Raw genomic sequence first — 57,671 nt, forward strand, 5'->3', positions numbered from 1 at the left:
TGGAGCGTTATCGATTTGATCAAACGCTGATGCAGCACCACCATAGGTCTTTGCTAGAACTGTAGTGATTGCCGCTGTTAGCGTCGTTTTACCATGGTCAACGTGGCCAATTGTACCGACGTTTACATGGGGTTTCGTACGTTCAAACTTTTCTTTAGCCATTTTTCTCGTTTCCTAATTTAAAAGTCCGACCCTGTAACAGACCGGACCGAACCTTCATTTAGATTAATTTCTTGCTTCAACTATCGCTTTAGTCACATTATTTGGTGCTTCAGCATAATTAAAGAATTCCATAGAGTATGAAGCACGCCCCTGCGTTGCGCTTCGCAATGCAGTAGCATAGCCAAACATTTCAGAAAGAGGAACCTTAGCACGTACAATTTTTATACCTGCCACACCTTCATCCATGCCATCAATAACACCGCGGCGACGATTTAAGTCACCAACGACATCACCCATCCAATCTTCTGGAGTGGTGACTTCAACTTTCATAGTCGGCTCAAGCAATACAGGATTCGCGATTTCTACGCCTTCCCTAAAGCCCATTGAGCCGGCTATCTTAAACGCCATTTCAGAAGAGTCAACATCATGGAAAGAACCATCGAACAAAGTGACCTTGACATCTAATACCGGATACCCAGCTAAGACACCATTTTGCATCTGCTCTTGGATACCTTTGTCTACTGAAGGAATATACTCTTTAGGAACGATTCCGCCCACAATTTCATTCACGAACTCGTAGCCCGCACCTTCTTCATTTGGCTCGATTTTCAGCCAAACATGTCCATATTGACCACGTCCACCTGACTGACGAATAAATTTGCCTTCCACTTCCACACTTTTACGAATTGTCTCTCGATATGCAACCTGAGGTTTACCCACATTACATTCAACATTAAATTCACGCTTCATGCGGTCAACAATGATATCCAGATGCAATTCTCCCATTCCTGAGATAATTGTTTGTCCAGACTCTTCGTCAGTTTTTACGCGGAAAGAAGGGTCTTCTGCAGCAAGTTTACCCAAGGCAACACTCATTTTATCTTGGTCAGCTTGAGAACGAGGCTCAACCGCAATGGAAATTACCGGTTCGGGGAACTCCATACGTTCGAGGGTGATGATGTGGTTAGGATCACACAAGGTATCACCAGTCGTCACATCTTTCATTCCAATTGCTGCTGCGATATCACCAGCGCGCACTTCTTTTAATTCTTCACGGTCTTTAGCATGCATTTGCACAATTCGACCGAAGCGTTCACGTTTACCTTTAACAGCGTTGTAAACAGCATCACCTGTATTTACCACACCGGAATAACAACGGAAGAACGTTAATGTACCCACGAAAGGGTCGGTGGCAATTTTAAACGCTAAGGCCGAAAAAGGTTCGCTATCGTCTGCATGACGTTCAGCTTCTGTTTCATTCTTATCACTTAATACACCGGTGATTGCGGGAACATCAACGGGTGCTGGCAAAAACTCGATTACAGAATCAAGAACAGCCTGAACACCTTTATTTTTAAATGCTGAACCACAAGTCGCCACCACAATTTCATTATTGAGTGTACGAATACGTAATCCAGTTTTAATTTCTTCCTCGGAAAGCTCTTCACCTTCCAAATATTTATTCATCAATTCATCAGAGGCTTCTGCAGCAGCTTCGACCATTTCAGTACGAAGTTCATTCGCACGATCTAGTAAGTCAGCAGGAACGTCTTCATATAAGAACGTCATACCTTGATCAGCTTCATTCCAATTAATGGCTTTCATCTTGATCAAATCGATAACGCCTTTGAAGTTCTCTTCAGCACCAATGTTCAATTGAATAGGCACACATGTGGCACCTAAGCGATTGTTAATCTGTTCAACTACACGGTCAAAGTCAGCACCTGTACGGTCCATTTTATTAACAAATACCATGCGCGGAACACGGTATTTGTCAGCTTGGCGCCATACAGTCTCAGATTGGGGTTCAACACCCGATGAGCCACAAAAAACAACCACAGCACCATCGAGCACTCGTAAGGAACGTTCAACTTCAATCGTAAAGTCTACGTGCCCTGGAGTATCGATGATGTTGATTCTGTGCTGGTCATACTGTTGTTGCATACCAGACCAGAAACAGGTTGTTGCAGCGGAAGTAATGGTAATCCCCCGCTCCTGCTCTTGCTCCATCCAATCCATGGTAGCAGCGCCATCATGGACTTCACCAATCTTGTGAGACAAGCCGGTATAAAATAAAACGCGTTCAGTCGTAGTCGTTTTACCCGCGTCAACGTGAGCAACGATTCCGATATTTCGATAGCGTTCAATTGGATGTTTACGAGCCATTTAATCCTCTCTAAGAAGCTTTGACTACCAGCGGTAGTGTGCGAACGCTTTGTTCGCTTCAGCCATACGGTGAACGTCTTCACGTTTCTTAACCGCAGAACCTCTGTTCTCAGACGCATCTAGCATTTCAGCTGCTAGGCGTTGAGCCATTGATTTTTCACCACGTTTACGTGCAGCATCAACCATCCAACGCATGCCTAATGCATTACGACGAACAGGACGAACTTCTACTGGTACTTGGTACGTAGAACCACCAACACGACGAGATTTAACCTCGACTGTAGGGCGGATGTTGTCCAATGCTTCTTCGAATACATCTAGGTGAGCTTTACTGGTTTTTTCAGCAACGATGTCTAACGCACCGTAAACAATTTTTTCAGCAGTAGATTTTTTACCATCCAACATGACAACGTTCATGAATTTGGCAAGTAATTGTGATCCGAACTTAGGATCAGGTAGGATTTTTCGTTGACCTACAACTCGTCTTCTTGGCATCTTAATATTCTCCGTGGGGATTCAGGTATAACCCAAAACTCAAAATTTAATAGTTTGGCCTTACTAACGGAGAACCGTTAAGACTTAGGCCTTTTTGCGCCGTATTTAGAACGGGCTTGTCTACGGTCGTTTACGCCTGCGCAGTCTAAAGTACCGCGAACAGTGTGGTAACGAACACCTGGTAAATCTTTAACACGACCACCACGAATAAGAACAACACTGTGCTCTTGTAGGTTGTGACCTTCACCACCGATGTATGAAGAAACTTCAAAACCGTTGGTTAAACGAACACGGCATACTTTACGTAAAGCTGAGTTCGGCTTCTTAGGCGTGGTTGTATATACACGAGTACATACGCCACGTTTCTGTGGGCAAGCCTGTAAGGCAGCGACGTTGCTTTTTTCAACGGGCTTCTTACGAGGAGAGCGCACTAACTGGTTAACTGTTGCCATTAACTAGGGCTCCTGGTTAATAAAAAACTACTATTTGCCCGTTTTACCGGGCGCTGAAAGCGAAAAATCCGCGTCCAAAATATTGCGTTAGCAAATTTCGGGTCGCGGAATTCTATAGATCATAAAACAAACTGTCAAGAAAAGTCTTTGACTAACTGCGGTTAGCCAAAGAATTTCTTAAATATTGTTACTCTTCGCTTGAACTGTTACCAGCTTCAGCGTTTAACGCTTCAGTTAGTGCAAGTTCTGCTTCAGAGGCTGATACTGAGGTTTCTTCAACCATCATAGCAGCTTGTTTCATTTTCGCTCGGTTTTGGTGATAAGAGAAACCGGTTCCTGCTGGAATCAAACGACCAACAATTACGTTTTCTTTCAAACCACGCAACTCATCTTCTTTACCTTGCACTGCTGCTTCAGTAAGAACACGGGTTGTTTCTTGGAACGAGGCTGCAGAAATGAATGATTCAGTAGAAAGAGAAGCTTTGGTAATACCAAGCAACTGAGTTTCGTACTGAGCAGGGATTTTACCCTGTTTTTCAATTTCACGGTTAGCAACTCTAACGTTCGCAACTTCAACTTGCTCGCCTTCAAGGAACTGAGTATCACCTGGGTGAGTAATCAAACACTTACGCAACATCTGACGTATAACAACTTCGATGTGCTTATCGTTAATTTTAACCCCTTGTAGACGGTAAACTTCTTGAACTTCGTTCACAATGTAGTTTGCAACTGCACTGATTCCACGAAGACGCAAGATGTCATGTGGCGATTCTGGACCATCGGCAATAACTTCGCCTTTTTCCACAGATTCACCTTCAAACACGTTAAGTTGACGCCATTTAGGGATCATCTCTTCGTAATGATCACCTTCTTTAGGCGTAATAACTAAGCGCTTCTTACCTTTAGTTTCTTTACCGAAACCGATAGTACCGGATACTTCAGCAAGAATCGCAGGCTCTTTAGGCTTACGTGCTTCGAACAAGTCAGCAACACGCGGCAGACCACCGGTGATGTCACGAGTTTTCGAACTTTCCTGAGGTATACGTGCTAACACGTCACCTTCGCGAGCCGCCATACCATCAGATGCTTCGATTGTAGTAAAGCTAGGCAGGCGAATTTCCTGTAATCCAACTTCATCACTTTCTAGGATAAGTTTAGGTTCTTTCGCATTCGCTTTGGTTAAATCTTTAACCACGATACGCGTTAAGCCAGTTAACTCATCTTGTTGCATTTCGGTATTCGAATCATCAACGTCAGCAAAGCTAATTTTCGCTTTACGTTCGGTAATAATTGGATGCGAATGCGGATCCCAGTTCGCGATGATATCGCCAGCGTTTATCGCCGCGTTGTCATCAACAGAAAGAATCGCACCGTAAGGTACTTTATAACGTTCTTTCTCACGACCTTGGTCGTCAATTACAGTTAATTCAGTAGAACGTGAAACGATAACCACTTTGTCATCAGCGTTACGCACATACTTAGCGTTGTGTAACTTCAATGTACCAGTAGTTTTCACTTGTACACTATTCTCAGCAGATGCTCTTGATGCAGCACCACCGATGTGGAACGTACGCATGGTTAACTGTGTACCAGGTTCACCGATAGACTGTGCGGCAATAACACCAACAGATTCACCGAAGCCAACCATATGTCCACGAGCCAAATCACGACCGTAACATCTAGCACAAACACCGAAGTCGTTGTCACAAGTGATAACTGATCGAACCAATATTTGGTCTACAGAGTTATCTTCTAACATGTCAACTAAACCTTCATCTAGCAGCGTATTACGCTCAACTAAGACGTCGTTAGTACCTGGTTTAATTACATCTTCTGCAACAACTCGACCCAATACACGTTCGCGCAATGGTTCTACAACGTCACCACCTTCGATAAGAGGAGTCATTTTCACCCCTTCGAAAGTGCCACAATCTTCGTTATTAATAACCAAATCTTGTGCAACATCAACCAAACGACGAGTTAAGTAACCCGAGTTTGCTGTTTTCAATGCCGTATCAGCCAAACCTTTACGAGCACCGTGAGTAGAAATAAAGTACTGAAGTACGTTTAGACCTTCACGGAAGTTTGCCGTAATAGGCGTTTCGATGATTGAACCGTCTGGTTTTGCCATCAAACCACGCATACCCGCCAACTGACGAATCTGAGCGGCACTACCACGAGCACCAGAGTCAGCCATCATAAACACTGAGTTGAAAGAGTCTTGCTCTTCCATTTCGCCGTCACGATTTTTAACTGATTCTTTTGATAAGTTTGACATCATTGCTTTTGCAACGTCTTCGTTTGCACGAGACCAGATATCGATTACTTTGTTGTAACGCTCACCCGCGGTAACAAGACCTGATTGGAACTGCTCTTGAATTTCAAACACTTCTTCTTCAGCTGCTTCGATGATGTCTTTCTTCGCATCAGGAATAACCATGTCATCGATACCAACAGATGCACCCGCGATCATCGCGTAGTGGAAACCGGTATACATAATTTGGTCAGCAGCAATTACCGTATCTTTCAATCCAAGTACACGGTAACAAGCATTCAACAAACGTGAAATCTGCTTTTTACCCATTGCTTGGTTGATAATTTCGAACGGCAAACCTTTTGGCAAAATTAAAGAGAAAATAGCACGTCCAACTGTAGTATCAGTTAGGGTTACTTTTTCAGTTTTAGAACCATCAGCATCAACATCATATTCGGTGATACGTACTTTCACGCGAGCGTGAAGTTCTGCATTACCTGTACGATAAGCTTTTTCGGCTTCGTGAGGGCTGGTGAATACCATACCTTCACCCAGACCATTTACACGGTCACGAGTAAGATAGTACAACCCTAATACAACGTCTTGTGAAGGAACGATGATTGGCTCACCGTTAGCTGGTGACAAGATGTTGTTGGTCGACATCATCAAGGCACGCGCTTCAAGCTGTGCTTCGATTGTTAACGGTACGTGTACCGCCATTTGGTCACCATCGAAGTCGGCGTTATAGGCCGCACACACTAATGGGTGCAACTGAATCGCTTTACCTTCGATCAAAATAGGTTCAAACGCCTGTATACCCAAACGGTGAAGTGTAGGTGCACGGTTAAGAAGAACTGGATGTTCGCGGATAACGTCATCTAAAACGTCCCAAACTTCCGGAGCTTCGCGCTCTACTAATTTCTTAGCGGCTTTAATGGTTGTTGCAAGACCACGACCTTCTAATTTTCCATAGATGAACGGCTTGAACAATTCCAATGCCATTTTCTTTGGAAGTCCACATTGATGTAGACGAAGAGTAGGACCAACAGTAATTACAGAACGACCAGAATAATCTACGCGTTTACCTAGTAAGTTCTGACGGAAACGACCTTGTTTACCTTTGATCATATCGGCCAAAGATTTAAGAGGACGTTTGTTAGAACCGGTAATTGCTCGACCACGACGACCGTTATCTAAAAGTGCATCAACCGCTTCTTGTAACATACGTTTTTCATTGCGCACAATGATATCAGGCGCAGCAAGATCTAGTAGACGCTTCAAACGGTTATTACGGTTAATGACACGACGATATAAATCGTTCAAATCTGAAGTCGCGAAACGGCCACCATCTAGTGGTACCAACGGACGCAAATCTGGTGGTAAAACTGGCAACACTGTCATGATCATCCACTCAGGCTTGTTGCCTGATTGTTGGAATGACTCTAACAACTTCAAACGTTTAGTAATTTTCTTACGCTTGGTTTCAGAATTGATAGTTGGCAATTCTTCACGCATCGCGGCAACGTCAGCATCAACATCAAGCACTTTTAGCAATTCAAAAACTGCTTCTGCACCCATCTTGGCTTCAAATTCATCGCCGTGCTCTTCTAACGAATCTAGGTACTCTTCTTCAGTAAGAAGTTGAGAACGCTCAAGAGTCGTCATACCAGGTTCGGTAACAACATAAGATTCAAAATAAAGTACACGCTCGATATCACGCAATGTCATATCTAACATCAAACCAATGCGAGACGGCAATGATTTTAGGAACCAAATGTGGGCAACTGGGCTAGCCAGTTCAATGTGACCCATACGCTCACGACGTACTTTAGTCAATGTCACTTCTACGCCACATTTTTCACAAATTACACCACGGTGTTTAAGGCGTTTGTATTTACCACACAAACACTCATAGTCTTTAACCGGACCAAAGATGCGGGCACAGAAAAGGCCATCGCGCTCTGGTTTAAACGTACGATAGTTGATGGTTTCAGGCTTCTTAACCTCACCAAAAGACCACGAACGGACCATGTCCGGAGAAGCAAGACCGATTCGAATATTATCGAACTCTTCGGTTTTGTTCTGTTGCTTAAGAAACTTTAATAAGTCTTTCACTTTTTTCTCCCAGCGGAGTGGTGTTACAAAACCTGACTAACTACTTCAGCTAGTCAGGCTCTCTTTTCTTTCGATCAATCAGAGTAAACTAATCGTTTTGCTCTTCTAATTCGATGTTGATACCTAGAGAACGGATTTCTTTCAACAATACGTTGAAGGATTCCGGCATACCAGGTTCCATACGATGATCGCCATCCACAATGTTTTTATACATTTTAGTACGACCATTTACGTCATCGGATTTCACAGTTAGCATTTCTTGCAAGGTATAAGCAGCACCGTATGCTTCTAGTGCCCACACTTCCATCTCACCGAAACGCTGTCCACCGAATTGAGCTTTACCGCCCAATGGTTGCTGTGTAACCAAGCTGTAAGAACCCGTTGAACGTGCATGCATTTTGTCATCAACCAAGTGGTTAAGTTTCAGCATATACATGTAACCTACGGTTACAGGACGCTCGAACGAACGGCCAGTACGACCATCAAACAACGTGATTTGTCCGCTTTCTGGAATATCAGCCAACAACAACAAGTCTTTAATTTCTCGCTCTGTTGCACCATCAAATACAGGTGTCGCAATTGGCACACCTTTACGCAAGTTTTCAGCAAGACGTTTAACTTCTTCATCGGTGAAGTTGTCAATATCGACGACCTGATGTGACTTGCCTGAGCTATACACTTCTTTCAAGAAACTTCTTAGCTTAGCTAATTCTTCTTGCTCTTTGATCATGCGATCAATCTTCACACCCAAACCGTGAGCAGCCATGCCCAAGTGAGTTTCAAGGATCTGACCGATGTTCATCCGCGAAGGTACACCAAGTGGGTTAAGTACGATGTCTACGGGAGTACCGTTAGCATCATAAGGCATATCTTCCACTGGTTGGATAGTCGAGATAACACCTTTGTTACCATGACGACCAGCCATTTTGTCACCAGGTTGAATATGACGCTTAACAGCCAAGTATACTTTAACAATCTTCAACACGCCCGGCGCTAAATCATCACCTTGAGTGATTTTGCGACGTTTAATCTCAAACTTGTTATCAAAATCAAGTTTAATTTCACTGTGTTGTTCAGCAATTTGATCAAGCTCTAATTGTGCATCTTCATCTTGTAGCGTGAGATCAAACCATTTTTCACGAGGCATACTGTCAAGCTTAGCTTGTTCAATGCCATTGCGAAGCAATAGGTTAGTCGCACGTGCAAATATACCGTCGGCTAAAATACCGAACTCATCACCCAAGTCTTTCTTAACTTGACGTAATTGCATATCTTCAATTTCAAGGGCACGTTTGTCTTTTTCAACACCATCACGGGTGAAAACTTGAACGTCAATAACAGTACCATGAACAGAGTTAGGTACACGCAAAGAGGTATCTTTAACGTCTGACGCTTTTTCACCAAAAATGGCTCTTAAAAGTTTTTCTTCTGGCGTTAGCTGAGTTTCACCTTTAGGTGTCACTTTACCAACTAAGATGTCGCCACCTTTCACTTCAGCACCAATATAAACCACACCAGATTCATCCAGTTTACCAAGTGCAGATTCACCAACATTAGGTATATCAGCACTAATTTCTTCTGGACCAAGCTTAGTATCACGAGCAATACAGCTAAGCTCTTGAATGTGAATTGTTGTGAAGCGATCTTCTTGGGCAACACGCTCAGAAATAAGGATAGAATCCTCAAAGTTATAACCATTCCAAGGCATAAATGCGATACGCATATTTTGACCTAACGCCAACTCACCTAAATCAGTGGAAGGACCATCGGCCAATACGTCACCAGTAACAATAGGGTCACCTACATTACAAGTTGGTTTCTGGTTAATACATGTATTCTGGTTAGAGCGGGTGTACTTAGTAAGGTTGTAGATATCAATACCTGCTTCACCAGCAGTCATTTCTTCTTCATTTACTTTGATAACGATGCGACTTGCGTCAACATAATCAACAGTACCACCGCGTTTCGCGATAATAGTTACACCTGAATCAACAGCAACCGTTTTTTCCATACCGGTTCCAACTAAAGGCTTATCAGCTTTTAGAGTTGGTACAGCTTGACGTTGCATGTTTGCACCCATCAATGCGCGGTTAGCATCATCGTGTTCTAGGAACGGGATGATTGATGCAGCAACAGATACGATTTGCTGTGGAGATACATCCATATACTTGATGTCTTCAATTTGCATCAAAGTAGTCTCACCACGGTAGCGGCAAGGGATAAGCTCTTCCGTTAGTTTACCATCATCGTCTAACACAACGTTTGCCTGTGCGATGGCGAATTGCCCTTCTTCAATAGCAGAAAGGTAATCGATATCGTCAGTCACAACACCGTCAACAATTTTACGATAAGGTGTTTCAAGGAAACCAAAGTCATTGGTACGAGCAAAACTCGAAAGTGAGTTGATCAAACCGATGTTTGGTCCTTCAGGCGTTTCGATTGGACAAACACGACCATAGTGAGTCGGATGTACGTCTCGAACTTCAAAACCTGCGCGTTCACGGGTCAAACCACCTGGGCCTAAAGCAGAAATACGACGTTTGTGCGTCACTTCTGAAAGCGGGTTGTTTTGATCCATAAACTGAGATAATTGGCTTGAGCCAAAGAACTCTTTAACAGCTGCCGAGATTGGCTTAGCGTTAATAAGGTCTTGTGGCATTATAGCATCAAGATCACCTAAACTTAGGCGCTCTTTAACTGCACGCTCTACACGTACTAAACCAACTCGGAATTGATTTTCGGCCATTTCACCAACAGAACGAATACGACGGTTACCTAAGTGATCGATATCATCAACTTCATCTTTACCATCACGGATGGTAATCAATTGCTTCATTACCGCAATGATATCTTCTTTATCTAGGGTACCTTCGCCAATTAATTCTTCGCGACCAAGACGTCGGTTAAACTTCATTCTACCTACAGCCGACAAATCATAACGATCGTCAGAGAAGAATAAGTTACCAAATAAGGTTTCCGCAGCATCTTTAGTGGGTGGCTCACCAGGACGCATCATACGATAAATTTCAACTAATGCTTCGAGGCGATTTGTTGAACTATCAATACGTAGGGTATCTGATATATAAGCACCGTGATCTAACTCATTGATATAAAGTGTATCGAATGAGGTAAGGTCAGAGGCTAACAACGCTTCCAGTGTTTCCACTGTCAGTTCGTCATTCGCAGAGACGATTACTTCACCGGTTTCTTCATTAATATAGTCTTTGGCGATTACCCGACCAACAAGAAACTCAGCTGGTACTTCTAATTCAGTGACTTTTGCTTTTTCAAGAGCACGAGTATGACGAGCAGAAATACGACGACCCGTTTCTACTAGAACATTTCCTTCTCCGTCCATGATGTCAAACTGTGCAGTTTCACCACGTAAACGTTCAGGCACGATGTCCATCATGAATTTATCGTCCACTATCTTGATGAGATCTTTATCAAAGAACACATCTAGAATTTCTTCAGTGGGCATTTCCAATGCACGTAACATGATAGTCGCTGGTAATTTACGGCGACGATCGATACGAACATATAAATTATCTTTCGGGTCAAATTCGAAGTCTAACCAAGAACCACGGTAAGGAATAACTCGTGCGTTATAAAGCACTTTACCTGATGAGTGTGTTTTTCCTTTATCATGATCGAAGAACACACCAGGTGAACGGTGAAGTTGAGACACGATAACGCGCTCAGTTCCATTGATCACAAAAGTACCGTTTTCAGTCATGAGTGGTATTTCACCCATGTAAACTTCTTGCTCTTTGATATCCTTAACCGTTCCAGGAGCGGCTTCTTTATCGAACAACACTAGACGAAGTTTTACCCTAAGTGGCGCAGAAAAAGTGACACCTCGAATTTGACATTCTTTAACGTCAAAAACAGGTTCACCTAATCGGTAGCTCACATATTGTAATTCAGAATTACCTGAATAACTTTTTATGGGGAAAACTGATCTAAAAGCAGCTTCTAGTCCATAATGACCGTCAACATCGATGTCGATAAACTTCTTAAAAGAATCGAGCTGGATTGAAAGAAGGTAAGGTATCTCTAATACCTGCGGGCGTTTGCCAAAATCCTTACGGATACGTTTCTTTTCGCTATTGGAGTAAACCATGGGTTCCTCAGCATTCTGATTTTTGACCCAACTTGCCTAGTAAAGCGCTTTTACTAAACAAACTTCAAGCACCCTTTGCGGCGTGATTTTCAAGCATACACCAATTTTTCTAAAGTTTTAACACTTAACTTATTGGTTTTATGTTACTTTTCAACCACGTTTGCGCATCAAATCGAAGGATAGTTCTAAAGGGTATAAATGCCCTATCCTACAGCGCAAAAAGGCTGGTGATTAAATAATCACCAGCCCGAGCCTTTTCAGGCAAGTAATCTGTCAACAGACAAATTACTTAAGTTCCACTTCTGCGCCAGCTGCTTCAAGTTCAGCTTTAAGTGCTTCAGCTTCTTCTTTAGCCAAACCTTCTTTGATAGCTTTAGGTGCTGATTCAACAACATCTTTAGCTTCTTTAAGGCCTAGGCCAGTTGCGCCACGTACTGCTTTGATAACAGCAACTTTATTGCCGCCAAAAGAAGTCATTACTACGTCAAATTCTGTTTGCTCTGCAGCAGCTTCAGCAGCTACAGCAGGACCAGCAACAGCAACAGCTGCTGCAGCAGAAACGTTGAATTTTTCTTCAGCTGCTTCGATTAACTCTACCAATTCCATAACTGGCATTTCAGCAATCGCGTTTAATATATCATCTTTAGTTAGAGCCATTTTCTCTAAACTCCTGGGGTTAAATGTTAAAAAATTTGTTAATGCCAAACACGAAAATTATTTTTCGTCTTTGATCGCCGCCAATACACGCACAAACTTGCCTGGAACTTCGTTGATTGTACGAACGAATTTCTCGGCAGGTGCTTTGAAGGTAGCAAGTAATTTTGCTAGTGCTTCGTCGCGAGTTGGAAGTGAAGCAACTGCGTCCAATTTCTCTGGACCCAATAAACCACTACCAATTGAAAGTGCTGTTACTTTAAGCTTGTCATTCTCTTTAGCGAAATCTTTAAATAGACGTGCTGCACCGCCAGGTGCGTCTAATGAAAATCCGTAAATCAAAGGACCAGTTAAAGCTTCATCAATATCAGAAAACTTACTGTCTGCTAAACCACGTTTTGCAAGTGTATTACGTACTACTTTAAGAAATACGCCTTGCTCACGAGCTTTAACACGCAGGTCAGTCAGTTCTGAAACTTCCATCCCACGGTATTCAGCGACGGCAACGGATAGAGCTTGAGATGCAACTTCACTTACTTCTGCTACGATCTCTTTTTTTGCTGCTAAACCTAGTGCCACTGAGTTCACCTCTTGTTAGCTGAATGCAATTTCTATCGATTTCGCATTCAGAGTTCCAGATTGATAAATCATTGAATACTGCCAAACAGTGCTCGCTGACTTACCGCTCTACGGTGTTCGTTTCCCCAGAGAGTCTGAGTCGAAATCACCGTCTGCGCAGGCATTTTACGTATTAAGCGAAATATTTAATGTAGGAGCTCTCTTACTTCACCTACTATTTCGCACCTGCGGTCTTGGACGGGAGCATGATTCTTAACTAAGTTAAAAACAGCTCCAACCCATAACCTTTAGAGAGATGAGCGTTAGCTCATAAGCCAAGTTAGATAACTGAGTTATCTAATTGGAAATTTATTTCAAGCCTAGGCTAACTGGATCAAGTGTTACACCAGCACCCATAGTGGTGCTAAGGCTAACTTTCTTGAAGAATGTACCTTTAGCAGAAGAAGGCTTAGCTTTCTTCAGGGCTTCTAACAAGGCATCAAGATTTTCTTGAATTTGGTTTGCTTCAAACGCAATTTTACCAATGCTTGCATGGATAATTCCATTTTTGTCATTTCTGTAACGAACCTGACCCGCTTTAGCATTCTTAACTGCTGTTGCAACGTCTGGCGTTACTGTGCCAGTTTTAGGGTTAGGCATAAGTCCACGAGGACCTAAGATTTGACCCAACTGACCAACAACACGCATTGCATCTGGAGAAGCAACCACTACGTCGAAGTTCATTTCGCCTTTTTTAACTAGATCAGCAAGATCTTCCATACCAACGATGTCAGCACCGGCTTCTTTAGCTGCTTCTGCATTAGCGCCTTGAGTAAATACGGCTACACGTACTTCTTTACCAGTACCATTTGGTAGCACAGTTGCGCCACGAACGTTTTGGTCAGATTTACGAGCATCGATACCAAGGTTAACTGAAACATCTACACTTTCAGCGAACTTTGCAGTAGCTAGTTCTTTCAATAAAGCAACTGCTTCATTAATTTCGTATTCTTTAGTTGCGTCAACTTTCTCACGAATAGTGCGCATACGTTTTGTTAATTTAGCCATGTCTTATCCCTCTACTACCAAGCCCATGCTGCGTGCAGAGCCAGCGATGGTACGAACAGCTGCATCAAGATCGGCTGCAGTCAGGTCAGGTTCTTTAGTTTTTGCAATTTCTTCTAATTGCGCGCGCGTCACTTTACCCACTTTTTCAGTGTTAGGACGGCCAGAACCACTCTTAATACCGGCTGCTTTCTTCAATAAGAAAGATGCAGGTGGAGTTTTGGTTTCAAAGGTAAATGAACGGTCTTCATAAACAGTAATAACTACAGGTACTGGTGCACCTTTTTCAAGGCTCTCTGTAGAGGCGTTAAACGCTTTACAGAATTCCATGATGTTAACACCTTTAGCACCTAATGCAGGGCCAACTGGTGGACTAGGATTAGCAGAACCAGCTGCAACCTGAAGCTTAATTAAGCCTGTGATTTTTTTAGCCATTATATCTCTCTCAAATTTGGGTCTATCGCCTCGCAAAACATAGAGATTGTTTGCTCAATCGGCTTCCCTTAAAAATTAACGGTCGCGAATTATAGATTACATATCTAAACTACGCAACCCTTATTTGAAGATTTAAAATTGTTTATGTAAAATTGTTGTTTGCGTTAGAGAATTTGGTTTGAATTTACTCACTGTCATGGCTGTTAGGCACTTTACATGAGCAAAGCAGTGGTCAAGGGTTTTATAAGACTTATGACTATTCCCCCTTTTCAATCTGCCGTTTAGAAAAGTATAGTTGTTTTGCCTCATACATCTCGAGTAATCGCTGTTTTAATGCGGGGTTACCCTCAATCAACTTTTCAGCATAAGCTAGCGAAGCTTTCTTTTCTTGTTGAACTTGCATCGCAACATCATCATCTGATGGCAACGCAACCCTAGCTCGCATTGCAATCTCAGTAAGCTTCGACTTTCTTGCTAGAAAATATTGTGGATAACAGGCTCTCTGGGTAATTCGCCCAGTCCCCTCTTTTCTCTGTTTTTTGCATTTAACTTTAAATTTCGGGTCTTCCACCAGATCATTAAACGCATCATAAAAATTAAGTTCGGTTTTCGCCATTTGCTGACGATAGAAATATAGAGGCTTAGTTCCAACAACATCAATTTGTTCGACGTTTTCCTTTTCAACATTCAATAGCTTCTCTGTATTGCTTGGTTGCGCGAGCAACGCTTTTGAATGAGCAAGCAGCAAGGCCAAAGCTATAGAAAAAAATCTCTTAGCGGTTTGTTTCTTTGAAAACATTCTTTAAGTCCTTTTAGAGAGTCTAAAATCCACTCACCTGAGAAAAAGTATCATTAAATTTATCAAGCAGTAACAGGTAGAAGATATTAAATTAAATGTTTTGAGTGGGTCAATAGCCTTATTCGCAGTTACTCACTAGTCATTTTTCGTCTAGTGAAATTTTTACAAAAACTGCTTTCCATTTTACTTAATATTGATCCTCCCTAAAATCTCGTTCAATCCTTAATAAGGCTAAGAAACAGAGATTTAGATTTTTTAAGAGTACTGTATTAGAACTTCAAGCCATAGTGAAAAGCTAACTGTTCCTGATTTGATACACCGCCTACACCTCGCAGTTTATCGACGTTTTAGTTAATTTCTTAGCCAGCCTTAATGACATGTCTGTTTTTACAGACATTAAACTAAGGTATCGAGCAATTAACTACACCAAATCTCCGTTAGAAAATATTTACGAGTTACCCACACCGTGGCAATTAAATATATTTACAAATAAAAACAATAGGATAGGAGAAAAACATCATCTTACTTTCATTAAATAGTGGTAAATGATTTTTCTGGTCTAGTTTCTGCATAGTCCCAACTAACACCCGTTATTTCCCATGACGTTTTCTAGTAAACGCAATTCAATTGGGCAGAAACCAATCATAGGTAGGATAGAAATGCGAAATTTGGTTACAAAAAAAGCCAACAGAAAAATGGAGAAAAAAACATCTTTAAAGGCAACCCTTTTGTTGGGCCTTGGGTTAACCCTGTCCGGTTCTTTACTACTTCCTTCCCAGCTCGCTACTGCACAGCAGCCAGAAAAAGAAGTTAAACCTGAAAATACAGTGTCTAAACCAAATGTTGATAAAATTACCTTTGAAATGGTGAAGGGACAAGCCCAGAAATTATCAACCGAAGAATATCAAAAGCCCGTCAGCACATTGCCTAAAGAATTGGCAGAAATGACCTATAGTGAATATAGAAACATACGCTTTAACCCGCAAAAAGCAATTTGGAAAGATAAATCAAACTTTGAACTGCAATTGTTTCACCCTGGTTTTCTTTACAAAAGTCCGGTAATGCTTCGTTTGGTAGATAGTAATGCTGGAAGTAACACAGTTACTTTTAAGGGTGATAAATTCATATATGAAAATGAAGCCTTACCATTGCAAGGTATCGCGCCTCCCGATGCTGGTTTTGCAGGGTTTAGGGTTCATTACCCGTTAAATACTCCGAATTATAAAGATGAATTGGCTGTCTTCCTTGGGGCTTCTTACTTCCGAATCGTTGGACCAGGGCAAGTTTACGGAATATCCGCTAGGGGGCTTGCTATCAATACCGCCCATGCATCTGGTGAGGAGTTTCCCGAGTTTACTCGCTTTTGGGTAATTGAACCCGAAGAAGAAGCTGACAACTTAGTTATCTACGCTTTGCTTGAAAGCGAATCTGTTACAGGCGCATACCGATTTGAGTTAACCGCAGGTCTTGTTACTGAGGTTAAGGTGAACAGCCAGGTTTATGCGCGAACAGACGTAGAAAAACTGGGGGTCGCACCACTGACTAGCATGTTGTTATCCAGTGAAACCACTACCAAATACTTTGACGATTTCAGACCTGAAGTACACGATTCCGACGGCTTGTTAATGATCAACTCTCAAGGCGAACAAATTTGGCGTCAACTCAACAATCCCAAGACACTGCAGGTCACCTCAATGCAAGACAATCAACCGCAAGGGTTCGGTTTGTTGCAAAGAGATATTGAATTTGAACACTACTCAGATATTGAAGCTAACTACCACAACCGCCCTGGTATTTGGGTAAGACCTGATAACAATTGGGGAGCAGGTCGCTTAGAACTTGTTGAAATCCCAACCAATTCAGAGACTAACGATAATATTGTAAGTTATTGGGTGCCTAATGCCCCGTTGAAGAAAGGACAGACAAGGGAGTTTAACTACACCTTAACCACTGTATCTGGCGATCTAAATCAAAATAACTTAGCGACTGTGATACGGGCAAAAAATAGCTGGGCAGCTTTACCTGGTGAAGATAATCCAGCAGCAAAAACAGTGCGTAAAATTATCGTAGATTTTTCTGCGAAGCAATTAACCAAGTTAACTCAAAACGTGCCTATCCAAGCTAATTTGCAAGTAAATGGTGGTGAATATGACGAGCTAGTTGTTCGTCAACTGCCCGATAAAAAGAGCTGGAGAGTGTCCTATACACTCAAAGCTGACCAAGATAGAGCTGTGGATATGAGACTTTCTCTGAGCCTTAGGGGCAAAACAATTAGTGAAGTCTGGAATTACGTTTGGAACAAGAATGAAATCGAATAATCAACTAAAAGGAGTTCAAATGTCTTCTGTAGCGAATGAACACTTTATAAAAGCATCAGCAAAAGGGGCTCGAAAGTACGCCTACGGTTTTTTTGTTTTGCTTACGGCAATTACCGGCAGTTGGGCAATGACGGATATATTTTCAGTGGATGGGTTTACGGCGATTGAAATCGTCCTTCTTTTCTTATTCACCCTGACCTTTGTTTGGATCTCAGCGGCATTTTGGAGCGCTATTATTGGTTTCACACTGCTGATGCTACGACGCGATCCTGTAACCTTACAAAAGTCCATAGATAAAGCAGAATCGGGCCAGTTAGATACTCGACATCGCCAAGCCATTATCATGCCGGTATACAACGAGGACACCAATCGCATCATGTCTGGTTTTGAAGCGTGTGTGAAGGAAATCGAAAAGTCAGGAAACTTAGCAAGTTTTGATTTTTACATGTTAAGTGACACTCAACAGAAACCATTGATAGAAGCTGAGCTAGTAGCTTGGAATAAATTAATTGCAAGAATGGGAACCGATACTGCTTCACATATGTTTTATCGACGCAGAGAAAAAAACACTGACCGCAAAGTGGGTAATGTAAAAGACTTTTGTGAGCGTTGGGGAGCTAACTATCAATCGATGATTGTGTTGGACGCAGACAGTTTGATGACAGCAGATAGCATGCTTACTTTAGTTAAAACTCTGCAGAGTAATCCGAAGGCTGGGCTTATTCAAACAGTCCCTATTCCAATTAGGCAAAACACCCTTTTTGGTCGTTTTTTACAATTTTCCTCTAGTTTGTACTGTCCAACGTTAGCTGCCGGTCAGGCATTTTGGCAGACTGATACAGCCAACTACTGGGGTCATAATGCGATTATTAGAATTGATGCATTTATGGCGTCCTGTGGTCTCCCCCACTTATCCGGTGATGTGCCCTTTGGTGGCGAGATTTTAAGTCATGATTTCGTAGAAGCCGCTCTATTAAGGCGAGCTGGCTGGCATGTATATTTACTGGCTGATCTTGAAGGCAGTTATGAAGAGGTACCGAGCAATATTATTGACTATGCAACAAGAGATAGACGCTGGGTACAGGGCAACCTTCAACATATTGGTTTACTTAAAACTTCAGGTTTGAAAAACATCAGTAAGCTACATTTTGTTTTGGGGGCATTCGCCTATGTATCATCGTTAGTATGGTTTGTCTTATTGCTGCTTAGTACGATTGACGCGACTGTTAGAGCGGCTTCTGATGAGGTGTTTTTTACCGCGACACATCAATTGTTTCCTGCTTGGCCGGTGGATAAATCCGATTCTATTTTTGCTTTGCTCTTCGCAACCGCTGTACTGCTTATCGGGCCAAAATTTTTAAGTTTAATTCATGCTTTGGTTTATCGTAGCTATGAGTTTGGTGGAGCATCCAAACTCGTTGCAAGTACATTGATCGAAATTGTCGTTGCCATCGTAATAGCTCCATTGATGATGGCTTACCATGCCTATTTTGTTTTAAATGCTTTAGCTGGAAAAAATGTAAGTTGGAACGCTCAAAGCCGAGAAGGCAGAACAGTTCCATGGTCCGAAGCTTTTAAACGGACATGGGCAGCGACCACAGTTGCAATTTTTTGGGGAGCATTAACTTGGTATCTAACTCCATTACTGTTTTGGTGGTTAGCTCCAGTGTTAATCGGACTCATTTTAGGTGCACCCATTATTCATTATTCGAGTAGCTTGAAATTGGGGATTTTATCGCGCAAGCACGGCATTTTCATCTGTCCATGCGAAGTGATTGAACAACCTGTAACTAAAAGCTTAAGGCTAAGCCTTAGCAATTTGGATAAGCAAAGCAGATATAACAAGACGGTTCCAGAATTGCCACCAGAAAATTGGGCAAACATGCCCATCCAAATTCTTTCTCCTTCGGAAAAAGCAACATTGGAACATGGGCAGTCTATTACCAACGAATAACCTCTTTGAAACTTGATTAGAGTTTCTCCCCACAAACTTAACTGTTGTGGGGATTTTTTTTGTGTTTTTCTCTGTAGGCGGGTGCTTTAGCCCCGCGAATAAATTGAAAATCCATGGCCTGTAGGCGGGTGCTTTAGCCCCGCAAATAAATTCAAAATCCATGGCCTGTAGGCGGGTGCTTTAGCCCCGCGAATAAATTCGAAAATCATGGCCTGTAGGCGGGTGCTTTAGCCCCGCGAATAAATTCGAAAATCATGGCCTGTAGGCGGGTGCTTTAGCCCCGCAAATAAATTCAAAACCCATGGCCTGTAGGCGGGTGCTTTAGCCCCGCGAATAAATTCAAAACCCATGGCCTGTAGGCGGGTGCTTTAGCCCCGCGAATAAATTCGAAACCCATGGCCTGTAGGCGGGTGCTTTAGCCCCGCGAATAAATTCAAAAATCATGGCCTGTAGGCGGGTGCTTTAGCCCCGCATATAAATTCAAAATCCATGGCCTGAAGACCATGCTACAAATACATTCCCTGTAGGCGGGTGCTTTAGCCCCGCAAATAAATTGGAAGTCCATGGCCTAAAGACCATGCTACAAAAAAAAAGACGACCCAACGTCGTCTCTTCGTACACATCCTGTGGCTTGGTTCCAGCTATTCACTTCAATGAAATTATTAGTAATATACAAAACCCATGCTGACCCGTCCTTGGTATGACGTCCAGCCCGCACGTCCTTGAGCGGTCGTGCAGCTGGACGGAGCTTCGCTCCTAATAAGACCAGCTTTACCCATGTCGGTCGTTCAGCAAGCTGCGAAACTTCGTTTCGGTCGTCCAATTCGCTAGTTATAGAAACAAAAAAGACGACCCAACGTCGTCTCTTCGTGCACATCCTGTGGCTGGATTCCAGCCTGACATCCATGCCAGTCGTTCAGTCGGCTAACGCTTCTACGAAGCTAAATTCAGCCTCCTTCACCCTTTTTCGACTTGGCCGAATTCTAGTTCTACTGGTGTAGAGCGACCAAAAATAAGTACTGACACCTTCAAGCGGCTTTTTTCGTAATCGACTTCTTCGACAACACCGTTGAAATCTGCAAAAGGACCATCGGTAACGCGAACCACTTCGCCTGGTTCGAACAAGGTTTTTGGTTTTGGCTTGTCGACTGACTCTTCCAAACGATTAAGTATTGCATCCGCTTCTTTCTTAGAAATAGGCATAGGACGGTCTGATGTCCCACCAATAAAGCCTAACACTCTAGGAACGCTTTTCACTAAATGCCAAGACTCTTCATTCATTTCCATTTCAACAAGCACATAGCCTGGGAAAAATTTGCGTTCGCTTTTACGCTTTTGACCTGCACGCATTTCAACGACTTCTTCGGTAGGAACAAGTATCTCACCAAAGTAATCTTCCATGCCGTTCATTTTAATATGTTCAATTAAGGTTTTTTGAACACGACCTTCATAACCAGAAAATGCTTGAACTACATACCATTTTTTATCAGACATGATTTACACTCCTAAACCGGTTATAAAAGATACGATTTCCACAATGGCCATATCTAGGAGATAAAGCACAATAGACATAAAAGCGGTAGCCGCTAAAACGATCAAAGTCGTCGTTGTTGCTTCTTGCCTTGTTGGCCAAACAACTTTACGAACTTCAACTCGAGATTCTTTTGCAAAAGTTAAGAATGCGCTACCTTTTACCGTACTGCTGGCAATAAAGCCGGCAATCACTACCAATGCTACAGCAGCAAGTGCACGATAAAGCACAGAAATTTCTTGATAATAGGTATTAGCAGCTATTACTCCGCCCAAGATCAAGACGATAATCAACCATTTGAGCATATCCAATGAATTGGATGGTGATTCTGCTTTTTCGCTCATATTCTTACTTCCGTAATAAATACTGGTCAATTGTGTTTCAAGAAAACCAGTATGTTTAAATTCAAATTTATGTGCTCTGACGAAAATTGGCAGGGGTGGAGGGATTCGAACCCCCAACCATCGGTTTTGGAGACCGCTGTTCTACCAATTGGAACTACACCCCTAACAAATTTCGGTTACACCAACCTTGTGATTTCAACCAATTTTTTATTGGAAAATTTGGAGTCACACAAGGAGGGACGCGTATTATACTCATTGAGCGCCGCTATTCAAGTAAAAATGAGTTTCCATGACGTAAAATGCCAGTACTAAAACAACTTTAAGGAGAAGGATGTTTTCGTGAGTTGCAATTGTTCAATACAGCTAGGGAACAAACAACTGCAAGCAAACACCTTTGCTTCACTTCTACGCGCTTAGAATGAACTTATAACTCAGATAATCTCACGCAACGGGTGAACTAAATAATTCAGCTGCCAATTCAATTATTCCGTTAGAACACCAGAAGAGTCATCAAAATATTGATATTGCTTGGTGGCTGTGAATATTAATCCACACCAATAAAACCGCCTGTTTGATGGGACCATAGCTTTGCATAGATACCATTTTGCGCCAAGAGTTCGCTATGACTACCCGATTCGACAATTCTTCCTTGCTCTAATACTAACAAGCGATCCATTTGCGCAATCGTAGATAGTCGATGGGCAATAGCGAGCACGGTTTTATCTACCATAACTTGGTTCAAGCATTGTTGGATAGCGGCTTCCACTTCAGAGTCTAATGCCGAAGTTGCCTCATCTAAGATTAAAATAGGTGCGTCTTTCAACATAACTCTGGCAATGGCGATCCGTTGTCGTTGACCTCCAGATAATTTTACTCCCCGCTCTCCCACTTGAGCGTCATAACCAACATTGCCGTTCAAGTCAGAAAGCTGCTGAATAAACTCATCAGCTTCCGCTTGTTTTGCGGCAATTTGCATTTGCTCTTCTGTTGCATCAGCGCGGCCATAAATAATATTTTCTCTTACGGAGCGATGTAAAAGGGAAGTATCTTGGGTCACCATGCTGATATTGGCTCGCAAGCTTTCTTGAGTGACCTGTTTAATTTCCTGCCCATCAATAAGTATATTGCCATTTTGCACATCAAAGAATCTTAGCAAAAGATTAACCAAGGTAGATTTACCCGCACCAGAACGGCCAACTAATCCGACTTTTTCACCCGGCTTTATGGACAAGTTTAACTGTTTAAATACTTCTATGGGCTTGCCTTCGGGTCCAGCATAGCCAAAATCGATATTTTTAAATTCAATGGCACCACCACTAACCTTTAAATTAGACGCATCAGGTGCGTCTTTCACCGCAACATCGTTGGCCAAGGTGTTAATACCATCTTGAACAGTACCAATATTTTCAAACAATGAAGAGACTTCCCACATTATCCATTGAGCCATACCATTGAGCCTTAGACACAAGCTAATGGCGACCGCCAAATCCCCTGGCGTTACCAATTGATTTATCCACAAATAAATAGCTAGCGCGCTAACACTAAAAACCAGTAAAGCGTTAGAGAACCAAACGAATCCATAAAGTGTTGTAACTAACCGCATTTGTGGATAAACAGTATGCAAAAAACCGCTCATTCCCTCTCGCGCATATTCAGATTCCCGCTGGCTGTGGGAAAAAAGTTTTACCGTCATAATATTGGTATAACTATCAACGATTCTGCCGGTCATGATCGAGCGGGCATCTGCTTGTTTTTGCGATACTTTTTTAAGGCGAGGAATAAAAGTTCGTAGAATGATAATGTAAGTAAGTAACCAAGCGAGCAAAGGCACAGTTAAGCGCCAATCAATGGAAAATACCAACACCAGAATACTGATAAAATAAACACTCACATAAACAAAAATATCCAGTGATTTCATTACCGCTTCGCGAACTGCCAAAGCGGTTTGCATCACTTTTGTTGCTACACGACCTGCAAATTCATTTTGGAAAAAGCCAATACTTTGCCCTAGTAAATAGCGATGTGCTTGCCAACGTATCTTCATTGGATAATTACCCAACAAAGTTTGGTGGGTCAGCAATGATTGCAATACCACTAAACAAGGTAATATCACCAAAATAACCAATCCCATCCAAATCAAGCTGGTGCTTTCTTGCTGAATAAAGGTCTTGGGGTCCCGGTTTGAAAGCCAGTCAACAAGCTGACCAACATAACCAAATAACGAAACTTCTAAGGCAGCGACCGACGCGGCTAAAAGCGATACCGTAAAAATAACCGGCCACATTCCTTTAGTGTAATGACGACAAAAAGCAATAAGGGTTTTAGGCGGAGTTGTGGGGTGTTCAACAGGGAACGGTTGAGTCAACCGTTCGAAAAATGAAAACATTCAGGTTCCAACTAGAGTCTATTTGAGTTTCGAAATAATATTATCAATATTACGCTTATGATTGTCCTGCCATTGTTGTAATGAAGTTTGTGCATCTTTGTCGGTGCGCGCTTTTGCAATTTCATAGGCTGACTCAGCTTGGTCTTTAGGCACAACAGCAATACCTTCTTCATCAGCAATCACAATATCACCGGGGTTGACAGTTACACCACCGCATTTAATAGTTTGATTCAACGGCGAATACGCTTTTTTCGACCCTGGATAAGGGATAACCCCACGGGCAAACACAGGAAATTGTATATCTCGGGTTTCGGCTAGGTCGCGAATGACACCATCAATAACAAAACCCGCAATACCTCTTTCTTTCGCAATTGCACAAACATTTCCGCCGGCGGCAGCATACTGAGGGTCAGACTTCACTACAATGATATCCCCCGGCGAAGCTTCATATATTGCCGCGTGCAGCATTAGGTGATCACCAGGTTCGCAATTTACCGTAAATGCCGGACCAGCAATACGCGGTGGCTGTGGCCAAAGACTTGATATTTTATAATCAATAAATTGCTCTCGAGGTAATGCGTCAGCATATTCACATGGGGAAATTTGTTTGAATAAATTCATATCGAGCATAAATAATCACCTTTTTATTTTTTAGAAATATTAATACGCAAAATTTGTCACAAGCTTGAACAGCCAATAAATACAAATTCCAATTTGAATGAGGAAAAATACAAATCGAATCTGAACAGCCATCACTGAGGTCGAGACAAGATGAACAACAGATTGTCCTAATCTTGCTGCCAGCAAGTAATACGCCAACGTATCTGTAATGGCAGAGGCGTTTGTCGCTAGCGCCGCCAGCATAGTTCCGCCAATCAATACAAAGCTTTCTGCACAATTAAGGTGAGCTCGAGTGAGTCGTTGCCCAAAATCAGGTGAATCAGAACCGTCCGCTTTAAACTGATTGGGTAATCGTTGTTTTTGGCTCACTAAAATGGTTCTATAGGCCGCTAATAGGATAAGTAAAAGTAACGTCCAGCTAATGTATCCAAGCAGAGCGATAATAGTAGCATTCATTAATATTCCTTTGTACGGAAATAGTCTGTAGTGGTAAGTTAACTCAAATATTGCATAATTAGAAATAAGTTCAGATGTAGCGTTGTTTTACGTCTGTTGATTATTGAGGCTTTGCAACTAAGTAAAAACAGTTTTAGAAAAACTTGAAGGTGTAAGACTTGGCTAACATGCTCTAAACCAATTAAGTCCAAACAGATTATACATCTTATATACTTAGTACTGGCATAATTCTAGGAAGTGCAAATGAAATTGCTGTTTTGCTCTTCAACTCAAAGAACATTCAATCGATTCATGCATAAATTGGATTGTAGAATCGATTCAAATATACATTTTATTGGTTTACAACCTAGCGTAAGAGAGTTTGATGAAATATTATTGTTTAATACTCACGGTGTTTGTTTTTCTCTGGGGTTGCTCTGATCCCGCTCCAGTCGAAGTTTCTGAACAACAAGAAACTCAGCCAGAAGAGCCTAAAAAGGCAAACTCTCAGACGGAATCACCGCAAGATGAAACTCCTGTAAAAGATCTGTCAGAGCCACCTGAAGTGGAAGAGTCACCCATAGTGATTGCGCCTAAAATTGAACAACCTCCTACTGAAATTCCGTCCCCAAAGGAAGCAGAAGTGTCCACTCAACTCCCTAGTTCAGGGATTATTTTGGATAATATAGATAAAGAAGTTAAACCAGGAGATGATTTTTATCGATTTGCTAATGGGAAATGGCTGGACAAGGTAGAAATTCCTGCCGATAAAACAGGCCTAAACTCCTTTCAATTACTCGCAGATGAAGCCCAGGAAAACGTATTGGCTATCATCCAAAATGCGTCACAGGGTAACTTTAAAGAAGGCAGTAGTGAGCAAAAAGTAGGTGACTTATACACCTCATATACAGACATGAATACACGAGACAAAATAGGACTTGCCCCCCTTACCCCCGAATTTAGCAAAATAGATGCAATAGAAAACCATCAACAGTTAGCGAGTTATTTTGCATATGCCAACATACATAGCTTTGGTACACCTTTCGTCATTGAACAATATATTGATATGAAAAACCCAAATTTCTATATGATTCATTCGTGGCAGGCTGGTTTAGGCCTACCCGACAGAGAATACTACACAAGCAGCAAAGGGTCGTATCAGGAAATAAAAGGTAAATACCAAAAACACATAGTCAAAATGTTGGAATTAGTGGGCCTGGAAGATCCCAAAAAAAGTGCAAAAATTATTGTAGATCTAGAAACAAAACTCGCCTCTAAACATCTGAAAAAAGAAAAAACGCGGGATATTGCGGCCCAGTATAACAAAGTACCAGTGAGTAAACTTTCAGAACTAATGCCTAATTTTGATTGGCCCATCATGCTAGCAGAACTAGGGCTTTCGGATTTAGATGCACTAGTCTTCCTGCAAACAGATTATATGGAAGCCTTGGACAATATTATTGCCAAAACCCCCTTATCAACTTGGAAAACCTATCTAAAATGGATGGTTATCAATCAAACCGCCTCCTATTTAACCACTGATTTAGATAAGGCACATTTCGCGTTTTTCAGCAAAGTACTCAACGGTGTTGAAGAACAGAAACCAAGATGGCGCAGAGGAGTTAGTTTTGTTAATGATCACCTAGGCGAGGTAGTGGGCGAAGTTTATGTGAAACAACATTTTTCCCCTGACGCCAAGGCACGAATGTTAGATATGGTTAATAACCTATTAGCAACATACGAAACCAGTATCAAAAATCTCGATTGGATGTCTGACGCCACCAAAACTGAAGCCTTGGATAAATTATCAAAGTTCACAGTTAAAATTGGTTATCCCGATGAATGGAAAGACTACTCACAGCTTCAGATTGCTAAATCAGACTTAATCGGAAATATTAAGCGCTCTGATGAACTTCAGTGGCAGCAGTTACTTGAAAAACAACCAGGCCCAGTGCAGAAAAATGAATGGTATATGACTCCGCAAACCGTGAATGCCTATTATAACCCACCAGCGAATGAAATTGTCTTTCCAGCTGGAATATTACAACCACCATTTTTTAACATAGACGCAGATGATGCTGTTAATTACGGTGCTATTGGAGCTGTAATTGGCCATGAAATAGGTCATGGCTTTGATGATGTGGGAAGTACCTTCGATGGTGATGGGGTATTGCGAAATTGGTGGGCTGACGCAGATCAACAAGAGTTTAAGAAGCGGACTAAACAATTGGTCAAACAATATAATAAGTTTAAACCCTTTAAAGATTTGCACGTTAACGGCGAATTTACCCTTGGCGAGAATATTGGTGACTTAGGAGGCTTGAGAATTGCCCTCAAAGCGTATGAATTAAGCTTGCATGACGAAGGGTCTCAAATACTCGATGGCTACACTGGTCAACAGCGGGTTTTCTTAGGCTATGCTCAAGTCTGGGCAGCCGTTATGCGAGATGAAACCTTACGTAACCTAATTAACAATGATCCCCATTCTCCACCCAAATATAGAGTGAACGGAGTAGTACCCAATATTTCGGAATTTTACTCTGCATTTGATGTAAAAAAAGGAGATACACTCTATCTGGAGCCAAAAGATCGGGTGCAGATTTGGTAGTGGTAATTGAAACGAATGAAATATAAGAGTGCATTTGCACTCTTGTATTAAAGAAATGGGTTGTCTACGGGGCGTTTTTTATTCGCGGATTTAGCCTAATGAAGCAAAAACTAACGTAACTTTCTGGCTTTAAATTTACGCCCTTTCATTTTACCTTCGTTAAACTGCTTCAAGCTGCGTTTAACACTCCTTACCTTCACTGCCACATAGCTATGGGTTGCCGTTACTTTTATTTTACCGATATCTTCCCCTGAGACATCCGCATCTTTGGTTAGGGCCCCTAAAATATCACCAGGACGCAATTTGGCTTTTTTCCCACCGTCGATACAGATTGTTTGATACTCAGGTTGAACAATGCGGTTAGCATGAAAACGAAGGGCTTGAATTCCTTTCCATTCAATCTTTCGTTGCTGATAATCTTCAATGGCATTTGCCCGCCCCATCTCTTTTGGCGTGCATAGAGTCAAAGCTAATCCTTCTGCATCAGCACGACCTGTGCGACCAATCCGGTGAATGTGTACTTCCGGATCTGGGGTAATTTGATAGTTAATGACTGCGCCTACGCCCTTCACATCGAGCCCTCTTGATGCAACATCTGTGGCAATCAATACCGATAAGCTTTTGTTGGCAAAGCGGACTAAAACTTGATTGCGATCTTTTTGTTCTAAGTCACCGTGCAATGCATCCACCGAAAATCCCATTTCAGCCAGTGCTTCTAAGAGTTCATGACAAGCTATTTTGGTATTGCAAAATATGATCGCGGACTCTGGTTGAAATTCTGTCAACAGTGCTGCAGTTGCTTTAATTTTATGGGGTTCTTCTACTTCAAAAAAGATTTGTTTAATTTTACTGGTGTCATGGGTTGATTCCACCGTAACTTCAATGGGATTGCGTTGTATCTTGAGGCTAATCTGTTTAATTTGATCCGGATAGGTCGCTGAAAATAAAAGAGTTTGTCGGTCAGTGGGTACAGCTCGAATTACGGTTTCCATTTCCTCTTCGAAGCCCATATCTAACATTCGGTCGGCTTCATCTAATACCAGCGTATTCACTTCAGCTAAATTAAGACGACGTTTAGAGAGGTGATCCATTATCCGCCCTGGAGTACCAACAATTATATGCGCGCCATGGGAAAGGGAACCAATTTGCGGCCCCATAGGACTTCCTCCACACAGGGTGAGGACCTTCATATTATCAATCATCCGCCCAACTCGACGAATTTCTTCTGCTACTTGCTCAGCCAATTCACGAGTAGGGCACATAACCAATGTTTGCACTCTAAAGCGCTCCACATTCAGTCGATTTAGCAACCCCAACGCAAAAGCAACAGTTTTGCCACTACCGGTTTTTGCTTTTGCAACGACATCCTTGCCTGCCAAAATTTTGGGAAGACTCTGTTGTTGAATTTCGGTCATCCCCTCAAATCCAAGGGTTTCCAAATTACTAACAAGTTCAGGTTTTAATGGCAAAGACGAAAATTGGGTCACTAAAGTGCTCTCTTTAAAATAAAGGTTAAAAGTAGTTAGAAGGAACTGGTGAGATCAATCTCAATGGCTTTTTCTAAAGCGGCCAAATGTTCAGCTCTTGCTTTCAATTTAGTTGCCCGGTGAGATTTCAAATCTAAAGAAGCCATTGCGGAGGCAACTTTGTTTACGGTTTTTTCAAACTTTTTGGGCTTCGCAACCAAGTCTAAAAATCCGGCCTCTAGTGCTTGTCCAGGACTAAAGATTTCAGCGTTAATAACCGAACGATTGAAAAAGCGAGGAGTTAAACGGTTGCGCGCCAACTCAATACCAACTTGGTGCATGGTCATACCGATGGCCACTTCATTCAAACCAATTTTAAAATCTCCGTCGGTACCAATACGATAATCTGTTGATAACAAAAGAAATGCTCCCTTGGCTACCGCATGTCCTGAGCAAGCAGCAATAACCGGGGTTGGAAAGGATAAAAGGCGCTTTGACAACATGGACCCCATTTTCACGAGCTCCCTTGCTGACTCAACACTCTGTTTCATCACGCCTAAATCAAAACCTGCACAGAACATACCTGCTTTGCCAGTTAACACCACTACTTTTTGATTTTTCTCAGCCTTGTCTAAACACAAATTTACTTGCTCAATAACGTCTGGTGAAAGAGCATTGGCCTTCCCATTATCGATAGTAATTAAGACATAAGTTTCTTGATTTTGATAACTAACAAGTTTAGTCATAGTCAGGTCCGATTATTTATTCCACAAATTAAGTACACCTTCTTCCATATGCATAGGAATAGGCAGGTTTTCGTATTGTTTAAGCCAATATTTAGAAATTCGTTTAAATGCATCTGATTGCTTGTATTGCTTTGCCGCATTTTTTAATCTGTTCACCAACTCTGGGCTTGACTCCAGTTTTGACAACGTAAGATAAGTGACCGTTTCTTCATACATAAATACGCGTTCTAGCTGACTGCAGCCTTTCCCTTGGACGCGACAAAAATATTGCATTCCTGCATCCGAAAAAAATATTGCACTGGAGTGTTCATTAACGACACTATCAATTGCCTCTGACCAACTTGTATAGGCGTGAATGTTCTTAGCATTTTGCGCCTGCAGTATTTTGTGACGAACATCATTCTCTAATACTGCAATGGAGTCAAATTCAGATAATTGCTCAAGATTATTTAACGGGCTAGCGAGTTTTTGAGAGCTATAAACTGAATACACATTTGCAGTTAAAGGCGTAATCCAGTGATAATTTTGCTCACTTTCTGCCGTGCGAGTCAAAGCAAAGGCCAACACATTCGCTTTAATTTTAGCTTCTTGTTCAAGGCGTTTCCAAGGGGCTAGTAGAATTTGCTGATGAATCCCAGCGGTTGTCAAAATCCCGTTCACTTCATCAACTAAAAATCCTGTTAACTTGCCCTTATCTGTCTGTTCAACAAAAGGCGGTTCAGGATATGCCAAAACCCAAAAATCTTCGGAAGATTGTGCGGACGCCCCACCATAATAAAAACCCAGTAATAATATGACTAAATTACCGGTTGATATGGAGGCTAATTTATATAAAGAAAACATTCGCCTTAATTGCATCATTAAAGGTTTTCTATTTTCCAATCAACTGTTTGTCCTGCGAAAAACGGTACAATGGGGTTTCCGTTTGGAAGGATGATTTGTTCAGGTATTTGCCACTTTTCTTTGACTAATGTTACGGTTTGGGTGTTGCGTGCTAAGCCATAGAAGTCTGCACCAAAGTGACTACTAAAGCCCTCAAGCTTATCGATTGCACCTAAATCGTCAAATATCTGCGCGTATAATTCTAACGCACTCCACGCACTATAACAGCCTGCACATCCGCATGCGGATTCTTTTCTATGCTTTTCATGGGGCGCAGAGTCCGTCCCTAAAAAGAACTTTTTAGAACCGCTAGCAACGACTTTTCTTAAGGCTTGCTGATGGGTGTTACGTTTAAGTACAGGTAAACAGAAATTGTGAGGACGGACCCCTCCCACTAGCAAATCATTACGGTTCAATAATAAATGTTGTGGGGTAATGGTGGCTGCTACCTTGTCAGAACTTTGCAAAACAAACTCCGCAGCGTCAGAGGTAGTGATATGTTCAAAGACTATTTTCAAGTGAGGAAAACGTTCTACAATTTGTGCAAGATGCTGATCGATAAACTCTTTTTCTCGGTCGAAAATATCAATATGGGCTTGCGTCACTTCTCCATGAATGAGTAGCAGCATTTGCTGTTCGGCCATTTCTTCAAAAACGGGATACAGAGCTTCTATTCCAGCTACTGCTGCATCTGAGTTGGTAGTCGCACCGGCAGGATACAATTTAGCTGCTACCACACCTGCGTTTTTAGCATCTATGATATCTTGCTTACTGGTCTCATTCGTGAGGAACAACACCATGAGTGGCTCAAAATGACTATTTTCAGGTCGGGCGGCCAAAATCCGTGATTTATATTCCATTGCCATTTTAGCAGTAGTGACGGGCGGTACTAAATTTGGCATTGCAATGGCACGTTGAAAACACCTGGCAGTTGCTGGAACCGTTTCCCCTAACATATCGTGATCACGGAAATGCAGGTGCCAATCGTCTGGGGCAGTAATCGTAATTTTATTCATCATTGGCCTATAGTAATAGTTTACGCTAAATCTTCCCCCTATTATGCCCGAAAAATTGCAAAAATAATCTTTTGCATTGCATAAATAGCTTCTGTTATAAGGTAAAGATTAATTGTCGTTGTTGAGAATAACTGAAAATATGCAGCATCAGGTGTCGACATCTATCAGTCTGGTTAATCTTGTGGAGCAAAAAAAAGGACCGCTCACACTTGCCCTTAAACTCTTAGACCGCTTAGTGGGCGTTAAGAAAATGGATGTTCTTTATAAGCAACATCAAATGCAAGGGCTTGAAAAAGAAGCGTTTGCCGAAAAATTATTGGAAGTACTCAATATTGAAGTGTTAGGTGGAGAGACTGTTCAAAAAAATATTCCTAAATCTGGTCCACTGGTAATTGCTAGCAATCACCCATTTGGTGGTATAGAAGGCGTAATATTGTGTTTGCTAATAGGTCAAATACGTCCAGACCTGCAAGTGTTAGCCAATCAAGGATTAAAACTTTTTCCAGAGCTCAAAGACTACTTTATTTTTACCAATCCATTGTCTGAGCGCGATCCTAAAAATACACCTTCTATTCGTGCAAGCTTGAAACATGTTAAACAAGGTGGTGCGTTATTGGTATTCCCCGCAGGTCGTGTTGCATACTACCAAGGCGATAAGAAACGCATAAGTGAACATCATTGGAACCGCATAGTGGGGAAACTTATTAACGCTTCTCAAGCGCATTTTTTACCCATTTTTGTAAGTGGTCAAAATAGTCCCTTATTCTATCGACTAGGACGGGTTTATTACCGCTTTAGATTGCTCATGTTAGCTCGAGAGTTACTCAATAAAAACAACTCTCAAGTACAAATTAGCTGTGGTTCATTAGTAAAGCCAAATACTTATAAAGTTGAAGACAGTAAACAACAGGCCGCACTTTGCAGGATTCAGAGTTATTCTCAAGACCCTTTTTGGAATATGGCGTGGCCTGCGGATCAACAAATTCAACAAGCACCATTAGCAAATCAAGTACCTTGGCAACAAATAGCCCAGGAATTGCAGAACCTACCTAAAGATCAATGTTTGTTAGTGCACAAAGAATTTTCCGTTTATTACGGCTATCAACACCAACTTCCTAACACAGTAGTTGAAATTGCCAGATTACGGGAACTCGTTTTTCGCCAGCATAATGAAGGCAGCGGTGAACCAATAGATACTGATGAGTTTGATGCCACTTACACCCAATTATTTGTGGTTAATAATGAAAAACAAAATATTATTGGTGCATATCGGATGGGGCAAACCGACAAATTGTTGGAACAAGGTGACATATCTCAATTGTACTTGGCACGTATGTTTAACTTTTCGGCGGGATTTGTAAACCGACAGCAGCCCTGTCTTGAGCTAGGCCGATCATTTTTGATACCCGAATATCAAAAGAGCTTCCAAGGATTGTTTTTATTATGGCGAGGTATTGGCGCATTTGTATGTAAATTTCCCCATTATCGGACGCTATATGGCACAGTTTCGTTGAGTAAGCTTTATAACCCACGTTCGGTTGCATTAATCGAGCATGGGCTAGTCACGCCAACAGACAAAGTAACGCCCCATAAAAAATTCAATTTTCCACCCCACCCGGAAATTTTAGATTTTGCCAAAGAACACGACTTATCCGCACATTTAACCACCTTATTAGCGGCCATAGAGAGTGATGGAAAAGACATTCCAATCCTAGCCAAGCATTATTTAAAACTCGGGGCTAAATTTCACTGTTTGGGCATAGACGGAAATTTCAATGACACTCCAGGATTGCTATTGAGCGTTGAACTTCCGAAAGCCCCCGAGAAGCTGTTGAAGCTTTATTTGGGAGAGGCGTGGAAACAGTATAAGTTAAACGAAGGTTGAGTGCGCCATCTCCCTGTAGCATGGCGCTTTAGCCCATGAAATACAAAGGCAAAAACTAGGGGATAAATCCCCCACCTACAGCAACGAGGAAAGAATGCTAAACATCTCCCTGTAGCAGGGTCTTTAGGCCATGGAAATATTTTTCCACATCAAAACACGCAAGTCGACCTTCGGGCTGATGCCTAAATTACGATTATGATTTTTTGGTATAGGCACTGATGATCACTATTCGCTGACCATTCACTTTGCCTTCAATATGCTCAGGATTGCTGCTCAACGCAATACCGCGAACTGCGGTTCCGCGTTTGGCGGTAAAATTCGCGCCTTTTACGTTTAAATCTTTTACTAAAGTGACTGTATCGCCAGCCTGCAACGCTGTGCCGTTACAATCTAAGGTTGGCTCTTCATTTTGCTCAACAAGACCTGACTCTGCCCATTTAAGCATATCTTCATCTAGATATAACATGTCTAAAAGATCCTGCGCCCAGCCTTCAGTAGACAACCTTTTAAGCATCCGCCATGCGACGATTTGCACTGCTGGTACTTGGCTCCACATACTATCGTTTAAACAACGCCAATGGGTCATATCAAGCTCTGCATCACCCGCTATTTGTGATTGGCATGTACTGCATACTAAAATACATTTATCTGCATGGGCCTCTTCTGGCGGAACTTCATACACGACCAATGAGTCAGTTGCGCCGCATAATTCACACGCTTTGTTGCTGCGAGATAAAAGAGTTTGTTCGATAGACATGCTAAAACCTTTGTAGATTGGAATTTAAGCGGCGATATTATGCATAAAAACCACAAAATTTCTATGGTTTTATGCATTTAGATAGGAGTTTTAGAAGGATTTATGGATTGGCAACCGACACTTTACCCGCCTTTTCTCGCTGAAAACTGATGGTGGCAGGAGCAACGCCAAAGTTTTCAGGCGTTGTGTTACCTCTTAAAGATTGAATCACATTGAGTAACGAAAAATGATGAATAGCATGGCTTGAGATAAACATTAACTCTCTGGCGAGCGTAGAGTGCACGTTCACCTTTTCGACCTTATTAGCATTCACTTCACTGCTTACCTGCAAATCCACATTGAGATCTTGTTGGCAAACATGAACTAGCCAGTTTTCAATTTCCTGCCATTGCTTTAATGCAGCTTGAGGGCAACTTTCAGATTCCGTATATCGGTTCCGCTTATCGTAATCAATAAGCTTATGGCTGATACCATTTTTTAAAGCTAAATAATGATCAAGAATGTGCCGCATATGCATACCCGCGCTTCCGGATAAATGGGGTTTCAAAATCTCCTGATAATCCTTATTATCAGTTTCTATTAAAAATTGCTTGGCTTGGCGCACAACTTCAAGCTGACTTTCGAGCATGTTTTTCCATCCGCGTTTTACTAGTTTCGAGTTTGCTTTTTAGCTAAGACCTTCATACACAAATATTAATTTCATTATTTATGCACGAAACCTCATATCTTTGACTAGTTATGGTCAACGAAAATTAACTTGGAAGTATCAAAACCGGCGTCACTGGCCTCTTGAATCAACATCTCTACAGTTGATTTTGGCAGTTCTTGTTCTCTACTGAGGATCCACAAATAATCTCGGTTTGGACCACTGACTAGAGCATACTCATAGCCAGTTTGGTCAAGGAAAAATATGATGTAGCTGGCATAAAATGGACCAAAAAATGATACTTTTAAATGCCCCGTTGATTCCTCTCCAACAAAATAGGCCTTGCCTTCCGCTTCTTTCCACTCATTATTTTCTGGATTAAAACCACGATTAGTCACCCTCACTCCACCATCATCAAGCAGAGTGTATTCGGCAGTCACTCGCTCTAAACCTTCTTCAAAGCTGTGGTCAAAACGAGCAATTTCGTACCAAGTACCCAAATATTTATTTAAATCAAAGTTATTAACTGGCTCAATCCCTTTAGGAATTGAAGTACATGAGGCAACTAAAAAACTGACCACCAAAAGAAACAGAAGTTTTAATTTCATAAATCGTAAACCCAATAAACTAAACAAATCTATTTGTTATAACGCATAAATTGCGGTTTTGTATCACTTATTTAAACAATTTTTAGACTAAGCTACTCTACAGATTCAGCTTCATTTCATAGGTGGATTCAGCAAATCCGGCTTTTCTGTAGGCTTTAATAGCCGATTCATTGGTGGCATAAACATCTAGGTAAAAATCACTCAAATTCTGCTCTTTACCCCAGGTAACTAGCCTTTGCATAATTTGTTTGTTAATTCCTAAACCACGATACTCTTGAGCTACAAACATAAAACCTAAATAAACATGATAATCATGTCTATGGGCAATCTTAGACTCACGTATTTGAGCATAGCCAGTGGCGATAATCTCACCATCAATTTCCGCTACAGCCAAATGCGAAGACTTGCTGGTAATTAAACTTTCGATATCGTAGTAAATAGCATCTTTTGTTTTTAATATGGAATTGAAAGGACGCTCAGCGGCAATCAGCTTCTGTTCTAATTCTCTTAATTTTTCAAGATCGTCTATTGTTGCTTTTCTTATACTTATATTTTCCAACGGTTAAATTCACCTAGTTTATTTTGGTTAAGTGTGCGTAATGAAACGAATAACATGAATTTAATGTAACTTTTCTAGTAACCATTGCAAGGTAATTTTTAGCAAAACCTCGTCTTCATGGGCGGCTGAGTCTAGAACATTAAATATATGGTCGGCCCCTTTGAGCACCACCGCTTGGCCATCTTCGGAGCCTACGCCTTGAATTAACCGAACTGAGGAGATTGGATCAACTATGTCATCAGCGCCACCAGCAATGGCTAAAGTGGGCCCAGTATAGTTCGCCAATTCAGTTAACGATTTTTGTTTTTTGACCTGCTCGAACCATTGCAAACTCAAACTCAAGGGGCCTCGCCAGTCAAAGGTTAATTGGGCGAAACCGTTATCTAAGGCGTTTGGGTATTTAGCCTGGAATAGACTTAAAAACGCCTCACTGCCATCACCAACCACTGATGACCAAGTTACCAAAGCAGCAAGTTCTGGATGCTCTATTACTAACAATTGAGCAATCAACCCACCTTGACTAAATCCAAGCACGGCGATGGCGTCGCTATCTATTTGTGGTTGTTCAGTTAAAAATAACCGTGCCATATTTGCATCAGCAACTGCACTGTCTAAAGTGTACTTCAGGTAATCTACTTCGCTATCGCCAGTACCAGCAAAATCGATTCTAATGGATGCGATATTATGCTCTCTTAGCTGTTTGGCAAATACTGCATATAAATCTCCCACTTCATTTTTATTCGATGCCGTTCCGTGCAATAAAATGACAGCCGGATAATTCCCGGGGCTGGAGGGGGTAGAGTAGATTGCAGGGATTTTATAAGCGCCATTATCCAATAATAATGAGGTCTCCCCACTAAAGGCATCTGTTGCTAAGAACACATACAAGCACAGCAAATACTTAATCAAATTCACAGAAGTCACGTCCACAGTCTTTTTTACTATTTAAGTAGATTAAACTGCAGACGTTAAGTTTTCCATGTTTAAACTTGAGTGTTATTAGTTTTTAAGCTCGCTTCGCAGTAATTCAGTGCCCGCGGATAATGCGGATAATTTGGCGCGAGCCACCTGTTGCGGCAAAGGAGCCATACCACAGTTGGTCGATGGGTATAGTTTGTCAGCATCGACAAACTCAAGGGCCTTTCGCAAGGTATTAGCGACTTCCTCAGGAGTCTCTACTTTATCAGTTGCCACATCAATGGCCCCTACCATCACTTTTTTACCTCTAAGAAGTTCAATAAGATCCATAGGAACTCGAGAGTTTTGACATTCCAATGAAACAATATCGATATTCGATGTTTGCAATTTGGGAAAGGCTTTTTCATATTGCCGCCACTCTGAGCCCAAGGTCTTTTTCCAATCCGTATTGGCTTTTATGCCATAACCATAACAAATGTGTACCGCAGTTTGACATTTGAGCCCTTCAATTGCCCGTTCCAAAGTAGCGATACCCCAATCATTTACCTCATCAAAAAACACATTAAAGGCGGGCTCGTCGAATTGAATAATATCAACCCCGGCCGCCTCTAACTCTTTGGCTTCTTGATTAAGAATTTTAGCGAACTCCCAAGCTAATTTTTCGCGACTTTTATAATGATCATCAAACAAGGTATCAATCATCGTCATCGGCCCGGGAAGCGCCCATTTAATGGGTTGTTTGGTTTGCTTTCGTAAAAATTTAGCATCTTCAACAAAAACTGGCTTTTGACGAGCAACAGCACCAACCACTGTGGGTACGCTGGCATCATAGCGATCGCGAATTTTCACAGTCTTACGCTTTTCAAAATCAACCCCATCAAGGTGTTCAATAAAAGTAGTTACAAAATGCTGGCGGGTTTGTTCACCATCACTGACGATATCAATCCCAGCTTGTTGCTGATCTTGAAGTGATAGACGTAACGCATCTCGCTTGCCTTCAATTAGCTCTTCATCTTGCAATTTCCATGGTGACCAAAGTGTCTCTGGTTGTGCAAGCCATGCAGGTTTAGGCAGACTGCCCGCAGTTGAGGTAGGTAGTAGTGTTTTCATAATGAATAAAATCTTATATTAGGTTGATGATTAAGCGTAATTAGCAGACCACTGCTCAAGGACACGTTGGTAAGGTTTGATGAAATGCTCTTCAGCGAATTTTCCTTGCTCATTTGCCAACTGGCTGCGCTCTTCCCGGTCATACACTATTTGAGTAATTGAATGATCCTGATTTTGTAAATTCGGTTGATAACACTGGCCAGCAACGGCATTGGCGTTATAAATCTCTGGTCGATAGATTTTTTGGAAGGTTTCCATAGTGCTAATGGTGCTGATCAGCTCTAGTGCTGTGTAATCATTTAGCAAATCTCCACAGGAATAAAAAGCCAGTGGCGCTACGCTATTCAGCGGCATAAAATAGCGTACCTGCAAGCCCATTTTTTTGAAATAGAGTTCCGTCAAAGATGAATCGCTTGCCTGATATTCAACACCTAATATGGGATGTTGATTTTCTGTCCGATAATAGGTTTTGTTATCCGAAACACTGAGACAAATAACAGGTAGCTTTGTAAAATGCTGTTTGTAGGCGTCTGAGTTAACGAAAGATTTAAATAGTTTGCCATGCAGATCGCCAAAGTTATCCGGGATGCTAAATTTCGGCTGGTTCTTATTATGTTCTAACAATAAAACACTGAAATCATAGTCTCGCAGATAAGACGAGAAATTATTGCCCACAATGCCGTCTATGCGCTTATTGGTTCTATGATCTACGATAGTGGTTTTTAATATTTCAATCGATGGAAAGCTACGACCACTGCCCTCAATGTCAATATCGACGGTGATGATATCCAACCCCACAGAATAGCGGTTTCCATTTGGATTATCCCAACACGCCATACCGTTGAAACTGTTGTCGATCATATTAAGCGCATTACGCAAGTTTGCTTGACGGCTCTGCCCCCTCGCCAAATTAGCGAAGTTGGTAGTGATACGAGTATTCTCCGATGGATGATAGTCTTCATCAAAGGCGACGCTGTTAATGGTAAATGTAAACTCTTTATTCATGCTGATCTGTATCCAATTTATCTGCGACAAAACCTAAATTTATCTTCTGCCCTGTATGGACATTCCCGCTTTAACTAACGACTTTGTTAATCAATAAATGCTTTCGCGACACTATCGCCAGAACCTAAGTCACGTAATCAAAAGGCACTGCAATTTTTATATAAGTCGTAAGTCAAAGAAGAGAGTGTTTTATACGCGGATTAACACATGAATAAAAATGATATAATTTCATTAATACATGAATTAGGCTCATGAATTCTAAAGTGGGTGGGGTTGATTTGATGTTTTCGATTTTTTAATAGTGAATTAAATAAAATTGGTACTTTGCACAGCCCCCATATAAAGGTGATCGCAGCTTTTTTAACAGACAGTTTAGTTAACCTGTAGCAGACTAACTAAACTGGAAAAGGATGGATTATGCTGTTCGTTTTTCAAAGTCAAATAACCTATCGAGAGATAACCTTCCTGCTCCCACAAATCACAAATAAATAAAATAATATTTGATCTACATCAATTAATGTTTATAATTTTCAGAAATTACTGAAACTTCAGAAAAGAGATAATTATCTATGAAAATGACACCCATGATAGAAACCTTCGTTATGCATTTTGGTGAAATGGGCAGCCGCTGGGGGTTTAACCGCACTGTCGGGCAAATGTATGCGCTTTTAGTAATAAGTGAAGAGCCTTTAAGCGCCAATGACATTGCTGAAGCTCTGAATGTTTCTCGCGGGAATGTCAGTATGGGATTGAAGGAATTACAGTCATGGCGGCTAGTACAAATGCATCATGTGCCTGGAGATCGAAAAGATTACTTTAAATCTTTAGGTAGCATTTGGGATATGGCAAACAAGGTATTTGAAGAGCGTCGTAAACGAGAAATTGAGCCCACTATGAGCGTCCTTCGAGATACCCTTTTAGTTACGCCGGCGAATCAACAAGAAGAATATGCCCAACAACAGTTAAAAGAAATTCATGACTTATTGGAAAACGTGACTCAGTGGAGTGAAGAGTTGCAGCGCCTAAGTCCAGAAAAGCTATCAACCTTAATGAAGCTAGGTTCCGGGGTAGGTAAAGTTTTAGATATGAAGGATAAGTTTTTAAAAAGTAGTTAATTCAAAAGGGTTCAGGTTAGACAGCAGATTATCGCCGTAAGTAGGGTAAATTCATCAAGTTTTAAGTTTAATTAAACACGGCTAAAATCAGCGCCGCTAGGGGTTTTCAATGGCAGACGTAATGCTACTCTCTCGCATTCAATTTGCAGCAAATATTAGTTTTCACATTTTATTTCCAGCGATTAGCATTGCTATGTGTTGGATGCTTTTCTATTTTCGCGTTCGTTTTCACATTAGTAAGCACCCTGTATGGATGCGAATTTATCGATTTTGGGTAAAAGTGTTTGCCCTTACATTTGCAATGGGCGTAGTGAGCGGAATTACGATGTCATTTCAATTTGGCACCAACTGGCCTGGTTTTATGGGCACGGTAGGCAATATTGCAGGACCTCTTCTCGCTTACGAAATCATGACTGCATTTTTCCTAGAAGCAACGTTTCTGGGAGTCATGCTATTTGGCATTAATCGCGTGCCTCCCTGGCTCCATACCTTATCAACCTTTATTGTTGCTATAGGGACATCACTTTCTGCATTTTGGATTTTGGCCCTCAACTCTTGGATGCATACTCCTACAGGTTTTGAGATGCGTGATGGTGTCGCTTATGCAGTGGACTGGTTTGAAATTATTTTTAACCCATCCTTCCCCTATCGTTTAGGGCACATGCTGTTAGCATCAGGATTAACCATTTGTTTTCTAATTGCAGGCATTTCGGCTTACCGAATCCTTCGCGGTGACAACAAAAAAGCGCCTAATCTGGCTTTAAAAACCGCAATTTTTCTAGCGGCCATACTGACCCCTTTACAAGTGGTTATGGGTGATATGCATGGACTCAACACTTTCGAGCATCAACCGCAAAAAGTGGCAGCAATGGAAGGCGTCTGGGAAACAACAAATGGTGCGCCACTGCTATTATTTGCAGTCCCTGATGAAGAACAACGTACAAATCATTTTGAGATTGCCATACCGAAAATGGCCAGTGTAATTTTAACCCATGATCCCGATGGACAAATTAGAGGTCTAAACGAGTTTGAGGGTAAACATCCGCCCGTTAAGCCTGTGTTTTACGGTTTTAGAATCATGGTTGGCTTAGGCATGCTGATGTTATTCAGTAGTTGGGTGGCAAGTTATTTCTTGTGGCGAAAAGGTTCACTTGCCCCTTGGATGTTGAAATTTTTTATTGGCATGACTTTTTCTGGTTGGGTGGCAACTTTAGCGGGCTGGTACGTTACTGAAATTGGCCGTCAACCCTACTTGGTGAGCGGTATTTTAACCACCGCAGATGCGGTAACAGATATCGCACCAGAAAATGTTGGGGTGAGCTTAGCCATGTATCTGTCCCTTTATGCATTCTTGTTATTTGCTTACATAAAAACCTTGTTTTACATGGCTAGAAAGTCTGTGGAAATTGAAGAATACGATGCGGCTGAATACACACCCGCACGCACCAGAGCAACGGCGGAGGAAAGCCAATGATTTTAGATCATCAGTTACCCATCATTTTTGCTGGTTTAATGGCGTTTTCCGTACTCGTATACGCCATTCTCGACGGTTACGACTTGGGTGTGGGTTTACTGTTACCCATGGATAATCAACAACAAAGAGACAAAATGATCGCTTCAATCGGCCCATTTTGGGATGCCAATGAAACTTGGTTAGTGTTGGCAGTTGGGTTGATGTTAGTCGCCTTTCCCAGTGCTCACAGTATTATTTTAAAAGCACTTTATTTACCAACAGCAATCTTACTCATTGGCTTAATTATTCGTGGCGTATCCTTCGATTTTAGAGCCAAGGTAATCGCCCATAAAAAAGACCGATGGGACAAGTTATTTAAGTTGGGTTCTTTTATTGCCGCAGCGGCTCAGGGTTACATGTTGGGCATGTTTGTTATGGGCTTTGAAATTAGTTTGAAGTCAGTAGCATTTAGCCTACTCAGTGCCGCTGGCGTAGCAATGGCATATGCATTAATTGGTGCTTGTTGGTTGATCATGAAAGCCGAAGGCCAGTTGCAACTAAGAGCAATAAAATGGGCAAAAAATGCAGGAAAAGTATGTCTCGTTGGGATTTTGGCTGTGTGTATAATTAATCCCCTCATTAACTCGTTTGTATTCGAACGTTGGACCCAACCTCCCCTAGCCTATTTAATTGCCTTGGTGCCCATATTGTGTTTTGCCTTTTTTGTCATTGGTTACTTCACATTACAAAAACTGCCCCTTAAAGATGATGCAGGTTGCTGGTTGCCCTTCGTGCTGTGTACCGCCATTTTCACCTTTAGTTTCTTAGGATTGGCGTTTAGTTTTTATCCTTTTGTTGTGCCCGGTGAACTCAATATTTGGCAAGCTGCTAGCGCCCCGGAATCTCTGCGTGTCATCTTGTATGGCGCACTGATTGTTATTCCCTGTATTTTTGCGTACACCTTGTTCTCATACCGTGTGTTTTGGGGAAAAGTGCGAGATTTGGAATATCATTAGACATAGGACGGTGTTCAAAATGGTTTTTAGTTAGCTAGGGCATACGTATTCAATGTAATCTTTATGTAAACTGATTAGAATGAACAGATTAATTGATTTTAAAAGATGCTGGCATGAAACAAATACCATTGAATTCGTATTTTCCCAACATGAGCCCAATTTTTTTGGGCTGTATGGGACTAGGTGGAGAATGGGGAAAATCACCATTTGAATCCAAACATGTTAAACAGGCCCATGATGTAATTGACTCAGCCCTTGCATGTGGAATTAACAGTTTTGACCACGCTGATATTTACACCATGGGAAAAGCGGAACAGGTTTTTGGAGAAGTACTAAAAGCACGTCCGGAATTACGGGAAAATATTTTAATACAATCTAAATGTGGAATTGTATTTGAAGATGAACAAGGTCCTAAACGTTTCGACTTTTCTAAACAATACCTTTTATCATCTGTAGACGGCATACTTAACCGGCTCAATACAGATTATATCGATATATTACTACTCCACCGACCCGATCCGTTAATGGACGCCCACGAGGTTGCCGAAGCATTTTCCATTCTAAAAAACAGTGGCAAGGTCAAACATTTTGGGGTTTCGAATCAAAATTCACATCAAATGAGGCTATTGCAGCATGCCCTCGAGGTCCCCCTGGTCGCCAACCAAATCGAGTTAAATTTAACCCATTTAGATTTCTTAGAAGATGCCGTGCTGGCAAATAACCCCCAAGCAAAAGACCTGTCTTTTGCTACTGGCACGATGGAATATTGCCAGTTAAATAACGTTCAGGTACAAGCCTGGGGAAGCCTCTGCCAAGGCATATTAACCGGCAAAAGTTTGCTGAATCAGCCAGTACATATTCAACAAACAGCAGCTTTGGTTAACAAACTTGCAGCGGATTACCAAACATCACCAGAAGCTATTTTACTTGCTTTCTTAATGCGTCACCCCGCTAAAATTCAACCTATTATTGGCACCACAAATTCAATGCGAATCAAAGGCTGCGCCCAAGCTTCACAAATTGAATTATCAAGGGAGCATTGGTATTCACTATTTGTCACAGCTCGTGGTTGTGAATTACCGTAAATTAACAGAGAGCCCAACATGAAATTACTAAACAGTTTACTTAGGTTATTGTTCGTTAGCTCTGTTTTATCCGCTTGTTCAGACCAAAACCAACCGGTAACAGGCAGTCAAAAACCCGCCCTTGACCCCATTACCTTGTCTTATCCTGATATCTATAGTGATTACCTCAATCGAGACGTGCGCGACGATATTTTCTACTTTGTGATACCTGACCGTTTTTATAATGGCAATCCAGAAAACGATAAGGGATCTGCCTCAATCCCCATTTCTCAAGGTGGCAATATCATTGACCATATGAAAGGTTTTCACGGCGGTGATATTAAAGGCTTAGAACAAAAATTAGATTATTTAAAAAATTTAGGGATCAGCGCCATCTGGATGACGCCGATTTTACGCAACAAAGCCATTCAAAACGACGGTTATGGCCATCACGGTTACTGGATACTCGACTTTACGCAAATCGACCCACATTTTGGTAGTCATCAAGATCTTAAAGATTTAATTAACGCTGCCCACAACAAAGGCATCAAAATATTTTTCGATATCATTACCAATCATACGGCGGATGTCATCAGTTATCGAGAATGCCATAACCCCGATGGTAGCTATACAGACGAACCTAGCTGTCCGTATAAATCTGTTGCTCAAGTTGAATCTGGGGACAAATACACGCCGTTTGTTCCCCCAGGATACGAAAATGACAAAGTCCCCTCTTGGCTAAATGATCCTAAATATTATAACAACCAAGGCGATAGTATTTGGCAGGGTGAAAGCTTAATTAATGGCGATTTCTCAGGTTTAGACGACTTGAACACAAAAGATCCACAAGTGCTTAACGGCATGATTGAAATATATAAAAACATTATTAGTGAATTCAAACCTGATGGATTTCGAATCGATACACTCAAACACGTGGATATGAGCTTTTGGTCAAGCTTCAGCCCCGCTATTTTAAGCCATGCGAAACAACAGGGCATACCTAATTTCCATATATTTGGTGAAGTCTATAGTGCAGATCCTATTGAACTAAGCAGTTATACCACATTAGGGAATATGCCTTCAGTTTTGGATTTTGGCTTTCAAGCCGCCGCGACCGATGTGTTTTATCGTAACGCACCTCCTTCTAAAGTATTTCAACTGTTTGAAAATGACGACTTTTACAATGACAATGATAGCCAAGCTGATTTATTAATGAATTTTTTAAGCAATCACCACATGGGGCGAGCAGGACTATTTATTAATCAGAGCCTGCCCAATGCCAGTGAAGAGGAAAAACTCCAGCGAGCTATACTTTCCCACACTTTCATGTATTTATCCCGGGGGATTCCAGTGATCTATTACGGTGATGAGCAAGGTTTCGTCGGCACAGGGGGAGACGTTGGCGCGCGAGAAGACATGTTTGCCTCACAAGTAGCAGCATACAATGAATTGGACTTGCTTGGCACTGATGCCACCACCGCATCAGAGAATTTTGATCAAAATCATCCGTTATATCGCGCTTTGCAAAGGTTAGCCCAACTGCGTATGGACCACCCAACCTTGCGTCGAGGTGTTACTTTTACTCGCCCAAGTGAAGGCAGCCAGTATGCATTTGCCATTTCACGGGTGGACAAACAGCAGGCTACCGAGTTTTTGCTCGCCTTTAATCCGGCCAGCGAGGCACAAACGATTACCCTAACTGCCAGTAGCAAAGGCTATCAATGGATAGCAGGCAACAATGAGTTTAATATGGATGGCGATAAAATACAGATAACTATGCCAGCATTGAGTTATTCGGTTCTTAAAGCCAACTCGAAAGTCAGAAATTCAAATATTGCTCCCCTTGAATTTTTAGGGTTTGAACAGCAAGGGCGGGTCATTCGCTTTGATTATCAGCTATCAGAAGCGCTTTCCAACCCACTTCCGTTACTAGAAGTGACCACGGAAATGAAAAACCAACAGGGAGAATATGAAGTCATTGCCAAAGATAATACCCCGCCCTATTCGGCGGTTACTGATCACCTGAAATTTGCGGATTACGCGCCAAAAGATATTCGAGTATCCATTAGTGACTGGCAAGGAAGAAGCCTTGTGCAGACGTTCTCCCTTGAGAAAAATGCGGATATAGAGCAATCACTTATCCCCATAAATTGACTAAATTGAGACAATAATGACGAGATTAAAAGGCTTTCATCATGTGGCAATTATTTGCAGCAACTATGCACAGTCTAAAGCGTTTTATACTGATATTTTAGGATGTGAAATATTGGCAGAAAACTACCGCGCTCAGCGAGATTCCTACAAGCTCGATCTAGCCTTACCTGATGGTAGCCAGATTGAATTATTTTCGTTTCCAGGCGCGCCACAAAGGCCCTCGAAACCTGAAGCTCAAGGACTTAGGCATTTAGCTTTCAAAGTGGACTCAGTAACTGACTTTTGTGATTATTTACGGCAAAAAGGTGTGACGCCGGAACCAATTCGCATTGATGAATATACCAACCGAGAGTTTACCTTTTTTGCCGATCCAGACAATTTACCTTTAGAAGTCTATCAAGATTTGGAAGCCTAGGCGGTATGATGAGTAAGACAGGAGCGTTAACCATTGAGCATAACCTCTCTGCCAACTTCCCTGTCTACTTCCCTGCTTAGTCATCAGAATTATTCCGCTGACTGGGTATATCTGATAAATATTCTACAAATTCTATTTCAAATCCACTGGGATCGATAAAATAACAATTTTTTCTGAATTGGTTGTTAGCCCCAGTATTGTGAGGTTGAAAACCAGCGCTGAATAAACGCGATAAAACCGCTGAAATATTTTTTACTTCAAAAGCAATATGCGCGAGTCCTAGTTGATCCCCCTTTAGCTGCCTATTTTCACCACTGCCATTATCATTAAACGTAAGATAATTATATTCATCACCAAAATGTAACCAATTTCTTTTGCTGCCATACCAATTGGCTTCACCTTGATTGCGAACAGTCCAATGGGGGAAAGCCGCTTGATAAAACTTGAGGGTTTCCTGCATATCTTTTACGACAATATTGATATGTTCTAATCGAATCATTCTATTACCTCACTTTAAATGCATTGTGTTGTTAAACAAATTCAAAAAATTATTTAGCCGACTGGTTGAGGCTTTTTCTAAACAAAACTTAAGCTCTGAGCCTGTTTCACTTAACTGTGATCTTCCACGGCGTTGCTTTGATTGATCTGACTGCATATGAATCTCCTTAGTTGTTTGAAGTACTGACCTTGAACATAGGATAATTCCTCAAGTTAACTTGAGGTAAAGTGTTTTTTTGCCTATTCTTAAAAAAAAATTTGAAAGGAAGTATCATGGCTGAACGAGAATTAAGTGTGGGTGAGGTGGCTAAACGTTGTGGTGTCAATGTATCCACTCTGCACTTTTACGAGGAAAAAGGGCTGATCAATACTTGGCGAAACCCAGGAAATCAACGGCGTTATAAAGCCGATGTCTTGAGGCGGGTTTCGGTGATTAAGGCTGCGCAAAAGTTAGGCATAAGTCTACAAGATATAAAGCTCGCTTTTGCTTCCTTACCTGCATCAAGAACGCCGACAAAACAAGATTGGGTGAAACTGTCTAGCAGTTGGCAACAACAGCTAGAAGCGCGAATTCAAAGCATGATAAAACTGAAAGATTCATTGGATGCTTGTATAGGCTGTGGATGTTTATCAATGAAAACCTGCCCTATTTATAACCCTCAAGACAAGCTTGCCACCGAAGGACCTGGCCCGGTGCTTCTCGAACGCTAAAGGCGCTAATAGACAGAGGTTGTTGGCAGCGGAATGAGACTAAAAGGTAACTCGGATTATTCACATACAATTTTGAACAAGCCTGTTCATACGTGGCATTTATTCATACCTCTAAAGATTGCCCTAGCTTCTAGTTTGCTCAACTAAATTGTAAAAAGGTGAGTTAATTGGTTATTTCTTGCCAGCCAATATAAGCCCCTAAACCAAATAGAATAGAACCGGCTAATCTATCCTGCCAGGCCACAAATAACGGGTGTGACGATAGCCACTTTCCTAGTTTTTTAGATAACTGCACTACCATTAAGTCACTGCAATAGGCAATTAGCGTATACACTGCTCCTAACAAACCAATTTGCAATGCCACCTGACCAATCTCTGGATCAACAAACTGCGGCAGAAACGCCAAAAAAAAGAGTGCGGTTTTAGGGTTGGTTAGTTCTACTAAGATACCCTGTCTAAATACTTTAGGAATACTGATTAAGCGTACTTTAGGTTTTTCCGCGTGCTCAGAGCCTGCACCTTTGAAAGCTTGAATACCTAAAAAAATCAAATAGGCCGCCCCACATAGCTTCAACATAGTGTAGGCAGTTGGCGAATAACGGAACACTGTCGCCAATCCCAATGCGGTCAGTAAAACATAAGTCATGGAACCTATCGCCATGCCAGATGCTGCTGCTATACCCGACTTATGACCATCCGCCATGGTCCTGGCCAAGATGTAAAGGTTAGATGGGCCAGGAGAAACACTCATAATTATTGACGCAACAGAAAACGCAAGGAAAGTATCAATTGTTGGCATTTTATATTTTCTCGTTAAAAAACATCAGCGGATTCAGGTTAGCATATTTTTAAATCACAACGCCGTTGAAAAGGGCTAAGAAATCATATGCAATCCTAAATCGGTAGATTTATTTCACTGCCGTTTATTTTACTTACCCTGACTGAGTATAAATTCAACAAAAACACTTGCATCCAGAATAAATACCGTCAAAATGAGCAGGCAGTTAGTTTACTGCTCTGCGTTACCTAGTATTTCAAAGACAAAAGGAATGTCATTCATGTTTAAAACAGAAGCTTCACTGGAATGTTTATGTCCAATTTGCTTATCAGCAAATGCCCTCGATAACCATCAAAAACATATCATGAATCAACCCCAAATCATGCGTTGCCAAAAATGTATGTCGAGTTTTGAAATTATCATTGCCAATGGCGTGGATAATGTTAAAAATGTGATAGTAATGGGGTAACAGATTAAGATGAGACTTTTATGATATACGTTTTTCACGCGCAAGATAAACTTATGAGCTTATTAAGCAATGTGGAAAACGAAAGAGTTCTTATTTCTACTGTTATTCAACATATCGATTTATATCAATTGGCAACACGGGTAAAACACTCAGAACTAGATATTGCTTTTGCCGCATCAGGGGGACCAACCGCATGGGTTAATGTGGATAATTTGTCTGTCGACTATGCCCCACAACCCAGCAGAAAGTCTAAGTTTGGTGATGTTTTAGTGGAAATGGCTAATGGTTATGCAAATTTATCTACGCCAGCAGGTTTTATTCCACTCATTGATGTAATTGAGCGTAACGGCCAGTTATTGAAGAAACAGCTTAATTAGCGCATTTCAAAGGCTAGTCTTTTTTTACGGCCAATACTTTTAATTTTGCCTGATACAAGACTTTGTCTTTCGGTGTAAATGCCAATTCCACTGCTTTATCCATATTCTGCTTAGCGGATTTTACTCGACCCAATTGATAGTAGGTTTTTGCTAAACCAAAATACCCTTCGTGTAAATAAGGGGCGGTTTTTATAGATCTTTTAAAGTAACGTAACGCTTTGAAAAGCTCTTCCTTATCAAAATGTTGATTGGCTATATCGTACCAACGATAGGGATTATCATCCTCTATGGACATCAACTTTTCTTGTAAAGTTGATAACTCTTCTTGTCGGTTTTGCTCGGTTAAGAGCATTGCGTAATTACTTAAAATATTGACTGAGCCCGAGGTGTTATTTAACGAGTAATCATAAATTTGCTCGGCCTTGGCCAAATCACCGAGTTTTTTGTATAGGACCGCAAGCGTATTTAAAGTTTCTGGATCCTCACTGCTTATTTCCATGGCTTTTGCTAGAAGTGCATAGGTAAGGTCATAATCTTTTGCGACTAAGCTATCGCCAGCTAAGTTCTGATAATACATTGATAAAAATTGTGACTTATTCAGGAAGTCACCTCTTACGTTACCTTTTTCTGGAAAGTAGTCGATTATCATTTTTTTTCTAGCGACGACAATTTCATTTTTCTTTAGCGGTGTTTCCGGCGCAAAAACATGACTTCTAACATGGGAGGATAACGTCATTACGTTATGGAAACGTTGATAAATAGGAGCGGTATTTACACGCTGGTAACGGACATCTAAATCCACTAAATTTGCTAATGCCGTAGTCACGATGGCCAAAGACAGACAATTACCGCTGTGTTTAGAGAGGGCATCAGATGCTTTATAGGTATCTCCTTTGTAGTCAAAACCATATAGAATCATTTCTAAGTAATTGTAGAGACGTTCATGACCTTCAATATGAGCGTTTCTTTCAGCAAAATAGTAAGTTTTGAAATCATTTTGCTGCTTTACAGTCAATTGAAAAATATCATCTACAGAGGCAACTTCACGGGGTCTAAATAAGCTAGAGCGCCAATTCAAAGACACCTGAGATAGACTTTCATGTTGAGACGAAACAACTGGTGTATTGGGATTAGATGTTTGACAGGCTCCTAACCCAGCTAACATTGTGACCAATCCAATAGCCTTAATGATTGGCTGTCTATGCATTACTTTACCCTTGAATTTCTATTGTTGCGCGTTAATTCGATACGGGCAACTTACCAATACCGTTCTAAACTAATGTGCCCAGGCGAACGACGCAGATGTTTTTTCAGACCAAAGGTGGAAAGCACCTCTAACGTATCTTTAATCATCTCTGGATTTCCACACAGCATAACCTGACAAGTTGTTGGCGCAAACTCAATCCCGCACTTTTGCTGGATTGCCCCGGATGCAATTAATTCAGGAATACGCCCTTTCAATGCATTAGGGTTAAATTCACGGCTAACAATAGGCACAAATCGAAATTGCTCAGGCTTGTCACTTAACCATGTTTGAATTTTGTCGGAATAGGCGAGATCACTATTCTGTCTTGCACCGTAAACTAGCACGACATTTGTGTATTTGCTCCAAGCTTCTTCACTTTCTAATATGGAAATAAAAGGCCCTACTCCTGTTCCCGTGGCTATCAAAAACAAGGTTTCGCTTTGTGGAACTTCTTCTAAGACTAAAAAACCGGTGGCCGGTGACATAATTTTCACTTCGTCGCCGATCTGTAGTTCGTGTAGCTTAGGAGACAGACTACCATTTTCCACTGGCACAGCAATAATTTCTAAATATTCCGCATTTGGCGAGTTCACCAATGAATAAGGGCGGGATAACACCTTATTATCGTCTTGGATAAGGCCGACTTTTGTAAATTGGCCGGCTTTGAATTTAGGAAACGCAGTACATTCGAATTGCAGACTAAACAAATGATCATTCCAATCAACTCGATTGACAATTTTTCCATCATGCCATTGCGCCATAATATGCTCCAAAGTTGATAATTACCCTCTTACGTTAACATGCCCACTGCTAAAGTCCATTGACTCATATCATCAAAAACGTGAGCCTTGGGAATATTCTTCGACACATAAAAATCTACCCCTACCTTAGGGGGAAGGGTATAATTGCCGCTGAATCTGTTTAACTAAATAGTCTAATGAAACCAGAATTAACATTGCCACCAGAATGGTATGCACAAGAAGCCGTAATTTTAGCCTGGCCTGATGATAAAACCGATTGGAAACCATGGTTAAAGGAAGTCAGACAAACCTACAAGCAACTCATTGATGCCATCACTCGTAACAATACCGGGGTGATATTGTTGATCAAAGAGCAAGAGGTTGAGGCGGCTAAACTGTTTCTGAAAGGGTCCAAAAAATTGATGTTTGTAGTGACTAACTACAACGATACCTGGTGTAGAGACTATTGTTTTCTGACGCTTAAACAAGGAAATGTCATGCAACCTATTGAATTTAAATTCAATGGGTGGGGAAATAAATTTGACGCCCAGTTAGACAATAAAGTGAATGCCACAGTGTTAGCGAACCTGTGTAAAGCCGCTCTTAAAAGTGTGGATTTAGTCGTTGAAGGTGGCGCGCTGGAGATAGATCAAAATGGGCACTTGCTTTCCACCGCCATGTGTCTACAAAACCCTGAACGCAATGGCCAGATGACGTGCGCTTCATATCAATCTCTATTTGCTGAACATCTAGGTGCAACCCGCGTCAGTATTTTACAAAATGGTCACCTAGAAGGTGACGATACCGATGGGCATATTGATACCATAGTGAGGTTCACTGACAACCATGGGGTGGTCATTCAGTCTTGTTTTAATCGCCCTGAAGATAGTCATTTCAGCGGGCTAGCTGCGTTAGTTGATGAGCTTAGAACCCTCTTGCCTAATCATGATATTTTTGAACTTCCGCTACCACACTTAGTGAATGAGGTTGGTGAGCGTTTACCTGCATCTTACGCTAATTTCTTAATTTCAAACCATCAGATATTGTGCCCTGTGTATGCTCAACCTGAAGATGAATTAGCCTTGAATATCATCGCTGGAGCATATCCAGATTACACAATCGTGCCCATTGATAGTTTGCCTTTAGTACAACAATTTGGCAGTGTGCACTGTATTAGCATGCAGGTTCCTGTGGGAACATTGAAAGCTGAGGTTATCGAATACCTTAGCAATGGCTTAACTGTTTATGGATGTGAAGGGTAAAATGAATAAAAACACATTGAAAGTTGGCTTAGTACAACAAGCCATTAGCAGCAATGATAAATCTGAAAACTGGGAAAATAGCGCTAAGCAAGTTGCCAAGCTTGCAGCCGATGGCTGTGAATTAGTGCTATTGCAAGAACTCCATAGCACCCTGTATTTCTGCCAGGAAGAAAACACCGATTATTTTGATTTAGCCGAAACAATTCCTGGTCCTGCCACAGATTATTTCGCCGATTTAGCGGCTAAACACAACATAGTGTTAGTCACCTCATTATTTGAAAAGCGCGGCTCTGGGTTATACCACAATACGGCGGTCGTATTTGACCGACAAGCAGGTATGGTTGGTAAGTATCGTAAAATGCATATACCGGACGATCCTGGATTTTACGAAAAATTTTACTTTACCCCAGGGGACTTAGGGTTTGAACCCATCGATACTAGTGTTGGTCGATTAGGCGTTCTGGTTTGCTGGGATCAATGGTATCCAGAAGCAGCTCGATTAATGGCGATGGCAGGAGCTGACATGTTGTTTTACCCAACGGCAATTGGTTGGGATAACACAGACACAACGGAAGAAAAGCAGCGCCAATTTAACGCTTGGCAAACCATTCAACGCTCACATGCTGTGGCGAATTCAGTACCTGTTATTGTGGCCAATCGTACAGGGTTTGAAGCCTCTCCTGTGGCAGGCGATCCTGGCATCCAATTTTGGGGGCAAAGCTTTATTGCCGGCCCTCAGGGGGAAGTCCTTGCCCAAGCGAGCAGCGATAAGCAAGAAAACCTAATGGTAGAATTAGACTTAGCTAGAACCGAACAGATAAAAAGAATATGGCCCTACTTTAGGGATCGTCGTATTGATGACTATCAAGATATCACACGCCGCTGGAGAGATTAGCCACTAACCCCTCCCTTAAACTTGAACGGCAATAACCCGTTAAGACCAATAGGTGCGAAGGCTAATTAAGCACTCGCACTAGATCTAGCACTCACAGCCTTGTACCAGCGCTGTAGATTAACCTGTTCATCGTTAACTTTTATTTGTACTACTCGGGCAAAATCTATAGCACACATAGCGGTAATGTCTGCGATTGAGAAATTGTCACCGGCAATAAACTCGTTAGATTGCAGGCGCTTTTCAAGAACATTTAAATACTTACTAGCAGATATCCCAGCAACTTTACCGTACTCAGGTACGGGAGTCATACGGTCTTTAAAATAGCCGGTGGAATGCTGAAAACACATCCCTACTTGCATAAATAAGGCAAACTCAACTTGGCGCTGCCACATTTCGATTTGAGCCTGTTCAAGTGGCGTGGTTCCCATCAATGCAGGCGCTGGTTGCAACGCTTCAAAGTAACGACAAATAGCGACAGATTCACCAATACAAGTACCGTCATCTAATTCAAGAACAGGCACCTTTCCAATGGGGTTTTTCTGCCGCATCTCTGGGGTCATATTTTCGCCCTTTTGTAAATCGACTTGTACATAGTCCATTTCTATGCCTTTTTCGGCTAGAAATATGCGTACTATTCGAGGCGTGGGCGCTGTTTGGGTATCATATATCTTCATTTTTGGTTTCCTGCCAATTCGCTAATTGTTGTTGAGTATGCGCATCTATAGCTGCTTTATTTTGACTTAGCCACCAGCGCTCCATAATACGAACATTTGCTTGATTCGATTTATAAAATATATCTGCAATATCACCGACAAAAGGCACTAAACCTAATACAAAATCGATCAGGCTATTTTTCAACATTTTCAAAATTAACGGGGTTGGCAAGCCAATGGTTTTACCCATAATGATTATCACCGCCCCTACAATTAACATAATCATATCACCGACACCTGGTATTAGACCGATTAGAAAATCGAGGCCAAACTTTACTTTGGTAAAGGGGATACGGACTGCAGTATCAGACATATTGCCCAGTTTTTGGGCCACCACTAAGGCTTTGGGAGCGGCGATAGAAGCCGTTGATTCATCACTCATAACGTTGCGCCCTTCGCTTTCGCTAATTCTGCTCTAACTGAATTGTCTGACGCTGACGTCCAGCCATGCAGATTGGCAGTTAGAATTGATGCCATCATTTCAATATGCTCAGGATCATCGTTGAGAGCTGGAATATATTCATAACGCTTACCGCCCGCTTCTAAAAAATAATCTCGATTCTCAATACCTATTTCTTCTATTGTTTCTAGGCAGTCTACGGAGAATCCTGGGCAGACAATTTGCACAGACTCAACACCTGTTGCGGGAAGCCCCTGTAAAGTGTGATCGGTATAAGGTTTTAACCACTCTTCTCGTCCAAAACGGGATTGGAAACAAACTAGAAATTGATCTTGTTGGAGGCCTAAGTTTTCGGCGATTAAGCGGGCTGTCTTGTGGCACTGACAAAAATACGGGTCGCCGTTAGTTAAATAACGCTCGGGAATACCATGAAAAGAAAAAATCAGTTTGTCAGCTTGTTCATGTTGCTGCCAATGTTGCCGGATTTTATTAGCTACAGCTTGGATGTAATCAGGGTGATCGCAGTATTGTGATATGAAGCGTAAATCGGGTATCCAACGTCGCTTTTGAAAATCATCAGATAGCGCATCAAATGTAGAGGCCGTGGTTGACGCACTGTATTGAGGATACAATGGCAAGACAACTAATTTGCGCACGCCTTGTTGCATCATGCTTTCTACCGTACCAGAAATGCTAGGCGAGCCATAACGCATGGCAAAGTCTACAACCACTTCCTCGCCATGGGTTTCTTGCATTTTCTGCTTCAAAGCTGCAGCTTGGTTTTTTGCATGGATCATTAACGGCGAGCCTTCATCTTCCCAAACACTAGCATAGGCCTTTGCAGAACGTTTAGGACGAATATTTAGGATCACTAAGTTCAGGATCATCCACCACAGCAATCTAGGTATCTCAACGACACGGGGGTCTGAAAGGAATTGTTTTAAATAGGTTTTAAGTGCCTTTTTGGTTGGCGCTTCTGGGGTACCTAAATTGGTAATCAATACACCAATTTTATCTGCTTGCTTATGTTTGAAGTTAGGGCTGCCTGAAAATTTCATTAATGACTTGGTCTCAATTTTATAAGTTCTACGCACCATTCCCCTAATTGGATTAGTGCGTGGAACTTAATGCTAAACAATACAAACCGTTAACGGTTATCAGCCTCCATTATATAGGGTTTCTACATTTGGTCCTACCGGCATTCCCAGCCAAAATACCCAAATATAGAACAGAAGCGTCCAACCGACAAAAAAGGTGATTGAATAAGGTAACATAGTGGCGATTAACGTGCCCATACCTAAATCCTTTTTATAACGAGCTGCGATAGCTAAAATCAATCCAAAATAACTCATCATTGGGGAAATAACGTTGGTTACTGAATCACCAATTCGATAAGCAGCCTGGATCACTTCAGGAGAATAACCAATTAACATGAGCATGGGTACGAAAATAGGCGCAGTAACCGCCCATTGTGCAGACGCACTGCCTAAAGAAAGGTTCACTAAACCACACATAAAGATGAACAAAATAAACACTTCTGGTCCATCTAGGCCAAGGGCTGTGAGTAAAGAAGCGCCTTTAACCGCAAGCACGGTTCCCAAATTCGTCCATTTAAAGAATGCTACAAACTGCGCGGCAAAAAACACTAAGGTAATGTACAAGCCCATTGACCCCATGCTTTTTGACATGGCGTTGATTATGTCTTTATCATTTTTCATGGTACCTACGATTTTGCCATAGACAAACCCAGGTACAGCAAAGGTAATAAAAATGAAGGCAACAATGCCTTTGAGGAAAGGCGAGCCCGCTACCAAACCCGTTTCAGGATGGCGCAAAATGCCATTTTCCGGCACAACTGTAAGGGCTAACAGGGCACAGACAATCACGAAGGAAAGGCCGGCCATTTTAAGCCCCTTCTTTTCTTGCGCGCTAGGTGCAGTCATCTCTTGCTTTTCTAATTCAACCGAAGCTTCACTAGGGTCATACTTACCCAGTCTTGGCTCTACTATTTTTTCCGTTACAAACGCCCCCATCGCGGCAACGGCAAAGGTGCTAACAATCATAAAGTACCAGTTCACCTCTGGACCAACGATATAATCTGGCGCAATCATATGAGCGGCAGACTCGGTAATGCCTGACAGTAATGGGTCAACGGTACCTAACAATAAATTCGCACTATAACCACCAGAAACCCCGGCAAAAGCCGCAGCTAACCCAGCTAAAGGATGACGCCCAAGGGAATGGAAAATCATCGCCGCTAGCGGTATTAACACCACATAACCTAACTCAGATGCAGTATTGGATAAAATTCCCGCTAAAACTACAGTTATAGTAACCATGCGTTCAGAGGCATTCATCACCATTGCTCGCATGGCGGTTGAAAGTAAACCAGAATGTTCCGCAACGGAAACCCCCAGTAACGCAACTAACACCGTCCCTAAAGGCGCAAATCCAGTAAAGTTAGTTACCAACCCTGTCACAATCCGTTGCAGTCCCTCAGCATTGAGCAGCGACACCACTTCAATCCAACCATCGGGATCACGGCCCTTAGCCCCTAAAGGACGCGGGTCTAATACCGCAACATCAAAATAACCAAGAATGCCACTTAGCACCACAATGAAAAGCGCTAATATGGCAAATAGGGTAATGGGGTGTGGAAGTAAATTACCTAGCCATTCTACGGTTGCTAGAAACCTCGAAAACCATCCTGAATTCTGTTCATTTGATGGCTGATTGCTTGTTTGACCTTGAACCAAAACTATTCCTCTGTCTTTACGGACTTTGTTACCAACTCCGTTAGCTATAAGTCCTTATTATTTTTTGGCATATGATAGCGAAATATATCTACAAAGTGCAGCCTAGGGCTAAAATAAGCATTTTAGGTTGGATTTTTGGATTCAGCGCCCTCAACAATGAAACTTTCAATCATCTGCTGCTGGGCTTTTTCATTAGCCGAAAGGCGGCCAAATATGCTTTCTAAATCCTTCGCAATAGACAAACCTTCATTCGATGAATCAAGGACTTCGGTGGTATCTTCGGCAATTTGTTTGATGGTAACCGCTTGCTCTTCTGCAGCAGTAGCAACGGTAATGGATAGCTGTTCAAGTTCACTGACTTGCTCGATTAGTTCTGCAGATAAGACTTCTACATCGGCTGCTCGCTGTAACGAATCTTGTGCAGTTGAGACATTTTCTTCAATGGACAAGACCACATCATTACTTGCGCCTTGTAAATCTTTGAGTAATTGTGAAATAGAGTCTGAACTGGATTTACTCCCTTTAGCCAGCTTTCT

51 protein-coding genes and 1 tRNA gene (1 of these 52 running past the window's edge) are annotated in these 57,671 nt (G+C 41.7%); 15 read left to right on the plus strand and 37 right to left on the minus strand.

The genetic code is table 11. From position 1 onward, the window contains the following. The 11 genes from ACYVIL_RS06820 to ACYVIL_RS06870 all read right to left on the minus strand — a co-directional run. On the minus strand, positions 1-162 hold a 162-nt coding region (locus ACYVIL_RS06820; RefSeq protein WP_460312017.1), incomplete at its 3' end, for a GTP-binding protein. Between the two features lie 63 nt (positions 163-225). Continuing rightward, entirely contained in the window at positions 226-2,328 is a 2,103-nt protein-coding gene (fusA, locus tag ACYVIL_RS06825) for an elongation factor G (RefSeq protein ID WP_460311996.1), read from the minus strand. 24 nt (positions 2,329-2,352) lie between these two features. Then, complete coding sequence (gene rpsG / locus ACYVIL_RS06830; protein WP_216049829.1) at positions 2,353-2,823, minus strand: 30S ribosomal protein S7; 471 nt, start codon at positions 2,821-2,823, stop codon at positions 2,353-2,355. 77 nt (positions 2,824-2,900) lie between these two features. Further along, positions 2,901-3,275 (minus strand): 30S ribosomal protein S12, encoded by a 375-nt coding sequence (gene rpsL / locus ACYVIL_RS06835; protein ID WP_008845957.1) that lies wholly within the window; start codon positions 3,273-3,275, stop codon positions 2,901-2,903. A 187-nt stretch (positions 3,276-3,462) separates the two neighbouring features. Next, the gene (gene rpoC, locus ACYVIL_RS06840) at positions 3,463-7,644 is read right to left on the minus strand and encodes a DNA-directed RNA polymerase subunit beta' (RefSeq protein ID WP_303475521.1); all 4,182 of its coding nucleotides are present in this window, start codon (positions 7,642-7,644) and stop codon (positions 3,463-3,465) included. An 88-nt stretch (positions 7,645-7,732) separates the two neighbouring features. After that, positions 7,733-11,767 (minus strand): DNA-directed RNA polymerase subunit beta, encoded by a 4,035-nt coding sequence (gene rpoB, locus ACYVIL_RS06845; RefSeq protein ID WP_303475519.1) that lies wholly within the window; start codon positions 11,765-11,767, stop codon positions 7,733-7,735. Positions 11,768-12,052: 285 nt separating this feature from the next. Continuing rightward, positions 12,053-12,424, minus strand: coding sequence for a 50S ribosomal protein L7/L12 (gene rplL / locus ACYVIL_RS06850; protein ID WP_372548753.1), 372 nt, complete (start codon positions 12,422-12,424; stop codon positions 12,053-12,055). 57 nt (positions 12,425-12,481) lie between these two features. After that, positions 12,482-13,000 (minus strand): 50S ribosomal protein L10, encoded by a 519-nt coding sequence (rplJ, locus tag ACYVIL_RS06855; RefSeq protein WP_303475514.1) that lies wholly within the window; start codon positions 12,998-13,000, stop codon positions 12,482-12,484. Between the two features lie 348 nt (positions 13,001-13,348). Next, positions 13,349-14,047 (minus strand): 50S ribosomal protein L1, encoded by a 699-nt coding sequence (gene rplA, locus ACYVIL_RS06860; protein ID WP_303475513.1) that lies wholly within the window; start codon positions 14,045-14,047, stop codon positions 13,349-13,351. Positions 14,048-14,050: 3 nt separating this feature from the next. Further along, positions 14,051-14,479 carry a 50S ribosomal protein L11 gene (gene rplK, locus ACYVIL_RS06865; protein WP_303475510.1) on the minus strand — a complete coding sequence of 143 codons (429 nt, stop codon included), beginning with the start codon at positions 14,477-14,479 and terminating at the stop codon, positions 14,051-14,053. A 256-nt stretch (positions 14,480-14,735) separates the two neighbouring features. Then, positions 14,736-15,278: a hypothetical protein gene (locus tag ACYVIL_RS06870; RefSeq protein ID WP_460311997.1), complete on the minus strand. Its 543-nt coding sequence runs from the start codon at positions 15,276-15,278 to the stop codon at positions 14,736-14,738. Positions 15,279-15,937: 659 nt separating this feature from the next. Here ACYVIL_RS06870 and ACYVIL_RS06875 point away from each other — a divergent pair. Beyond that, positions 15,938-17,596 (plus strand): OpgD/OpgG family glucan biosynthesis protein, encoded by a 1,659-nt coding sequence (locus tag ACYVIL_RS06875; protein WP_460311998.1) that lies wholly within the window; start codon positions 15,938-15,940, stop codon positions 17,594-17,596. Positions 17,597-17,615: 19 nt separating this feature from the next. After that, a complete protein-coding gene (gene mdoH, locus ACYVIL_RS06880) occupies positions 17,616-19,550 on the plus strand; it encodes a glucans biosynthesis glucosyltransferase MdoH (protein ID WP_460311999.1) in 1,935 nt (644 codons plus the stop codon). A gap of 957 nt (positions 19,551-20,507) precedes the next feature. Here mdoH and nusG read toward each other — a convergent pair. The 6 genes from nusG to ACYVIL_RS06910 all read right to left on the minus strand — a co-directional run bounded on the left by nusG (position 20,508) and on the right by ACYVIL_RS06910 (position 24,888). After that, entirely contained in the window at positions 20,508-21,044 is a 537-nt protein-coding gene (gene nusG, locus ACYVIL_RS06885) for a transcription termination/antitermination protein NusG (RefSeq protein WP_303475499.1), read from the minus strand. A 3-nt stretch (positions 21,045-21,047) separates the two neighbouring features. After that, complete coding sequence (gene secE / locus ACYVIL_RS06890) at positions 21,048-21,425, minus strand: preprotein translocase subunit SecE (protein ID WP_303475496.1); 378 nt, start codon at positions 21,423-21,425, stop codon at positions 21,048-21,050. 87 nt (positions 21,426-21,512) lie between these two features. After that, positions 21,513-21,589, minus strand: a tRNA-Trp gene (locus ACYVIL_RS06895). Between the two features lie 380 nt (positions 21,590-21,969). Then, positions 21,970-23,811, minus strand: coding sequence for an ABC transporter ATP-binding protein (locus ACYVIL_RS06900; protein WP_460312000.1), 1,842 nt, complete (start codon positions 23,809-23,811; stop codon positions 21,970-21,972). Between the two features lie 18 nt (positions 23,812-23,829). Beyond that, the gene (locus ACYVIL_RS06905) at positions 23,830-24,441 is read right to left on the minus strand and encodes an RraA family protein (protein ID WP_460312001.1); all 612 of its coding nucleotides are present in this window, start codon (positions 24,439-24,441) and stop codon (positions 23,830-23,832) included. 30 nt (positions 24,442-24,471) lie between these two features. Then, positions 24,472-24,888 (minus strand): MAPEG family protein, encoded by a 417-nt coding sequence (locus tag ACYVIL_RS06910; protein ID WP_303475489.1) that lies wholly within the window; start codon positions 24,886-24,888, stop codon positions 24,472-24,474. A 364-nt stretch (positions 24,889-25,252) separates the two neighbouring features. Here ACYVIL_RS06910 and ACYVIL_RS06915 point away from each other — a divergent pair, with 364 nt between their 5' ends. Continuing rightward, on the plus strand, positions 25,253-27,475 hold the full coding sequence (locus tag ACYVIL_RS06915) for a M13 family metallopeptidase (protein ID WP_460312002.1): 2,223 nt from the start codon (positions 25,253-25,255) through the stop codon (positions 27,473-27,475). A 110-nt stretch (positions 27,476-27,585) separates the two neighbouring features. Here ACYVIL_RS06915 and dbpA read toward each other — a convergent pair whose 3' ends face one another. The 4 genes from dbpA to pyrC are packed head-to-tail and all read right to left on the minus strand — an operon-like array spanning position 27,586 to position 31,585. Beyond that, positions 27,586-28,962 (minus strand): ATP-dependent RNA helicase DbpA, encoded by a 1,377-nt coding sequence (gene dbpA, locus ACYVIL_RS06920; protein ID WP_303475485.1) that lies wholly within the window; start codon positions 28,960-28,962, stop codon positions 27,586-27,588. Positions 28,963-28,997: 35 nt separating this feature from the next. Continuing rightward, positions 28,998-29,687, minus strand: a complete 690-nt coding sequence (locus ACYVIL_RS06925; RefSeq protein ID WP_460312003.1) for a crotonase/enoyl-CoA hydratase family protein — start codon at positions 29,685-29,687, stop codon at positions 28,998-29,000. 12 nt (positions 29,688-29,699) lie between these two features. Then, positions 29,700-30,548, minus strand: a complete 849-nt coding sequence (locus tag ACYVIL_RS06930; protein ID WP_303475479.1) for a substrate-binding periplasmic protein — start codon at positions 30,546-30,548, stop codon at positions 29,700-29,702. Beyond that, positions 30,548-31,585 (minus strand): dihydroorotase, encoded by a 1,038-nt coding sequence (gene pyrC / locus ACYVIL_RS06935; protein WP_303475476.1) that lies wholly within the window; start codon positions 31,583-31,585, stop codon positions 30,548-30,550. The genes ACYVIL_RS06930 and pyrC overlap by 1 nt, the downstream gene beginning before the upstream one ends. Before the next feature lie 151 nt (positions 31,586-31,736). Here pyrC and ACYVIL_RS06940 point away from each other — a divergent pair, with 151 nt between their 5' ends. Continuing rightward, positions 31,737-33,470, plus strand: coding sequence for a lysophospholipid acyltransferase family protein (locus ACYVIL_RS06940; RefSeq protein WP_303475533.1), 1,734 nt, complete (start codon positions 31,737-31,739; stop codon positions 33,468-33,470). Between the two features lie 193 nt (positions 33,471-33,663). Here ACYVIL_RS06940 and ACYVIL_RS06945 read toward each other — a convergent pair whose 3' ends face one another. From ACYVIL_RS06945 to ACYVIL_RS06975, 7 genes are all read right to left on the minus strand, one after another. Beyond that, on the minus strand, positions 33,664-34,227 hold the full coding sequence (locus ACYVIL_RS06945; protein ID WP_303475474.1) for a PhnA domain-containing protein: 564 nt from the start codon (positions 34,225-34,227) through the stop codon (positions 33,664-33,666). Positions 34,228-34,327: 100 nt separating this feature from the next. Then, positions 34,328-34,855 carry a hypothetical protein gene (locus ACYVIL_RS06950; protein WP_303475472.1) on the minus strand — a complete coding sequence of 176 codons (528 nt, stop codon included), beginning with the start codon at positions 34,853-34,855 and terminating at the stop codon, positions 34,328-34,330. 104 nt (positions 34,856-34,959) lie between these two features. Next, positions 34,960-35,481: a lipocalin family protein gene (locus ACYVIL_RS06955; protein WP_303475469.1), complete on the minus strand. Its 522-nt coding sequence runs from the start codon at positions 35,479-35,481 to the stop codon at positions 34,960-34,962. Between the two features lie 97 nt (positions 35,482-35,578). Continuing rightward, positions 35,579-36,040: a GNAT family N-acetyltransferase gene (locus ACYVIL_RS06960; RefSeq protein WP_368411648.1), complete on the minus strand. Its 462-nt coding sequence runs from the start codon at positions 36,038-36,040 to the stop codon at positions 35,579-35,581. A 60-nt stretch (positions 36,041-36,100) separates the two neighbouring features. Then, complete coding sequence (locus ACYVIL_RS06965; protein ID WP_460312004.1) at positions 36,101-36,964, minus strand: alpha/beta hydrolase family protein; 864 nt, start codon at positions 36,962-36,964, stop codon at positions 36,101-36,103. Between the two features lie 75 nt (positions 36,965-37,039). Beyond that, positions 37,040-38,068: a methionine synthase gene (locus tag ACYVIL_RS06970; protein ID WP_460312005.1), complete on the minus strand. Its 1,029-nt coding sequence runs from the start codon at positions 38,066-38,068 to the stop codon at positions 37,040-37,042. Between the two features lie 30 nt (positions 38,069-38,098). Then, positions 38,099-39,073 (minus strand): DUF1852 domain-containing protein, encoded by a 975-nt coding sequence (locus tag ACYVIL_RS06975; protein WP_460312006.1) that lies wholly within the window; start codon positions 39,071-39,073, stop codon positions 38,099-38,101. A 569-nt stretch (positions 39,074-39,642) separates the two neighbouring features. On the opposite strand from ACYVIL_RS06975, the gene ACYVIL_RS06980 reads away from it, so the two are divergent. The 6 genes from ACYVIL_RS06980 (at position 39,643) to gloA2 (ending at position 46,290) form a co-directional block, all read left to right on the plus strand. After that, positions 39,643-40,188: a GbsR/MarR family transcriptional regulator gene (locus ACYVIL_RS06980; RefSeq protein WP_303475459.1), complete on the plus strand. Its 546-nt coding sequence runs from the start codon at positions 39,643-39,645 to the stop codon at positions 40,186-40,188. A gap of 109 nt (positions 40,189-40,297) precedes the next feature. After that, entirely contained in the window at positions 40,298-41,662 is a 1,365-nt protein-coding gene (locus tag ACYVIL_RS06985) for a cytochrome ubiquinol oxidase subunit I (RefSeq protein WP_303475457.1), read from the plus strand. After that, positions 41,659-42,657, plus strand: coding sequence for a cytochrome d ubiquinol oxidase subunit II (gene cydB / locus ACYVIL_RS06990; RefSeq protein ID WP_303475455.1), 999 nt, complete (start codon positions 41,659-41,661; stop codon positions 42,655-42,657). Before ACYVIL_RS06985 ends, cydB begins: the two co-directional genes overlap by 4 nt. A gap of 113 nt (positions 42,658-42,770) precedes the next feature. Then, on the plus strand, positions 42,771-43,742 hold the full coding sequence (locus ACYVIL_RS06995) for an aldo/keto reductase (RefSeq protein WP_460312007.1): 972 nt from the start codon (positions 42,771-42,773) through the stop codon (positions 43,740-43,742). Positions 43,743-43,760: 18 nt separating this feature from the next. After that, positions 43,761-45,875 carry an alpha-amylase family glycosyl hydrolase gene (locus ACYVIL_RS07000; RefSeq protein ID WP_460312008.1) on the plus strand — a complete coding sequence of 705 codons (2,115 nt, stop codon included), beginning with the start codon at positions 43,761-43,763 and terminating at the stop codon, positions 45,873-45,875. A 16-nt stretch (positions 45,876-45,891) separates the two neighbouring features. Then, a complete protein-coding gene (gloA2, locus tag ACYVIL_RS07005) occupies positions 45,892-46,290 on the plus strand; it encodes an SMU1112c/YaeR family gloxylase I-like metalloprotein (protein WP_303475447.1) in 399 nt (132 codons plus the stop codon). A 76-nt stretch (positions 46,291-46,366) separates the two neighbouring features. Here gloA2 and ACYVIL_RS07010 read toward each other — a convergent pair whose 3' ends face one another. Beyond that, complete coding sequence (locus ACYVIL_RS07010; RefSeq protein WP_303475445.1) at positions 46,367-46,789, minus strand: VOC family protein; 423 nt, start codon at positions 46,787-46,789, stop codon at positions 46,367-46,369. 272 nt (positions 46,790-47,061) lie between these two features. On the opposite strand from ACYVIL_RS07010, the gene soxR reads away from it, so the two are divergent. Further along, positions 47,062-47,499, plus strand: coding sequence for a redox-sensitive transcriptional activator SoxR (gene soxR / locus ACYVIL_RS07015; RefSeq protein ID WP_460312009.1), 438 nt, complete (start codon positions 47,062-47,064; stop codon positions 47,497-47,499). Between the two features lie 163 nt (positions 47,500-47,662). Here the strand turns inward: soxR and ACYVIL_RS07020 are convergent, their stop codons facing one another. Next, the gene (locus ACYVIL_RS07020) at positions 47,663-48,298 is read right to left on the minus strand and encodes a LysE family translocator (RefSeq protein ID WP_303475441.1); all 636 of its coding nucleotides are present in this window, start codon (positions 48,296-48,298) and stop codon (positions 47,663-47,665) included. A gap of 259 nt (positions 48,299-48,557) precedes the next feature. Between ACYVIL_RS07020 and ACYVIL_RS07025 the strand changes: the two genes are divergently transcribed. Together ACYVIL_RS07025 and ACYVIL_RS07030 are read left to right on the plus strand one after the other, a co-directional pair. Beyond that, positions 48,558-48,746, plus strand: coding sequence for a hypothetical protein (locus ACYVIL_RS07025; protein ID WP_460312010.1), 189 nt, complete (start codon positions 48,558-48,560; stop codon positions 48,744-48,746). A gap of 53 nt (positions 48,747-48,799) precedes the next feature. Beyond that, the gene (locus tag ACYVIL_RS07030) at positions 48,800-49,123 is read left to right on the plus strand and encodes a hypothetical protein (RefSeq protein WP_303475436.1); all 324 of its coding nucleotides are present in this window, start codon (positions 48,800-48,802) and stop codon (positions 49,121-49,123) included. Between the two features lie 13 nt (positions 49,124-49,136). Here ACYVIL_RS07030 and ACYVIL_RS07035 read toward each other — a convergent pair whose 3' ends face one another. Together ACYVIL_RS07035 and ACYVIL_RS07040 are read right to left on the minus strand one after the other, a co-directional pair. Next, positions 49,137-50,330 (minus strand): tetratricopeptide repeat protein, encoded by a 1,194-nt coding sequence (locus ACYVIL_RS07035; RefSeq protein ID WP_460312011.1) that lies wholly within the window; start codon positions 50,328-50,330, stop codon positions 49,137-49,139. 50 nt (positions 50,331-50,380) lie between these two features. Then, a complete protein-coding gene (locus ACYVIL_RS07040) occupies positions 50,381-51,130 on the minus strand; it encodes a ferredoxin--NADP reductase (RefSeq protein ID WP_460312012.1) in 750 nt (249 codons plus the stop codon). A 176-nt stretch (positions 51,131-51,306) separates the two neighbouring features. Here ACYVIL_RS07040 and ACYVIL_RS07045 point away from each other — a divergent pair, with 176 nt between their 5' ends. Further along, positions 51,307-52,371, plus strand: coding sequence for an agmatine deiminase family protein (locus ACYVIL_RS07045; protein WP_460312013.1), 1,065 nt, complete (start codon positions 51,307-51,309; stop codon positions 52,369-52,371). 1 nt (position 52,372) lies between these two features. Next, positions 52,373-53,266: a carbon-nitrogen hydrolase gene (locus ACYVIL_RS07050; RefSeq protein WP_303475428.1), complete on the plus strand. Its 894-nt coding sequence runs from the start codon at positions 52,373-52,375 to the stop codon at positions 53,264-53,266. A 65-nt stretch (positions 53,267-53,331) separates the two neighbouring features. Here the strand turns inward: ACYVIL_RS07050 and ACYVIL_RS07055 are convergent, their stop codons facing one another. The 5 genes from ACYVIL_RS07055 to ACYVIL_RS07075 all read right to left on the minus strand — a co-directional run. After that, positions 53,332-53,940: a glutathione S-transferase family protein gene (locus ACYVIL_RS07055; RefSeq protein WP_460312014.1), complete on the minus strand. Its 609-nt coding sequence runs from the start codon at positions 53,938-53,940 to the stop codon at positions 53,332-53,334. Beyond that, entirely contained in the window at positions 53,927-54,361 is a 435-nt protein-coding gene (locus ACYVIL_RS07060) for a DUF4112 domain-containing protein (RefSeq protein WP_460312015.1), read from the minus strand. Before ACYVIL_RS07060 ends, ACYVIL_RS07055 begins: the two co-directional genes overlap by 14 nt. Next, on the minus strand, positions 54,358-55,437 hold the full coding sequence (gene hemH / locus ACYVIL_RS07065; protein WP_303475528.1) for a ferrochelatase: 1,080 nt from the start codon (positions 55,435-55,437) through the stop codon (positions 54,358-54,360). The genes ACYVIL_RS07060 and hemH overlap by 4 nt, the downstream gene beginning before the upstream one ends. A 99-nt stretch (positions 55,438-55,536) precedes the next feature. Further along, a complete protein-coding gene (locus tag ACYVIL_RS07070) occupies positions 55,537-57,135 on the minus strand; it encodes an AbgT family transporter (protein ID WP_303475419.1) in 1,599 nt (532 codons plus the stop codon). Positions 57,136-57,257: 122 nt separating this feature from the next. Then, positions 57,258-57,671, minus strand: partial view of a methyl-accepting chemotaxis protein gene (locus ACYVIL_RS07075; RefSeq protein ID WP_460312016.1) — the final stretch only. It continues 1,683 nt past the right edge of the window; only the last 414 of its 2,097 coding nucleotides appear in the window; its start codon lies beyond the right edge, outside the window; it ends in the stop codon at positions 57,258-57,260.

This window comes from Aliiglaciecola aliphaticivorans, assembly GCF_054782055.1.

Coding starts and splice junctions, on each gene's coding strand:
- fusA (WP_460311996.1), bottom strand. CDS start 2,328: ATGGCTCGTAAACATCCAATTGAACGCTATCGAAATATCGGAATCGTT.
- rpsG (WP_216049829.1), bottom strand. CDS start 2,823: ATGCCAAGAAGACGAGTTGTAGGTCAACGAAAAATCCTACCTGATCCT.
- rpsL (WP_008845957.1), bottom strand. CDS start 3,275: ATGGCAACAGTTAACCAGTTAGTGCGCTCTCCTCGTAAGAAGCCCGTT.
- rpoB (WP_303475519.1), bottom strand. CDS start 11,767: ATGGTTTACTCCAATAGCGAAAAGAAACGTATCCGTAAGGATTTTGGC.
- rplL (WP_372548753.1), bottom strand. CDS start 12,424: ATGGCTCTAACTAAAGATGATATATTAAACGCGATTGCTGAAATGCCA.
- rplA (WP_303475513.1), bottom strand. CDS start 14,047: ATGGCTAAATTAACAAAACGTATGCGCACTATTCGTGAGAAAGTTGAC.
- rplK (WP_303475510.1), bottom strand. CDS start 14,479: ATGGCTAAAAAAATCACAGGCTTAATTAAGCTTCAGGTTGCAGCTGGT.
- ACYVIL_RS06870 (WP_460311997.1), bottom strand. CDS start 15,278: ATGTTTTCAAAGAAACAAACCGCTAAGAGATTTTTTTCTATAGCTTTG.
- ACYVIL_RS06875 (WP_460311998.1), top strand. CDS start 15,938: ATGCGAAATTTGGTTACAAAAAAAGCCAACAGAAAAATGGAGAAAAAA.
- mdoH (WP_460311999.1), top strand. CDS start 17,616: ATGTCTTCTGTAGCGAATGAACACTTTATAAAAGCATCAGCAAAAGGG.
- nusG (WP_303475499.1), bottom strand. CDS start 21,044: ATGTCTGATAAAAAATGGTATGTAGTTCAAGCATTTTCTGGTTATGAA.
- secE (WP_303475496.1), bottom strand. CDS start 21,425: ATGAGCGAAAAAGCAGAATCACCATCCAATTCATTGGATATGCTCAAA.
- ACYVIL_RS06900 (WP_460312000.1), bottom strand. CDS start 23,811: ATGTTTTCATTTTTCGAACGGTTGACTCAACCGTTCCCTGTTGAACAC.
- ACYVIL_RS06905 (WP_460312001.1), bottom strand. CDS start 24,441: ATGCTCGATATGAATTTATTCAAACAAATTTCCCCATGTGAATATGCT.
- ACYVIL_RS06910 (WP_303475489.1), bottom strand. CDS start 24,888: ATGAATGCTACTATTATCGCTCTGCTTGGATACATTAGCTGGACGTTA.
- ACYVIL_RS06915 (WP_460312002.1), top strand. CDS start 25,253: ATGAAATATTATTGTTTAATACTCACGGTGTTTGTTTTTCTCTGGGGT.
- ACYVIL_RS06925 (WP_460312003.1), bottom strand. CDS start 29,687: ATGACTAAACTTGTTAGTTATCAAAATCAAGAAACTTATGTCTTAATT.
- ACYVIL_RS06930 (WP_303475479.1), bottom strand. CDS start 30,548: ATGATGCAATTAAGGCGAATGTTTTCTTTATATAAATTAGCCTCCATA.
- pyrC (WP_303475476.1), bottom strand. CDS start 31,585: ATGAATAAAATTACGATTACTGCCCCAGACGATTGGCACCTGCATTTC.
- ACYVIL_RS06945 (WP_303475474.1), bottom strand. CDS start 34,227: ATGTCTATCGAACAAACTCTTTTATCTCGCAGCAACAAAGCGTGTGAA.
- ACYVIL_RS06950 (WP_303475472.1), bottom strand. CDS start 34,855: ATGCTCGAAAGTCAGCTTGAAGTTGTGCGCCAAGCCAAGCAATTTTTA.
- ACYVIL_RS06955 (WP_303475469.1), bottom strand. CDS start 35,481: ATGAAATTAAAACTTCTGTTTCTTTTGGTGGTCAGTTTTTTAGTTGCC.
- ACYVIL_RS06970 (WP_460312005.1), bottom strand. CDS start 38,068: ATGAAAACACTACTACCTACCTCAACTGCGGGCAGTCTGCCTAAACCT.
- ACYVIL_RS06975 (WP_460312006.1), bottom strand. CDS start 39,073: ATGAATAAAGAGTTTACATTTACCATTAACAGCGTCGCCTTTGATGAA.
- ACYVIL_RS06980 (WP_303475459.1), top strand. CDS start 39,643: ATGAAAATGACACCCATGATAGAAACCTTCGTTATGCATTTTGGTGAA.
- ACYVIL_RS06985 (WP_303475457.1), top strand. CDS start 40,298: ATGGCAGACGTAATGCTACTCTCTCGCATTCAATTTGCAGCAAATATT.
- cydB (WP_303475455.1), top strand. CDS start 41,659: ATGATTTTAGATCATCAGTTACCCATCATTTTTGCTGGTTTAATGGCG.
- ACYVIL_RS06995 (WP_460312007.1), top strand. CDS start 42,771: ATGAAACAAATACCATTGAATTCGTATTTTCCCAACATGAGCCCAATT.
- ACYVIL_RS07000 (WP_460312008.1), top strand. CDS start 43,761: ATGAAATTACTAAACAGTTTACTTAGGTTATTGTTCGTTAGCTCTGTT.
- gloA2 (WP_303475447.1), top strand. CDS start 45,892: ATGACGAGATTAAAAGGCTTTCATCATGTGGCAATTATTTGCAGCAAC.
- ACYVIL_RS07010 (WP_303475445.1), bottom strand. CDS start 46,789: ATGATTCGATTAGAACATATCAATATTGTCGTAAAAGATATGCAGGAA.
- soxR (WP_460312009.1), top strand. CDS start 47,062: ATGGCTGAACGAGAATTAAGTGTGGGTGAGGTGGCTAAACGTTGTGGT.
- ACYVIL_RS07020 (WP_303475441.1), bottom strand. CDS start 48,298: ATGCCAACAATTGATACTTTCCTTGCGTTTTCTGTTGCGTCAATAATT.
- ACYVIL_RS07025 (WP_460312010.1), top strand. CDS start 48,558: ATGTTTAAAACAGAAGCTTCACTGGAATGTTTATGTCCAATTTGCTTA.
- ACYVIL_RS07030 (WP_303475436.1), top strand. CDS start 48,800: ATGAGCTTATTAAGCAATGTGGAAAACGAAAGAGTTCTTATTTCTACT.
- ACYVIL_RS07035 (WP_460312011.1), bottom strand. CDS start 50,330: ATGCATAGACAGCCAATCATTAAGGCTATTGGATTGGTCACAATGTTA.
- ACYVIL_RS07040 (WP_460312012.1), bottom strand. CDS start 51,130: ATGGCGCAATGGCATGATGGAAAAATTGTCAATCGAGTTGATTGGAAT.
- ACYVIL_RS07045 (WP_460312013.1), top strand. CDS start 51,307: ATGAAACCAGAATTAACATTGCCACCAGAATGGTATGCACAAGAAGCC.
- ACYVIL_RS07050 (WP_303475428.1), top strand. CDS start 52,373: ATGAATAAAAACACATTGAAAGTTGGCTTAGTACAACAAGCCATTAGC.
- ACYVIL_RS07055 (WP_460312014.1), bottom strand. CDS start 53,940: ATGAAGATATATGATACCCAAACAGCGCCCACGCCTCGAATAGTACGC.
- ACYVIL_RS07060 (WP_460312015.1), bottom strand. CDS start 54,361: ATGAGTGATGAATCAACGGCTTCTATCGCCGCTCCCAAAGCCTTAGTG.
- hemH (WP_303475528.1), bottom strand. CDS start 55,437: ATGAAATTTTCAGGCAGCCCTAACTTCAAACATAAGCAAGCAGATAAA.